Below are 57671 nucleotides of genomic sequence, written 5' to 3' on the forward strand. Positions count from 1 at the left end.
TCTGACCCTCTGACCCTCTGACCCTCTGACCCTCTGACCCTCTGACCCTCTGACCTTCTGACCTCCTGATTTCCTACCTCCTGGCCTTTAAGTTCACTCATAATTTAATTCCGACGGCACTAAGGAAAATTATTTTTTTTCATTTTCCATTTTGCAATTATAACCTCTCTCTATATTTTTCACTTTAACCTTATTTCTAATGTGGTTTATTGTTGCTTGAAAAAATTTTCTTAATGGCCTAATGGGAAATTTTATGCTGTCGATAAAAAAAGTTACTGTTTAACTACTAAATTTGGCGGGATTTTGGTTTTTTAATTTGAAGTATTGACGATACTCGTTTTTTAGACTTTTCTTATTATGTGTACTTGGGTGGCAGTCTATCTGCTATTTCTGTACTACAGCTCTGGGCCTAGATTGCTTATGTTTAAATTTTGAGGATACTCAAATGGTTACTCAAGTTCTACTCACGCAAAAAGAAGTAGCAGCGATACAGTATGCGGTGCTCGGTAAGAATACATATAGCGGTGATGCTTTTTTTGATGCAGTAGCGGGGCAGTTTCGCGATGGGTCATTGACCCCTACACAGTATATTTCTAATTTATTAGCTTCTACTGATGGGGTTGCTCGCTACGCTGGTAAGACTGACACTGACATTGTCAAGGCCGTCTACGCATCATTATGGGGGAGCCCTGCCAGCGATGCAGTAGCTCAAACCTATTTATCTAGTGGTAGTTTAAGTTCTGCATTGAATGCTGTTATTAATAATGTTCTAAATTACAATGGGTTCGATTCGGCGACATTACTGGCACAGAACAATTTAGATAATGCTCTAAATGCTGTTATGTTTAAAGATTATGGAACTTCAACCTGGAATACCTGGAGCGTATCTCTAAATAACAAAGAGTTAGTAGAAGCTGCATATATTGCTCTTGCTGACCGTTCCGCAGATATGAGCGGGTTAAGAGCATGGACTTCATTTCTTACACAGCCTGGAAAAACATACGATTCGCTCTTAAAATTACTAATTAGCTCAGCAGAGTTTCAACGTAAAGGTGCAAACCTGGTTGGTGATGATTACATTAAGCATGTATATAATGGAATCTATGGTGTAGATCCTGATAGTACCGCACTTGCAAAATACAACGCATTGGGTACCGATAAAATTATTATTACGAAGGCAATCATCAACGATTTACGTGGTTCCACAGCTACAGATGTAACAGCTGTAACCAATCAGCATGCCTTTGAATATCAGATTGGTACCGGGTTACTTTATAAAACTAGCGCTGTCCTCAGCGCCAGCGCTACAGGCGGCAACGCCACTGGTACAGTCAATACCAATGCTAGCCATCAGCTCACTAATGCTGAAACTGCGGTTCTGACTAACGCGCAACTCAATGCTAACGTGGCGAGCACCGTTAACCTCAAATTCGCCGATCATTTGGCAAATCTAGAAATTAATGGTTCAAGCGCAGCCACTGTTAACCTGTCCGATAATGGGGTGAACCCTGGAGTAGACATCGTTGTTAACAACGGTAGCGTGATCCTCAATGCCAGTTCCGGCGCTGATGATGTTATTGTGAGTAACCTTGTTAATATGACCACCGCCACGGCTAAGTTTAACCTCGGAACGGGTAACGATACGCTGAAGTGGGCCGGTAACTCTACTGGCGGGGCAAATACAGTGAGCACGTCTGTCACCGCTGATGGTGGAGCTGGGATTGATACCATTTCGGCTAACTTTATTACGAAAAATGTCGTTATGGGTGGGAATATTGTTACCCGAACTGCAGTTATCACTTCCAACTCTTCGCAGTTCAGTAATTTCGAAAAGCTGGATCTTGCTGGCTATGTAGGGCAGGCAACTGTTAGTGCAAGTTCTACCGCTCAGGCCCATACATTTGACTTTGGCGTATTAACGGGTAATGCAACCACCGAATCGAGTTTGACTGGTACTCTTGGGACAAATATCACCCAGGCCGGAACTTCAACAGTCGGCTCGCAGGGATTTGTGTTATCGGGCCTGGCAAGTAATGTCCATGTGATTAATGCGGCAGGTGGCAATTCCGCGCAACTTGAAGTCACAGGTAACGCGACTGCGGCAAGTAGTGTCGATATTACGTTCCGTCCAGGTATCACCGATCATTTCAATGTTAACTTCACCGCAACCAGTAATAGCGATATCAACGCAGGCTCGCTGGCCCTAAACAGCAGTGGCGCCACTGCGTTGACAACCCTGAATGTCGGCTCGGGTGGTACCGGTAGTTTCGCTAACGCCATCAGCTTAGCGGGAACCGGTAGCCAACTACAAACTATCAATGTCACCGGCGATCATTTGCTTAATCTGACGGTAGGCACAGGTTACGGCAACCTGGAGACTATCAATGCTTCGGCAAATTCCGCAGGATTGAATTTGGATGCTAATGTGGGGGGAACTGGTAAAGGAATCCTTTATCAACTTCTGACTATTCTTCCTGCTGCAGGTGTGACAACAACAATTATTAATCTGTTAGGGTTAGGTGGTGGGCATAACTTATCGGTTCAAGGAACTAGCGTTGCGGATACCTTTAAGGTTCTCGGTAACACCATTGTTTCAGGTGGTGACGGTGCGAACCTTTACCAATTGAAAGCAAGCACCGTCAACTCTGGTGTGACCATTTCAGATTTTAATAGCGGTAAAGATAGCATTTTTGACACTGCTTCAGGTCTGACTATTAACAATGATGCCACGCATACCCAGGTAGCTGATTATGGTGTACGTACGACTGATGTTGTTGACGCGTTGTTAGGTACATTGGTTGGTGGTGTGGTTGGCGGCGTTGTCGGTCTGTTAGGGCAAATCCTTGGTATCGGTGGTAATGGTGATCTCACTGCTAAGGTGGGGGTAGCGTCGGTTGTCTGGACTGATAACTCCCACGAGGCTAGTAACTACCTGATTGTTGATAACAACAACAACCATACTCTGGATGCGAACGATACAGTAGTGTATCTCAACGGGCAAACCCATCAGCAGTTGGTTGATACTTTGCACTACGCTTGAGTAGCGTGATGTGATGGCTGTTTTATAAAAAAAAGGGGGAGGATGCTCTTCCCCCTTTTTATTGTGATCTCTGTCGTATTTTTATTAACATTAATTTTCGCATGGATTATGAAAAAATATTTTTTTGGTAGCTTGATATTTTAGTGCTTTCCTATCTATATATTATAAATATCTCCAGCCTGAGTTGTTGGGATCTGATTGCTCTACTGTCGGTAGAGGTGTGGCTGAAGGTACACAAAAATAAGGGAAAAAGCAGTGGAGCACTATTTACCGCGCAATGAAATTGCGGACGTAATACGCACTCGCAGTAAAATATTCTGGACAGTCGGTGTTTTTACCGCATTCATTAATATCTTAATGTTAGTACCTTCGATTTATATGCTCCAGGTTTATGACCGGGTGCTACCCTCTGGTAATGAAATCACTCTGCTGATGCTAACCCTTATCATGCTGGCCATGTTTGGTATGATGGCATTGCTGGAGTATGTCCGTAGCATGGTGGTCATACGGATTGGCGCGCAGCTAGATATGCGTTTAAATACACGTATTTATACCGCAGCATACGAAGATAATCTCAAAAATAAATCTGCTGATGCCGGGCAAATGCTTAACGATCTTACTAACATGCGTCAGTTTTTGACCGGCAGCGCGCTTTTTGCTTTTTTTGATGCACCCTGGTTCCCGATCTATTTGTTGGTCATTTTTCTGTTTAATCCCTGGTTAGGGTTGTTTGCATTAATTGGCTCATTAATATTGATAGCGCTGGCCGTGGTGAATGAAATAGTATCAAAAGAACCATTGGCTGAAGCGAGTAAGCTTGCGCTGCAATCAGGAAGTCTTGCCAGCACCAACTTGCGCAATGCGGAAGTTATAGAAGCGTTAGGAATGTTGCCAAATATCAAGGGACGATGGTTTAGTTTACATCAACGGTTTCTGAACAGTCAGCGAGTCGCGAGCGAACGAGCTTCTCGTATCAATTCTATTACGAAATTTGTTCGTCTATCCTTGCAATCTTTGGTGCTCGGGCTGGGGGGCTGGTTGGCTATTGATGGTCATATTACCCCGGGAATGATGATCGCCGGTTCTATTTTGATGGGGAGAACGCTTGCTCCGATAGAACAAGTGATTAACGTCTGGAAAAGCTGGAGCTCGGCAAAACTATCTTATGGCCGGCTGGTGAAGTTACTGGATAGTAATCCACCCCGTGGCACCGGTATGTCTCTACCGAAGCCTGAAGGGGTACTGAGCGTAGAAAATGTATCTGCGAAACCGCCTGGCGCGCAGGGTGAGCCGGTACTACACGCAGTGTCATTTAATTTACAGGCGGGGGATGTGCTTGGCATTATTGGGCCCAGCGCATCTGGAAAATCGACCCTGGCACGATTATTAGTTGGGATTTGGCCGGTAACTGAAGGAATTGTTCGGTTGGATGGCGCTGATATTTATCAGTGGAATAAAGATGAACTGGGCCCCCATATTGGCTATTTACCACAAGACATTGAATTGTTCGCCGGAACCATAGCAGAGAATATTGCGAGATTTAATGATGTCGATGCTGAGAAAGTGATTGCTGCCGCGAAACTGGCAGGGGTACACGAACTGATTTTGCGTTTTCCACATGGCTATGACTCAGTTATTGGCAACGGAGGAAGCGGACTTTCCGGAGGTCAAAAGCAACGAATTGGTCTTGCAAGGGCCTTATATGGCGATCCCTCGTTGATTGTTCTTGATGAACCGAATTCTAATCTGGATGACGCTGGCGAATTAGCCCTAAATAAGGCTATTGCCTTTCTTCGGGAGCGGCAAAAAACGGTGGTACTGATTACGCATCGAACTAACTTGCTTTCAATGACCAGTAAGTTGTTATTGTTAGTCAATGGTAAGGTTAACGCATTTGGTACCACCCAGCAGGTACTTCAGGCTTTGAATAATGCTCAGAGGACTCAGGCAGCACAGCAACAGGCAATGCATGCAGTTAATAGTGAATCGCATGACGGCAACGGGGTTACCCCTAAAACACAAATAAACTAAATAACGGCTTGCCAGATAAAAGCTGCAACTATCTGTTGTTAAAGGGGGGAATATGTCTTCTCAAATGAATCAGTCTTTTAGTGGCGATGTGCCATCAGATTCTACTGATGAGCGGAAATATACGCGTTTTGGTTGGTTGGTGATCGCGATTGGTTTATGCGGTTTCCTGCTATGGGCAGCTTTCGCTCCTCTGGATAAAGGCGTTGCCTCTCAAGGGTCGGTAACTGTTTCAGGAAACCGTAAAACTATTCAATCTCCAACCAGTGGTATTATCAGCAATATCGCGGTTAAAGAAGGGGATAAGGTCAAGGCCGGGCAGGTACTGGTTCAAATGAGCCAGGTGCAGGCACAGGCGCAGGTGGACTCCCTGAAGATCCAATATTACACAACACTGGCAACAGAGGGGCGTTTGTTAGCTGAAAGAGATAATCTGGATGCAATTAAATTCTCTGACGTTTTCAATGCTATCAAAGATAAGCCTCGTGCAGCGGAAATAATTGCCTTGCAGCAACAGCTTTTTATTTCTCGCCGACAGGCATTACGTAGTGAAGTCGATGGTTTTAGGCAGTCAATTGACGGTATCCGTTTCCAGCTCAAGGGATTACAGGATTCCCGGGCGAACAAACAGATTCAACTAAACAGCATCCGTGAGCAGATGACAAGTATGAAACAGCTTTCTGCGGAAGGGTATTTGCCGAGGAACCGTTATCTGGAGGCTCAACGTCAGTTTGCAGAGATCAGTAGCAGCATCGATGAGACGATAGGCAGGATCGGACAGCTACAAAAGCAACTGTTGGAGTCGCAGCAGCGTATCGACCAGCGGTATGCGGACTATCAGCGTGAAGTGAGAACGCAGTTAGCGCAAACGCAAATGGATGTAAATGATTATAAAAACAAACTGGATATGGCTAATTTTGAGCTAGGGAATACCGAAATTATTTCGCCAGTTGATGGTACCGTTGTTGGACTGAATATATTTACCCAAGGCGGCGTGGTGGGGGCTGGGGATCACCTTATGGATGTGGTACCCAGTGAAGCTGCGCTGGTTGTTGATGCTCAATTGAAAGTACAACTAATCGATAAAGTATATACCGGGCTCCCCGTTGAGCTTATGTTTACTGCTTTTAACCAAAACAGAACGCCTAAAATACCTGGTACGGTGACACTTGTTTCTGCCGACCGTTTAATCGATAAAGCAAATGGGGAAGCTTATTATCAGATGCAGGTAACGGTCACTCCGGAAGGAATCAAAATGCTCCAGGGTGAGGAAATCAAACCAGGGATGCCAGTTGAGGTGTTCGTAAGGACGGGGTCCCGTTCGCTGTTAAGTTATCTGTTTAAACCAATTTTGGATCGTGCGCGTACTTCATTGACCGAGGAATAATCGTGATTTTCATGAAAAGGAAGATGATTAATCTCACCCTTAGTTCGATAGTGTGGGTGGTATCCTCACCGGTGTATGCATTGGGCATTCTGGACGCCTATTCGCTAGCGCTGGAAAAAGACCCGACATTTCAGGCGGCGATTAAAGAAAAGGAAGCCGGGGATGAAGCAAAAAATATTGGACGAGCAGGGCTATTACCAAAAGTCTCTCTCAATTATCAGAATGCGCCACGTAATTGGCAGACTCAAAAATATCAGACGAGTGATATTTTTGGCAATGTTAGCGATGTGACTAAACGACAGCAGTACCGCAGTTATGCGGGTTCCGTGACCCTAACGCAACCTCTATTTGATTATGAGGCTTATGCGAAATATAAAACCGGAGTCGCACAAAGTTTGATGGCTGACGAAAAATATCGCAGTAAATACCTCGATCTTGCAGTCCGGGTCATTTCGGCTTACGTCAGTGTTGCATACGCCAAAGATCAAATTGCACTCGCTGAGGCGCAAAAGGCAGCCTATAAAGAACAACTTGCGTTGAATGATCGCCTGATGTCCGCTGGTGAGGGCACTGTGACGGACGTTGCTGAGACTCAGGCACGGTATAGTCTTGCTGAAGCTCAGGTCATCGAGGCTCGAGATGTCTTAGACTCAGCTCAGCGGGAGCTTGAAGTCATCATCGGAATTCCTCTCGATCAGTTAGATGCATTGCAGACGTTACGGCAGGGTAAATTCCAGGTCTCACCGCTACGTTTTACAGCATTCGATGATTGGCAAAAGCTAGCCATGGAACGAAATCCACAACTAGCTTCATCACGACATGGCGTGGATGCCGCGCGTTATGATGTTGAACGTAACCGGGCTGGTTTTATGCCACAAGTTCAGCTATATGCATCACACTCGGAAAATGATTCAAGCAGCGACAATACGGTAAATCAGAAATATCGAACCGACAGTGTTGGGGTTCAGGTATCAATGCCAATTTATTCTGGCGGGGGAGTTGCAGCCTCGACGAGGCAGGCTGCGGCGCGTTATGGGCAGGCTAAGTATGAACTGGACGCCCAGGTCGGTTCGATTATGAACGACCTTCGTAAACAGTTTAATCAGTGTATTAGTAGCCAGGCTAAGCTCAGGGCCTATGAATTGGCTGTAAAATCTGCGACGACGCAGGTAGAGGCTACACGGCAAAGTGTGCTCGCCGGGCAGAGGGTGAACGTTGATGTGCTTAATGCGGAGCAGCAACTCTATGCTGCACAGCGAGATTTAGCAGAAGCTAAATACACTTATATTAAGGCCTGGATTACGTTGCTTGGAGATTCAGGTACGCTGAGCGAAAAAGATATTATGCAAGTTGCGGGGTACTTCCATCGTTCTTGAGTGAAACTGTGAAGTTCGGAACAGAAAGAGTGTAAAATAGTTTGTTTTTGCATCTCTGAAACCCGTATGCTACCGTGGCATTTACGAGACTATCTCTGTATTCTACATCGAAAGATATCCCTGTCGAATTAGAAGTATATAACGTTGAGGAAACTACTACTCTGATTACACTATGGGCTGTTAATATACCGCAATCTGTGGATTGCGGTAAAAACAGAAGATAAGAAATTATCAAATTGCGTAGTAGTCTTTATACCACTCCACGAAGTTTTTCACGCCTTGCTTGACCGTAGTTTGTGGCCTGAAACCAACCAGATCATACAGCGGTTGAGTTTCAGCGCTTGTCTCCAGAACATCGCCTGGTTGCATCGGCATCATGTTTTTCTTAGCTTCCATACCCATAGCTTCTTCAAGCGCGGTGATGTAGTCCATTAGTTCAACCGGCGAGCTATTGCCGATGTTATAGACCCGATAGGGGGCAGAACTGGTCGCCGGAGACCCGGTTTCTACCGTCCAGTCCGGATTTGGCTGCGGAATGACATCCTGAACACGAACAACAGCTTCAACTATATCGTCAATATAGGTGAAGTCTCTTTTCATTTTTCCGTAGTTGTATACGTTGATGCTTTGACCTTCGAGCATGGCTTTTGTGAACTTGAATAATGCCATATCCGGACGTCCCCATGGGCCATAGACGGTAAAAAACCGCAGACCGGTTGTTGGAATCCCATAGAGATGCGCATAAGTATGCGCCATCAATTCATTAGCTTTTTTGGTTGCCGCGTAAAGCGATACTGGGTGATCTACCGAATCATCGGTTGAGAACGGCATCTTACGATTTAAACCATAAACGGAACTGGATGACGCGTAGACCAGATGCTCGATTTTATTATGGCGACACCCCTCAAGGATATTCAGGAACCCCATCAGGTTGGCGTCAGCATAAGCGTGCGGGTTTTCCAGTGAGTAGCGTACGCCGGCTTGCGCGGCAAGGTGGATTACGCGATTAAATTTCTCACTAGAAAAAAGCTGCTCCATGTTAACCCGATCGGCGAGATCAATTTTGTGAAAACTGAACAAAGGCGTTTTCAGAAGATCCAGGCGGGCTTGTTTGAGGCTCACATCGTAGTAGTCATTCATGTTGTCGATCCCGACAACCTCATGACCAGCTTCCAGCAGGCGTTTACATACATGGAAGCCGATGAAGCCAGCAGCGCCAGTGACTAAAAATTTCATTTATATCCTCCAGGATCATGATGTCCCACTACTTATAGGCGCCTATTTTACACAGGGGGGAGGTAACGATCATCTTGTTTACTGGTTGGCTTGGAAAGGACGGGGAGAATAACATTTAAAGCTAAACCGCCCGGTAAAGCGCACGCCATGTCCAATTATGAGAGTGAAAATTATTCTCATTGGTGAGCAAGTTTTCTAAGTTGTAACAAACGTTTAAATGGCATTGTACTTACCTGGTGTATGTATCTTCTTTGCCAGTCAATCCTGCTTTTTCGCTTTTAATCTTATAGGCCGGGAGTATACTATGCTGCTGTTTCATTCATATGGTATTCGCTTGAGAAGCTCACATTGCAACTTTCTGATTTTATTACCATAATAGACAAGTATACCACTAACATTAATGATGCTGCCGAATGGGGCAACTCACTTAAAGTTAAGCATCTCCGTTGCCAGGTCCGTTGTCTGAAATGAGACTAACCTGATGGCAAGTTGCCTCTAAAGCAGAGAGAGTGACCGCTCTCAGATTGAGCTCAAGAATGATGCTTGAGATAGAGCGAGTTCATAGGCTCTTGCGGTAGCATTTAGATTGTAATGCATTGAAGTTTATGAAGATTTATAAAATTCTAGACTTGTTCTGCGCGCTTTGGTTGCGATAGCCAATGGCGGTAGCGTGTCTCTGATTGGTGAGATAGATGGCTGAAGCAGGTCAAAATGAGAAAGCTAATCATTTGTGGCCGTATAGTTCCCCCCGTAACATACTCTAAATGATGGTGTATAGTACGCTATTATGTGGAACTGCGTATGGTTGCTGAGAAGGGTTTATCCATACAGGGGGTTAAAAGGCAACGGCCGCTTTTGGTAACTATATAATAATTATGTTGATATTATAGCTATGCACTGTTTCCTCCGAGGTAATAATGGTGAGTATGGTTGCGTGGTCGATTTCAAAAAAATGAGTGCAAATAATGAAGTTTAAATTAGGATATTTATTTGATCTACTTGTTGTGATAACTAATAAAGATTTAAAAGTTCGCTATAAAAGTAGCATCTTTGGATATTTATGGTCTATTGCAAACCCTTTATTATTTGCGATGATTTACTATTTTATTTTTAAAATGGTAATGAGAGTACAAATTCCAAATTATACCGTTTTTCTAATCACTGGATTGTTCCCATGGCAATGGTTTGCAAGTTCAGCAACCAATTCATTGTATTCATTTATCTCCAACGCGCAGATTATTAAGAAAACAGTATTTCCACGCTCGGTTATCCCTTTGAGCAATGTAATGATGGAAGGATTACATTTCTTGTGTACAATTCCTGTAATTGCAGTATTTCTTTATATTTATGGTATGTCGCCATCGCTTAGTTGGTTCTGGGGCATTCCGCTACTGGCGATCGGTCAAATTATTTTTACATTTGGATTTGCTCTAATTTTCTCAACGCTAAATTTGTTTTTCCGTGACCTGGAGCGATTTGTCGCTTTAGGTATTATGTTGATGTTCTACTGTACCCCGATACTCTATAATTCCGATATGATCCCGCAACAATTTACCTGGATCATTGATTATAATCCACTGGCTAGCATGATTATGGCCTGGCGAGATCTGCTTATGAATGGCAACTTGGATTATGTGCATATCACTTATCTATACTCATCAGGCATGGTTGTATTGCTGCTAGGGGTGTGGGTCTTTAATAAATTAAAATATCGATTTGCAGAGATTTTGTGATGACAGCTGTTATTGAATTTTGCAATGTAACAAAAGAGTATCCTCTATATCATCATATTGGCTCTGGCATTAAAGATCTGTTTTTTCATCCGCGTCGGGCCTTTAATTTGCTAAAAGGTCGCAAATATCTGGCGATCGAAAACGTGTCATTCACCGTTAATAAGGGTGAATCAGTTGCATTGATTGGTCGCAATGGCGCAGGCAAAAGTACTACCCTTGGTCTCGTTGCTGGTGTGCTAAAGCCAAGTAAGGGCGAGGTTAAAGTCGTCGGACGCGTGGCTTCGATGCTGGAGTTGGGAGGCGGTTTTCATCCGGAACTGACCGGGCGCGAAAATATCAAACTTAATGCCACCTTACTGGGGTTACGCAGAGCAGAAGTAAACAAGCGGCTTGATAAAATTATCGAGTTCTCAGAGCTAGGCGAGTTTATTGATGAGCCTATTCGCGTATACTCCAGTGGCATGCTGGCGAAACTGGGCTTTTCAGTAATTAGTCAGGTTGATCCAGATGTATTGATTATCGACGAAGTCCTTGCGGTTGGTGATATCGCATTTCAACGCAAATGCATTGAAACAATCAATGAGTTCAGAAAACGTGGGGTAACAATCCTGTTTGTTAGCCACAGCATGAAAGATGTCATGCAGATTTGCGATAAAGTTGTGTGGGTTGAAAATCATCGGTTGAAAGCGATCGGTGAGGCAAGCTCAATTGTTGATGAATATGTAGCCTCAATGGCTTGATGGAAAAACTAATGCAGAAGAATGTACTTATTGTCGGCGCAGGATTTTCAGGCGCGGTTATTGGTCGCTTATTGGCTGAAGCTGGTCATCAGGTGACGATTATTGACAGCCGGCCGCATGTTGCTGGTAACTGCTATAGTGAACGGGATAGTGAAACCAATGTTATGGTTCATACTTATGGCCCTCATATTTTCCATACTGACAATGCTGAAGTTTGGGAGTACATCAACCAATACACGGAAATGATGCCTTATGTGAACCGGGTGAAGACGACGGTCAATGGGCAAGTCTTTTCCTTACCAATCAACTTACACACAATTAACCAGTTCTTCCATACTACGTGCTCCCCAACCGAAGCGCGTAAATTAATTGATGAGAAGAGTGATAAAACGATAGAAGAACCTGCAACATTTGAAGAGCAGGCACTGCGTTTTGTCGGCAAAGAACTATATGAAGCCTTTTTTAAAGGTTACACCATCAAACAGTGGGGAATGTCTCCGTCGGAGCTCCCGGCTTCAATTCTTAAGCGTCTGCCTGTACGATTCAATTATGATGATAACTACTTTAATCATAAATATCAGGGAATGCCAAAAGACGGCTATACGGTAATCGTTGATAAGATATTAGATCACAAAAATATTACTGTGGCTTTAAACACCCAGTATGATGAGACCACTCGTGGCGAATATGATCATGTATTTTATAGTGGCGCGCTGGATGGTTTTTATAAATACGATATGGGGCGCCTGGGCTATCGTACCCTGGATTTCGATGCTTTCCGAACCGAAGGTGATTATCAGGGATGTGCGGTAATGAATTATGGTGAGCAAAAAGTGCCTTACACTCGTATTACTGAGCATAAATACTTTGCTCCATGGGAGAGTCACGAGAAATCAATCTGCTACCGCGAATTTAGTCGAGCATGTGAGCCTGAGGATATTCCATACTACCCAATTCGACAGGTAGGTGAGATGGCCATGCTGCAAAATTACCTCGATCGCGCTGAAAAAGAAGCAAATATTACCTTTGTTGGTCGTCTGGGGACATACCGCTATCTTGATATGGACGTAACTATTGCTGAAGCTCTGGAAACGGGAAGAACTTATCTTAAGTCATTAGAACAGAATTCAGTGATGCCTGTATTTACGGTTAAAGTCAGATGAATGTAGCTGCTCTAATCGTCACTTATAATCGGTTAGAAAAGTTAAAAACAACAATTGAGGCAACGCTGGCGTTGCCTTTTCAGTATATAGTTGTGGTTAACAATGCATCAACCGATGATACTCAAGCCTATCTTGATTCTGTTTGCGATGAGCGAGTTAAAGTTTTACATCGAGAGGTGAATGATGGTGGGGCTGGCGGTTTTAAATACGGAGCGCAATGGATAACGCAAAATTTGAACACTGATTGGGTTCTGTTTTACGATGACGATGCATATCCGAATCATAATTTTGGCGTTGCGTTTCAGACCCTTGACCTATCAATTGAAAATGTTTATGTCTGCACGGTGGTGGATACTTCAGGCAATTACTGTAAAATGAATATACCCTGGAAGAAAATTCCTAATGGCATTTTGGGTAATATAGCTTACAGAACTAATCCTGCACGTTTTATTCCTGACGGCCATAAACAAGAGACCGTGGTGAGTGTTTCATTTGTAGGGATGTTGATTAGTCAGGAAACACTAAAGAAATCTATATCGTTTATATATGATGAGCTTTTTATCTATTATGACGATGTTTACTTTGGTCATCATCTGGTTCTACTGCATACACCTATTATATACCTTCCTGAATTATGTATTGTCCATGATATTGATACTACGAATAAATTAATTGCGCCATGGAAATTATATTATTTAAGCAGAAACCTTATCTTGTCCCGTAAAATATTCCAGGATGATTCGCCTTTCACCTTGTTTGATGTTTCATTAAGATTATTGAAATATATATTTACAGCATTGAAACATGACAAGCGGAAAGAATGTATGATTAATGTCTATAATGGAATCAAGGATGGTTTCTGGAAGCCAAAAGGTAGAGGTGCATAATCCGCTATGAAGAAGAAGTTATGCTATTTTGTAAACTCTGCCTGGTATTTTGAGCTTCATTGGCTAGAAAGAGGAATTGCTGCTTTAGATAATGGATATGATGTCTATGTTGTTGCTAATTTTTTAGATGATGCAATTTCAGATAGACTTTCTGCATTAGGATTTCACTGTATCAATAGTCAAATTAATGAGAAAAGCATCAATCCATTTGCTTTTATCAAAGGCTTTTTAAATGCCTCGAAGATATTGAAAACGATTAATCCTGATATCCTTCATTGTATTACGATTAAACCCGGTATTATAAGTTGCCTGTGGGCAAAATATCATAAAACTAAACTTGTTTATAGTTTTGTAGGTTTAGGGCGGGTATTTGAAAGTGAGCAACTCATTTTTAAAATATTACGTTGGTTGGTGCTTAAATTGTATCGATACTTGTTCTCAAATGTCGATTGTAAAATCATATTTGAACACCGAGAAGATAAAAGGAAAATACTTTCTCTGCTAGGAATCAAAGAAGAGAAGGCAAAGGTCATTGACGGCGCTGGTGTTAATACCAGTTATTTTTCTTACCAGCAAGAGCCGAAATTGACACATGGAACAATACTTTTTGCCAGCCGCATGCTACACAGTAAAGGATTACTTGACCTCATTAAGGCGAAAAGAATCCTAAAGTTAGAAGGGATAGATTGTACCATCCACGTAGCAGGTATTATCGTTGAGAATGACGACGATGGAATTACCTTGGGGCAAATAGAAAAATGGCACGCAGCGGGAGATATTGTCTGGTTAGGTACTCGAGATGATATTAGAGAATTGATTGCTGGGGCAAATATTGTTGCTCTTCCTTCTGTATATCCCGAAGGTGTACCACGAATTCTGCTTGAGGCTGGTGCCGTGGGTAGAGCTTGTGTTGTCTATGATAATGGTGGGTGTAACTCACTAATTAAAGACGGCTATAATGGTTATATAGTTGAACGCAAAAATGTCAAAGAACTGGCCGCGAGAATTAAAGCATTGATAAATGAAGATGATGACAGACAGAAAATGGGTATCAATGCCAGGGAAAATATTGTCAATCATTATACATCAGAAATTGTTATTGATAAAACATTACAAGTATATGAAGAACTGTTCCAGCGCTGAAAAATAATGATACGGTTAGGTCTATGAATAATAGTATTTCGTTACAGTCATCAGTATTCCCTGATATACACCACCGTGAAATTAGCGCTCTGTATTTTTTATCTGATAATGTATCTACATGCGTTAATGATGCAGGGTACGTTAGGGTATTTAAGAATCAAGAAGTTTGTTTTGATACTTTTTATAATTCATTTGATCTCCAAAAATGGTCTAAATACACAACGGTTAATCAGCTTGGTTTTAAAATTGATGTTGTTGGTAGAGGTATTGCCACTATTTTCTTCAAAAACCATGATGTATTAAAGAAAGTCTTTCAGCGCGAAGTTGAAGGGGCAGTCACAATAGATAATCTAGAATTAAGTGAATGTCTTGACGGTAGGCTTTATTTTTACTGGTCGTCAATTGATGATAGTGAAATCAGGAGTTTTTCTTTTACTACATATGGGGCAGTAGAGGATTTTGGTAAGTTAGCGATTGTCATCACTACTTATAATCGACAGGCAGCATTATTATCGACATTGTCGAGATTTGAGGAGAACTTATTTGCCGATAGTGTCGGTCAGTCAAAATTTAATGTATATGTTATAGATAATGGGTGCAATTTAAATTTAGAGCCAGGACCTAATGTTACCTATATAAAAAATAAAAACATGGGGGGGGCCGGTGGTTTCACCCGCGGTTTATTTGAGGTGAAAAAGAACAATAAAGAAACTTATTGTATCTTTATGGATGATGACGCATCCTGTGAAATTGAAAGTATCAAAAGAGCATATTGGTTCATGTGTTTTTCAAAAAACGATGAACAGATGATTGCAGGCAGTATGCTATATGAGGATAATCCTCAGACAGTATACGAGGCCGGCGCTATTTATCCTTACAAGCAGATACGAATGCGGCCCTTAAAAAACGGTGTTGATGTTTCAACACCAGGCGGGCTTGATGTGTTTAATCAAGAGGACGGACAGGCCAATTATGCCGCATGGTGGTTCTGCGCTTTTAAAGTATCAGCGGCAAAACACTATGCTTTTCCGTTCTTTGTCCGTGGCGATGACATTTTATTCGGAGTAATGCATGCCTACCCGATCGTGACTCTCAATGGCATTGCATCGTGGCAGATGAATTTTAATCAAAAATATAGTGCATTAGTTGAATATTTAAGCGTCAGAGGGTTGCTGGTCCCGGCGTTTGTATACCCGTCGCCAAAGAAAGGAAGACAGATAGCTTTTTGGATATTAGCAAAAGTGCTTTTACTATGCTTTTCCTACCGATATTCTTCGGCCGAGGCTATCATCGAAGCTTATTTAGATGTGATGAAAGGTGGTGATTTTTGGATTGACGATCCTGATGCTGAAAAAGCTCGTAGACGGATTAGTGAGTTGTCGAAAGATGAACGCCCTGGAGAAGTAGCGGATGGCAAGGCCGTGAAAAAAACGGACCGTAATGGACCTGAGCCTAAATGGGCTAAGATACTCAGGCTGTTTCTTCTCAATGGTCATTTGGTTCCTAAGTTTATCACGTCTGGAAATAGTGTACGAATACCGAACACAGAAATTCATCCGACAAAACAGGTTTTTTTGAATGCTGAAGTTTACTATGAAACTACTGACGGTAGTTTTATCGTACTGAAACAAAATAAATTACGCTGCGCTAGATTGATAATTAAAACACTATGGGTCATTAGCAAAGGGTACTTTACTTATAATGCTGTTGCAGAAGAGTATGGAAATAAGATTTCATACTTTACATCTGAGACTTTTTGGAAGAAATACTTTATTTAAATATTGACTGCTTTGGTCTTTATTCTTAATGATAATGTTGTTACAGTTAATTATTTCTTCTTACGGGTAAGAATCAGAGTTGTATTTATACGAAAGATATAAATTTTGATTTGGTTAGGTTATAAAATCCAGCCTGAAGTTAAATATATTCATACAAGAGACAGTAATGAGCGACATGATAGTTTGTGATACTCGACAATCGAAGGTTATACCAAAATTGTCTATTATTGTACCAGTCTATAATACCTCTGGTTTTGTGGAGAAGACTTTATCTTCATTTGATAAAAATGGTAATGATCAAATAGAAATTATCATTGTAAATGATGGTAGTACTGACAATAGTGTCGAAGTTGTTCAGCAGTGGCTTGATACCTATAAAGGTAATGCAGTTTTCATATCCCAGGAAAATAAAGGACTATCAGAGGCCAGAAACACGGCCTTACGCTATGCGAATGGCCAATATATTTCTTTCTGCGATAGCGATGATTGGTTAAATGAAAAAGCTGTTCTGGATTCGCTGAAGTTTGCTGAGTCTGACGATCTTGATATTGTATTATATCGTTCATACGTGTATGACAACCAAACTAAAGACTCCTACCCATTCTATGATGCGGCGACGTGGGATTATATTTTAGGCGGTGAACTTAAGAAGACTGTTAATATTGCAGCATATCCGCAAATTCTCAGCCTTGAACCAAATACGAACAACCGTATCCTTAAGAAAGAGTTTTTTGACAAGTATATAACTATCTTCCCAGTGGGTATTCATTTTGAAGATGTTACCCCGCATATTGTAAGTCTGGTTAACGCAACAAAAATTGGTATGATAGATACTGTCGGCTATTTTTACCGAGTTAATCGCGAAGGGAAGATTACAGATCAAAAAAGCGAAAAGCGATTTGATATCATTAAGACAGCGAAAGAGTTATTGCAAAAGCCTGAAGTTACGGGCCTCAATGCTTATCAGCAATATTGTGTGATGTCGCTAATATTCAAAATGATTTTCTGGTGTGGACGATATACAACTCTGAGCGACAGACGGCGTTACTTCCAGCAAGGTGTGGATCTATTTTCGGCATCGAATCCGGTTGTGCGTTCGCGTTTAAAAACATCCTTAGGCTTTGCGGAACGTAACAGAGAGTTCATTCTCATGTTGGCGTTTTTCAATGGTGCTACGGATTTCCTCACTGAGTACAGTACTGGTAAGCAAACGCTGTCAACAAAATTTAAATTGTTGAAGGCTATTTCAACTGCAAACATTGATGTCAATAAATTGATCTTCAAAAAAGCTTTGCGTTTTGCAAAAAACAAGTTCGGAAAACGGGTAGTGGGTTAACAAAATGATCAATAGAACACAATTGAATGCATATCTAAATAAACTACCTTCAGCAATTAGCCATGATGAGCTAGCACAACATAAGCATATTATCGAGCGCAGTTTTTTTGGCGTAGATTTCTTTTCTTGCGAAAGTGATGTTCTGGCTTTTGTGGGGACTTATACTGGTCTTGAAATTCTGGTCGCATTTTATAACAGCAAGCCGCGCGCGATTATTGTTGTTGAATCTAATGCAAGCAAATTTAAGCGTATTCAGGAACTATTAAACAAAAACCCTGAACTGAAAGATCGTGTCTACCTGTTTGATAATTTCTCGAACCCCGAAATTAATGAATTGATTGGAGAGCGGCACGTTAGTGTACGTATTTCTCTTCCGGCCTTTAGTCGGGCAGCTTTGGAATATGTCACTGCGCAGTGGAAACTTGACCATATTTGTGGTGAATTCAACCAATATGATATTGATCCATTGATTGTTTATCGCCAATGCGCGCGTGCGGCGGATACTTTTTACTGGCGTATCCAGGATCAACACCAACCTCTTACGGGTAGCCGCCAGAAGTATGAGTATGAAGTTTCAGTCGTCGTACCTGCATATAATATCAGCGCCTATATCGACCAGTGCATAGAGTCACTGGCAAATCAGTCAATTGAGAATATTGAGATTTTAGTCGTCGATGATGGTACGCCGGATGATTCCGGTGAGAAAGCTGACGCCTGGGCGGCGAAATACCCAGGTAGAGTGAAAGTCATCCATAAAGTAAACGGTGGTTGCGCGACAGCGCGAAATGCCGGCGTTAGCCAGGCCAAAGGTCAATATATTGGTTTTGTTGACGGTGATGATTGGTGCGATCTTCAGATGTATGAAGATTTGTTCCGTGCCGCGGTGATGAAAAATGCTGATATTTCCCAGTGTGGCTATAAAGAAGCTTACGAGACTGGTGAAATAGTCAAGTTCCCACTGGACATCAATCTCACTCGCCTGGATTTGTTACGCGAACGCCCAACGATGTGGCGTCGTATTTACTCTGCGGACATGCTGAAAAACAAAGGCATTTCTTTCCCTGAGCATATTCGCCGGTTTGATGATTTACCTTTCCAGTTCGAGACTTTTTTAAACGCTAAGATTATTGCTAATATACCTTTTGATTATTACTATTATCGTCAAGGGCGCTTAGGTCAGGATATTTCTGTGCGGGATGACCGACTTTATGTTCATTTCCCTATTTTTGATTGGATCTACAGTCGTAACTCAGATACGTTCAACTATGATGAAGAACGTAAATTATTTGAGTTAGAACTCGATGTCCATTTCTGGGCGTGGAGTGTGATTGAAGCCAAATTCAAGGATGAGTATTTTAAACAGGTCCTGGCACAAATTTTCGTATCCAAAAAGATTCTGTCAAAATTTGATATGCTGGTAATAGCCAAAAATAAAGGAAGAGAAAGGTTTATGTTTTATTTAAAGCTACTAAAAGCTAAAACATTTTAACTTTTCTGTTTTACTAAAAACCGCGAAAGATTTCTTTCGCGGTTTTTTTTTTACAATTCGCTGGCTCTCATATTCAACTTGTCGCCAACTAAGGATGCGATTTTGGTTGAAGGTTTATCAACAAATGTATAGCCCAGCCATGAGATAAGCACGCAACATAATAAACTGACTAATGTGCTTATTATACTGGCAAATTGGTTAGTAATACCTGCATCATGTAAATAAACAAATAATGCCGTTCCAATACTCATGATAATAGGGATATGAAACACATATAAGGAAAATGATATCTTACCCAGAAAAGTAAATACAGGTCTGGACAGATAATTTGAAAGTATTGATGATGTATTTGCTATTAATAATAAAACTACTGCTGCGATTGAATGACAGAATGTGGCTAAACCTTCTTTACTAAAACCAGTGAGTTCATTTAAGAAGTTAATTTCAATTGTCCACGGATTTTCTGTTGCAAGTACAATTGTTAATATACTGGCTGGAAGAAAAAGCTTAGGTTCAAGCTTTATGTTATATACCAAAATAGTACCGCCAATGATGAATAGTATCAAATAGCAGCCAAGTGTCGGTTCAATCAGATAGATAAGTATTGCTGATATAATGATGTGGGCACCTTTTTTTTTGACAAAAAATAATGCGGCATAGAGATACAAAAAGAGTGATCCCATTAACTCTATTTTAATCGTCCAGAGGGGGCCATTATAGGATGTATCACCTATGTAAGCAGAATACAGACCATTGTATATAGCGCCAGTTAGTGTGAGTTCTGATTGATAGTTAGATTTTAACCACTCGTGTCCACCTACGATGGCCGCCATGTCGACATTATGGAAGCCAATCGTATTTTGTAAAACAACAGCCAGAATGACTGAAGCGAGTACCAGTGGGGTAAGTCTAAAGTATCTTTTTATAAAACTTTCTTTAAGATAAGAAATGTCGTTTTGCCGCTTATAAAAGCCAATGAGCAACACATAGCCACTCATCACGAAAAATAGACAAACTGAGAAGTTCCCATCCAATATTCTTCGATATATCTGCCACCATACTGAGTTTTGTGAATATAATCCATTTGGCGATACCAGCACCCCCATAAATACATCCATATGGTAAAGCACGACGACAAGCGACGCGACTCCGCGGAGTCCGTCGAGATGTTTATAATGTTGCAAGTGAGACCCCGTAGCCTGTTTGGCTTTATTTTTGTTGTGATTCCATAATCAACGCGTCAAGTAGGAGAACCTGACGGTATTTGTTTATATTACCACACTAATGTTAACTGATAGTTATTTTTTTGTTGTTGTGATCAGTTTCACGATTGTGGATTTAACATTAAATTTGCTTAAGTATGTGAAATTAAGCCCGGAGTGCAGCTCCCATCATGCCGAATAAATTATTTTTAAACGCTTTCATTATCCAGGATCAATGGAGTGATATTTGTCAGTGAGATTCAGTGTGTTAAAATAGCAACATTACAATGCACAATAATAAGTTGCTTTATTTCGGAGTTTGCATGAGCGCTTTTTTTAGATGTTTAGAGTATTTAAAAACCAGACGTTTTTTATATTTTATACTGTTTTTTCTGTCCCTTGTGTTGTGTTGGTTTGAACCTACAAACATATTTTTTACCACTTTTTTCTCTGTCTTTATTTTCTTACGTTTGATTTTTTGTATTCGTAATAAAATAATTAGAAATAGTCTGGTTGTTTTTGTTTCATTGATCACATTCCTGACTTATTTTATCTATCAAAAATATGGTGGACTATCTACCAGTATGGTTATGTCAACCTTCGGGGTAGGCCTATCCGTTTCATTAGGTACAGTGCAAACGTTTGGTCTCAAATTCCTTGTGGGTTTCCTTTTCATACTTTTTGCGCTCTCACTGTTATCGATTAAAATACCGAAGGCACGCTACTCTGTTAAAGAGCGTGTTGTTTTGACTATTAGTCTTATTCTTATTCTTTCAAAGCCCGTGATCGATGGTGTTAGTTTTTGGGGTACAAAATTCTTTATTAACAATCTCGAATATTCACCAACTTTTATTTCTCAGCCATACATCGATCAGTACAAGATTTTTTTTGGACCTCTTGTTTCCTCAGTGTCGATTATCGCTGAAAATATAGTTGATGATGTTAAATACAAAAAAATAGAACATAAAGAATATCCTGCTTATATTAAAACAGAGACTGAAGGTAGCAAGAACATTATTTATGTCATCGGCGAATCATCGAACCCTGGACGCTATGGCATTTATGGCTATGGAAAAGATACTACGCCAAACTTATCGCAGATGGATAGAGATGGACAAATATGTGTCGTTAATAACGTTCACTCACCGGCTGCGCAAACACGACTTGCAGTACCGATGCTGGTTTCTTTTGAAACGCCCTTGCAGCGCGGCAACTTGTTTAAATTTAAGAATCTTATCGAGATGGCACAATTGCAGGGCTACCACACGTACTGGTTCGACTCTCAGATGCAAAACAACATGTGGAACAAGCCTTTCGGTTATCTGGCAAAATATGCTGAAGTACTGCAAACTCCGGAAGATAATAATACCCGTTTCCCAGTTAACGAGGGGCAGGATGAAAAGTTATTACCGGCAATCAAGCATTATTTTAAGCAATCGCAAGAGAGAAATTTTTACGTCATTCATTTGATGGGTAACCATTTGCCTTATTCTGACCGTAGAGGGGAAGAGGACAACCCAATGGTTGATGACTATGATGCGTCTATTTATAGCGTCGATGATACCTTAAAGAGTATTTTTACCCTTGCTGATACCTATCTTAAAGATTACAAGTTAGTTTATGTATCAGACCATGGGGAAGTTGTTGGTCAGGGGCATGGTTTCCCATCCAGCGATAATGAGATGTATAAAATTCCATTGTTGATGAATGATACCTCCTGGTGTGCGAAGGCTGAAAAATTGCGCAGCAACAACCACTACTTCTCATCTGATTTAACCAAATTTCTAGTGTTAGAAATGATGGGCTATGCTGTTTCTGATGAGCATATGAAAGACGCGGTAAAAAATTCTGATTTTGTGCTGAATGAAAAAGAAGACGCTATTCGTTTCTCTGAATTAAGGGATGTGCCCTTACCGCAACATCCTTAATAGACGGTTAAAACATTGACTCTGGTTTAAATGGTCATCACATTAAACCAGAGTCTATTTTATGCAGGTAATGTTTTACTAATGTCGAGACTTAAGATTATCGATCACTTCCCCTAAATTCAGCCCCTGATCCTGCAGCAGCACCAGCAGGTGATACATCAGGTCAGAAGCCTCATTCTTCAGCTCAAACGTATCATGTACCGTTGCTGCAAGCGCGGTCTCCACGCCTTCTTCACCTACTTTTTGCGCAATACGTTTGGTGCCGCTGGCATACAGTTTCGCGGTGTATGAGCTCTCCGGGTCAGCATGTTTGCGTTCGGCCAGCAGTTGTTCCAGTTGATAGAGGAACAGCCATTGGTGTCCGGTTTCCCCAAAGCAGCTTGAAGTCCCTTTGTGGCAGGTCGGGCCTATCGGGTTGACCAACACTAATAGGGTATCGTTATCGCAATCGGGGGTGATGCTGACCACATTAAGAAAGTTGCCGGAGGTTTCACCCTTTGTCCACAGGCGCTGTTTGGTGCGCGAGTAGAAGGTCACTTTGCCACTTTCTTGCGTTTTCGCCAGCGCGTCTTCATTCATATATCCCAGCATTAACACTTCGCCAGATTCAGCGTGCTGTATGATGGCCGGCATCATGCCGTCGGTTTTTTGCCAATCGAGCTGTTCACTCAACATACCCTGATCTCCACGCCCTGGGCTGACAGGAACGTTTTTAATTCGCCAATATTAATAATCTGTTTATGGAACACGGAAGCGGCGAGGGCGCCATCGACGTTGGCGTCGCGGAAGGCCTCAAGGAAGTGCTCCATGGTTCCGGCGCCGCCGGAGGCAATTAACGGAACGTTACATACTTCACGGACCTTTCTGAGCTGATCCAGATCGTAACCGTTGCGCACGCCGTCCTGGTTCATCATGTTGAGGACGATTTCTCCTGCTCCGCGCTTTTGTACTTCCTGCACCCAATCCAGCGTTTCCCATTGGGTGACGCGAGTTCGGCTCTCATCGCCGGTGTACTGATTAACGTGATATTTACCGGTTTGTTCATCAAACCAGGTATCGATACCTACCACGATGCACTGCACGCCAAAGCGATCGGCGAGGCGGGTGATTAACGTTGGATCCGCAAGCGCAGGCGAGTTAATTGAAATTTTGTCGGCGCCAAAGGAGAGGATCTGCGCCGCGTCTTCCAGCGACTTAATCCCGCCAGCGACGCAGAAGGGAATATCAATGACTTCCGCCACGCGTGAAACCCAACTTTTATCGACTACCCGGCCATCGCTGGAGGCGGTAATATCGTAGAACACCAGTTCATCCGCGCCTTCATCGGCATAGCGTTTTGCCAGCGGCACAATATCACCGATAATTTCGTGATTGCGGAACTGTACGCCTTTCACTACCTGGCCGTCGCGGACGTCGAGGCAGGGGATTATCCGTTTTGCCAGCATTGGATGGCCTCCGTTACGTTGAATTTACCTTCCAGCAGCGCGCGGCCGACGATCACGCCGCGGACGCCGGTTCCGCGCAGCGCGGCGATATCGTTGAGACCGCCGATCCCGCCGGAAGACTGGAACGCCACCTGCGGATAACGCGCGCAGACCTCTTCATACAGTGAGACGTTGGAACCCGCGAGAGTGCCATCGCGGGAGATATCGGTACACAGCACATGTTGCAAGCCGACCGGCAGATAGCTTTCCACCAGCTCTTCCAGAGTGACGCCAGAGTTTTCCTGCCAGCCGCTCACCGCCACCTGTTTATTGCCCTCGGCATCAATGCGTACATCCAGCGCCAGCACCAGATGTTCGGGGCCAAAGCGTTTAAACCAGGCTTTGACCACTTCCGGCGATTTCACCGCCGTTGAACCGACCACTACGCGCGCCACGCCGGCGTCAAGCAGTGCGGCAACGTCTTCTTCCGTACGTACGCCGCCGCCGACCTGCACCGGTACCGTAACGCCGGCGACCAGGGTCTTAAGCAGCGGAATCTGACGTTTTGCCGGGTCTTTTGCCCCGGTCAGATCAACCAGGTGCAATACTTCCGCGCCCTGGTCTGCATAGGATTGCAGGCGTGGTAACGGATCGTTGCCATAGTCGCGCTGCTGGCCGTAGTCGCCCTGATGCAGGCGTACCACGGTACCGTCAATTAAATCTAAAGCTGGAATGATCATTACATCTCCAGGAAATTTTTCAGCAGCTGCGCACCGGCGCTACCTGAGCGCTCAGGGTGGAACTGTACGCCAAAGAAGTTATCTTTCTGTACCGCCGCGGTGAAGGCCTCGCCGTAGTTGCATTGGGCGATAGTGTACGGATTTACCGGCATGGCGTAGCTATGGACGAAATAGAAATAGGCGCCTTCTTCAATGCCGCGGAACAGACGATCGCCGGCTTTGGCATACACCCGGTTCCATCCCATATGCGGCAGCGGCAATCCGTGGTCGGTCATTTTCGGCACGTCTTCATCAATAATGCCCAGTAACTCAACGCCGTTATTCTCTTCGCTGCGCGCACCGAGTAACTGCATGCCGAGACAGATCCCCAGCACCGGCTGGGTACAGGCTTTAATTAAGTCAATGAGCTCGCGTTCGCGCAGCTGATCCATCGCAGCCTGCGCTGTGCCGACGCCGGGCAGAAAAAGTTTATCGGCGCGCAGAACAACATCCGGCTCGCGGCTGACCACTGGCTCATAGCCGTGGCGGCTCACCGCAGATTTCACCGAGTTGAGGTTGGCGCACCCGGTATCGAGGATCACCACGTTCATCACAATACCCCTTTTGAAGATGGCAAGGTGTCGCCCTGGACCCGAATGGCCTGGCGCAGTGTACGACCGAAGGCTTTGAACAGGCTCTCGACGCGGTGATGATCGTTTTTACCTTTGGTTTTCAGGTGCAGCGTCACCGCCATGGTATAGGAGAGCGAGCGGAAGAAGTGTTCGACCATCTCGGTGCTCAGGTCGCCGACGCGCTGATAGGTGAAGTCAGCTTTATATTCGAGGTGCGGACGGCCAGAGATATCCAGCGCACAGCGCGCCAGGCACTCATCCATCGGCAGCACAAAGCCAAAGCGGTTAATGCCGCGCTTATCACCCAGCGCCAGCTTCAGCGCTTCGCCTAACGCCAGGCCGGTATCTTCTACGGTGTGGTGATCGTCGATGTAAAGATCGCCGCCGACGTTAATCTCCAGGCGAAAGCCGCCGTGGGTGGCAATCTGATCGAGCATGTGGTCGAAGAAACCAACGCCGGTGTGGATCTTGCTGCCGCCTTCACGGTCCAGCCAGACTTTAACGTCAACCTGAGTCTCTTTGGTGATACGTTCAACGTGAGCGTAGCGATCGCGACGGGTCAGCTGTTCGCAGATGGTCGGCCAGTTTAGCGTTTCACTGTTATAGCGCAGGCCGGTGATGCCCATGTTATCCGCTAACTCTATATCAGTGGCGCGATCGCCGATGACGTAACTGTGGGCTTTATCCATCACGCCGTCTTCCAGCCACGGCAATACCAGCTGGGTCTTCGGCTTGCGGCAGTCGCAGTTATCGCCAGGCATGTGCGGGCAGATCAGGACGGATTCAAAATTAACGCCCTGCGAGGAGAAGACCTGCATCATCAGGTTGTGCGGGCCGTCGAACTCATTTTGCGGCAGGCTATCGGTACCAAGTCCGTCCTGGTTGGTGATCATCACCAGCTTGTAGCCTTCCTGCTGCAGCTTAAGCAGCGCCGGGATCACCTGCGGCTCGAAGGCCAGTTTTTCAAACCGGTCTACCTGAAAATCAACCGGCGGTTCGGAGATAAGCGTACCGTCACGGTCAATAAAGAGAAACTTCTGGGTCATACATTCTCCGCAGTCAAAGCGTCAATCACGCGCTGGCTCTCTGCACGGGTACCGATAGTGATACGCAAACAGCCGCTTAATGAGGGTTGTTTATTTTGGTCACGTAAGATAATGCCCTGATCCCACAAAGATTTAAACACCGCGCTGGAGGCGGTTATCCGCGCCAGCAGGTAGTTGGTCTCGGAATCGAACACCTGCTCGATGCAGGCGATGCCACGCAGCGCATTGACCAGGTAAGCGCGCTCATCAAGGATCTGCGCCACGCGCGCGCGCATGGCGGCAATTCCTGCCGGGCTCAACGCCTGGGCGGCGATATCGGCGACCGGCGTCGAAAGCGGATAAGGCGCGATGACTTTCAGCAGGACATTAATCACCTCTGCATTCGCCAGCGTAAAACCGCAGCGCAGTCCGGCCAGCGCAAAAGCCTTCGATAAGGTGCGCAGGATAACCAGGTTCGGGTATTCATTTAGCCAACCGGCGAGCGACGCCTGCGGACAGAACTCAATATAGGCTTCATCCGCTACCACGATCGCTTTACCGCACGTCATTTCCAACAGGGCGCGGAAATCTTGTGGATTGATTATCTGCCCGGTTGGATTATTTGGGCTGCAGACAAACACCACTTTCACGCCGGTGAGATTCGCTTCGATAGCAGGCAAATCGAGCTGCCAGTCGGCGAGCGTCGGCACCGTGCGGCACTCAACGCCGATGGTTTCGGCGCTGACGCTGTACATGCCGTAGGTTGGGGGACAATAAAGGACCGCGTCCTCACCCGGCTCGCAAAAGGCGCGAATCAGCAACTCGATACCTTCGTCAGCACCGCGGCTCACCAGTACCTGCTCTGGTTTTACGCCAGCATATTGCGCGTAGTTTTCGATAACCGCTTTCGGCTGTGGTTCCGGGTAGCGGTTTAACGTCTGTTCGGTCAACTGGAATTCCACAGCGGTGGGGAATTCGTTGGCGTTCAGCCACACGTCGCCTTTTCCCCCAAGACGGCGGGCGGATTGATACGGCGTCAGCGCGCGAATATTGGCGCGGGCTAAGTCTTCAATGCTCATGCTTGCTCCTTAAGGGCGGCCACGCGTAGCGTCACGGCGTTTTTGTGGGCGGTCAGCAGTTCGGCTGCAGCCAGGATCTCGATAGTCGGGGCGAGGGCGGCAAAGCCTTCACGCGTCAGTTCCTGTACGGTCATTCGTTTCTGGAAATCCGCCAGACCGAGGCTGGAACAGGTCGCGGTGTACCCATAAGTTGGCAGCACGTGGTTGGTGCCGGAGGCGTAATCACCTGCCGATTCTGGCGACCAGTCGCCGAGGAATACCGAACCGGCGCTGGTGATACCGTCAACCAGTTCACGGGCGTTGCGGGTCTGGATAATCAGGTGCTCCGGCCCGTACTGATTTGAGATCTCTACACATTGCGCGAGATCGCGGGCGACAATGATACGGCTGGCGGAAAGCGCTTCACGTGCGGTTTCGGCACGCGGCAGGGCAGCTAGCTGACGTTCAACCGCTGCGGCGACCCGGGAGCCCATGTCGGCGTCAGGGGTCAGCAAGATAACCTGGGAATCCGGGCCATGTTCCGCCTGGGAGAGTAAATCGGAGGCGACGAAATCCGGCGTCGCGCCGCCGTCGGCGATCACCAGAACTTCCGACGGGCCGGCAGGCATATCGATAGCCGCGCCGTCGAGGCGCTGGCTGACCTGGCGTTTGGCCTCGGTGACGAAGGCGTTGCCGGGGCCAAAGATTTTAGCGACTTTTGCCACCGATTCGGTACCGAAGGCCATTGCCGCGATAGCCTGCGCGCCGCCGACGTTAAAGATATTACGCACGCCGCACAGCTGCGCCGCATAAAGGATTTCATCGGCAATCGGCGGCGGCGAACACAGTACCACTTCCTGACAGCCGGCAATGCGCGCTGGCGTTGCCAGCATCAGCACCGTTGAAAACAGCGGCGCCGAGCCGCCCGGAATATATAAGCCGACAGAGGCGATAGGGCGGGTAAGCTGCTGGCAGCGTACGCCGGGCTGGGTTTCAACATCGACAACCTGCAACTGCTGGGCGTTATGAAAGGTCTCGATATTGTTGACCGCTACCGCCATCGCTTGTTTGAGTTCGTCGCTGAGGCGCGCGCCGGCAGCGGCAATTTCTTCGTCAGACACTTTCAGCGCCGTGACGGTGGTTTTATCGAATTTGGCGCTATATTCGCGTAAAGCGGCATCGCCATTCTCTTTAACGTTGCCGAGGATCCCGGCTACCGTTTTGCTGATGCTCTCGGAAGCTGAAATCGCCGGGCGCATTAATAGTTGTTGCTGTTGTGCGGCGCTGCAGCTATTCCAGTCGATAATGGTATTGAAGCTCATGGTCATTTCCCCTGTTTGTCCCGTATGCGGATTGCTGGATTACTCCATCATCTTCTCGATCGGCAGCACCAGGATGGAGCTGGCGCCCAGCGCTTTCAGTTTTTCCATGGTTTCCCAAAACAGGGTTTCGCTGCTGACCATGTGCATCGCTACCCGCTGTTTGTCGCCCGCCAGCGGCAGAATAGTTGGCCGCTCGGCGCCCGGCAGCAGTGCCACCACTTCTTCCAGCCGTTCGGTCGGCGCGTGCATCATGATGTATTTCGATTCGCGGGCCTGGATAACCCCCTGAATACGGGTCAGCAGACGGTCGATCAGCTGCTGTTTCGCATCGTCCATCTCACCGTCGCGCTGGATCAGGCAGGCTTTGGAACGATAAATAACTTCAACTTCGCGCAGACCGTTGGCTTCAAGGGTTGCGCCGGTAGAAACGAGATCGCAGATGGCATCGGCAAGGCCAGCGCGCGGCGCGACTTCGACAGAACCGTTCAGCAGACAGGATTTAAAGGAGATACCTTTCTGATCGAGATAGCGTTTTAACAGGTGCGGGTAAGAGGTGGCGATGCGTTTGCCGTCCAGCGCCGCCGGGCCATTCCAGTTTTCATCCACCGGTGTCGCCAGCGACAGGCGGCATCCGCCAAAATCGAGACGGCGCAGGGTGAAATAGCGCGGGTCTTCGCCCTGCGCGCGGCGGCTCAGCAGCTCTTCTTCCAGCACGTTCTCGCCGATAATTCCAAGGTCGACAACGCCGTCCATCACCAGCCCCGGAATATCGTCATCGCGAACGCGCAGAATATCGATCGGCATGTTTTCCGCAAGGGCGATCAGACGCTGGGTGTGCAGGTTGACTTTAATGCCGCAGCGGCCGAGCAGTTCGCGTGAATCCTCACTCAAACGGCCGGATTTCTGAATAGCTATGCGTAAACGGGTGTTGTCTAACATTGTTGTTTTCCTCTGAATACCTGTCTGAATCTGTCCGAATTCGGTCCAAAAAAAAGCCCCCGGAAGTGAATCTTCCGGGGGCTCTCTTTGCGTTCATGCACCACTGGAAGATCCAAACGTCTTCCAGCACACATCGCCTGAAAGACTAGTCAGGATGATGGTGATGGTGGTGGTTTTTAAATTGAACGCTGTTCATAAAATTCTCTTTGAATGACTATGCATTTGATGTCTTTTAACCTAAACCAGTTGCGGCGAATAAAGCAAGCCCTTTTTTCCATCATTAATTCATTTCATATTCGCCGAACAAATTGTCAGGTCTCGCAGGCTAGCGTAGCCTAGTATCAGCACAGCGAATGAGTCAGGAGCCAGGGTATGAAAAAGGTCGCGATTGTCGGGTTAGGATGGCTGGGCATGCCGCTTGCGTTGTCATTGCGGGCGCGCGGTTGGCATGTCACCGGCAGTAAAACGACGCAGGACGGCGTAGAGGCGGCGCGGATGTGCGGAATTGAAGGGTATCCGCTGCGCCTTGAACCCCAGTTGATCTGTGATGCAGAGGATCTGGACGCGATGATGAACGTCGATGCGCTGGTCATCACGTTACCTGCGCGGCGCACGGGGCCCGGGGAAGATTTTTATCTACAGGCGGTGCAGGAGATTGTCGATACCGCGCTCTCGCGGCATATTCCACGCATTATTTTTACCAGTTCGACTTCGGTTTATGGCAATACCGAAGGAACGATGAAGGAAAATTCGCCACGCAATCCACAAACCGCCAGCGGCAGGGTTCTGAAAGAGCTGGAGGACTGGCTGCATGCGTTGCCGGGGACCTCGGTGGATATTCTGCGTCTTGCCGGACTGGTTGGACCATCGCGCCATCCCGGCCGTTTCTTTGCCGGTAAATCGGCCCCGGATGGCCAGCACGGGGTCAATCTGGTGCATCTGCAGGACGTTATTGCCGCGATTGAGTTATTGCTTCAGGCTCCGAAAGGCGGACACATCTATAATATATGTGCGCCGCAGCATCCGGCGCGCGGCGTCTTTTATCCGCAGATGGCCCGTGAACTTGGGCTGCCGTTACCGGTATTTACCGATAACCCGGAGGGGGGTAAAGGCAAAATCATTGATGGCAACCGGATATGCTATGAGCTTGGCTTTGAATACCAGTACCCCGATCCGCTGGTGATGCCGATGGAGTAACCGCCAGCAGACGATCGCGTACCGTAAGGGGGGGCGATGAAACCACTGCTGGATGTTCTCGTTATTCTTGATGCCTTAGATAAAGAGGGGAGCTTTGCCGCGGCCTCGGCAAAGCTCTATAAAACCCCCTCGGCGCTGAGCTATACCATCCATAAATTAGAAAGCGATCTGAATATCCAACTGCTGGATCGCAGCGGTCATCGGGCGCGCTTTACTTGCACCGGGCAGATGCTGCTGGAGAAGGGGCGTGAGCTACTCCATACCGCTCGCGAACTTGAGCTGCAGGCCATCAGGCTACATCAGGGCTGGGAAAATACTCTGACCATCAGTGTCGATATGACTTTCCCTTTCTCGCTTTTATCTTCCTTGATGGAACAGTTTTATCAACAGCACAACGTGACCCGTTTGCAGTTCACCGCTGCTGGCGGTTGGGATGCTCTGGCGGCAGGCGAGGTCGACATGGTGCTGGGCGCGCTTAACGAGCCGCCAACGCTGGTGGGTTATGGTTTTCGTCTGCTTGGCGAACTGGATCTGTGTTTTGTAGTCGAGGTTAATCATCCGTTGGCGCAGGCTAAGGAACCGTTGAGTTTGCGAGTGTTACAGCGATACCGGACGATTATTTGCGCTGCCGGTTTACCGCCGGGCGAAAAGCAGGAGACGGTGACGGTTTTTGATATGAACGGCCTGTTGGAGCTGGTATGCGCCGGCCTGGGCTGGGCCTACCTGCCACGTTATCTGGCTGAGCCCTGGCTTGAGAAGGGAAAATTGGTCGAGAAACGCATTACCACACCCGCGCGGTTGCATCGGGCATGGATTGGCTGGAATGAAGACGTTTTTGGCCTTGCCGCGCAATGGTGGTTACAAGCGATATTAGCAAATAGTGCTATTCGTCAGATCTACAATACTAAAATAGTATGAATATTAGTCGGTTAGAATTCTTAGCCTATTAATAAACCCTACAACATCTTGTCATTAAGCCAGAAGTTGTTGCAAAATACGCAGCCTGAAAACCAGAGACTAGCCGACGCTTTTTTTAAAGTGTCGGTTATTTTTTTGGTCGAAAGACACATCATTCAATACCAAGAGGCCGGGCTTCGTACCGGATAGATATTTACTAAAAACCGACAGTCGTTGTCGCTGAGGAATAGAAAGAAATGGGGCAATTTTTTGCTTACGCGCTGGCCTTCACCGTAAAAGGGGATAACTATGTCGCATAACGCTACTCCAAATACCTCTCGCGTGGAATTACGTAAAACGCTTACGTTAGTTCCGGTTGTAATGATGGGCCTGGCCTATATGCAGCCGATGACGCTGTTCGATACGTTTGGTATCGTCTCTGGTATGACCGACGGTCACGTGCCGACGGCCTACGCCTTTGCGTTAATCGCTATTCTTTTTACTGCGCTGAGCTACGGGAAGCTGGTACGCCGTTATCCTTCCGCGGGTTCCGCGTATACCTACGCCCAGAAATCCATTAGCCCGACCGTAGGCTTCATGGTGGGTTGGTCCTCTCTGCTCGACTACCTGTTCGCGCCGATGATCAACATCCTGCTGGCGAAAATCTACTTTGAAGCGCTGGTGCCTTCGATTCCATCGTGGGTGTTTGTTATCGCGCTGGTCGCGTTCATGACCGCCTTCAACCTGCGCAGCATCAAGTCCGTCGCCAACTTCAATACCGTTATCGTGGTGTTGCAGGTGGTGCTGATTGCCGTGATCCTCGGCATGGTGGTGTATGGCGTATTTGAAGGCGAGGGCGCTGGTACGCTGGCCAGCAGCCGTCCGTTCTGGTCCGGCGATGCGCACGTTATCCCGATGATTACCGGAGCGACGATACTCTGCTTCTCATTTACCGGCTTTGACGGCATCAGCAATCTGTCTGAAGAGACCAAAGATGCTGAACGCGTTATTCCGCGCGCTATCTTCCTGACTGCGCTGATTGGCGGCCTGATCTTCATTTTTGCCACCTACTTCCTGCAGCTGTACTTCCCGGATATCTCGCGCTTTAAGGATCCGGATGCCTCACAGCCTGAAATTATGCTGTATGTGGCAGGTAAAGCCTTCCAGGTGGGCGCGCTGATCTTCTCCACCATCACCGTGCTGGCTTCCGGTATGGCGGCGCATGCTGGCGTTGCGCGTCTGATGTACGTGATGGGCCGTGATGGCGTATTCCCGAAAAGCTTCTTCGGCTACGTTCACCCGACCTGGCGCACCCCGGCGATGAACATCATCCTGGTTGGCGCGATCGCGCTGCTGGCGATTAACTTTGACCTGGTGATGGCGACTGCGCTGATTAACTTTGGTGCGCTGGTGGCGTTTACCTTCGTTAACCTGTCGGTTATCTCCCAGTTCTGGATCCGCGAGAAACGCAACAAGACGCTGAAGGACCACTTCCAGTATCTGTTCCTGCCGATGTGCGGCGCTCTGACCGTTGGCGCGCTGTGGGTTAACCTGGAAGAGAGCTCGATGATCCTGGGTCTGATCTGGGCCGGTATCGGTCTGATTTACCTGGCGTGCGTAACCAAAAGCTTCCGCAACCCGGTACCGCAGTACGAAGACGTTGCGTAATTACGCTTTATGATAAGAAAAGCCGGAGGGAGACCTCCGGCTTTTTTGTTTCTGGCGTCCGCTGGTTTTCCCCCGCTGGCGGCGGTCGCCTTACCGGGGGGACAGGGATGGCTTACTTCTCCTGTCGCATCACATTAAGCAGTGTATCCAACAGTCCTGGAAAACGGGCATCCAAATCGTCGCGGCGTAGCGAAATGAGATTTTCACGCCCCTGTGGCCGCTGCCAGATCACGCCGCTGTCGCGCAGCACCCGCCAGTGGTGAGTCATGGTGGATTTAGCGATATCTTCTTTGCGCAGCGCGTTACAGCTCTGCTCGCTGCCGTCGGAGAGCGTGCGAATGATTTCCAGCCGCAAGGGGTTGCCGAGGGCAAAAAGAACATTTTCGAGGCGAATTTGTTCACGTTCGGGGTGATTGGCGATCATAATATTCCTGTGTCGGCGGTTGTGCTGTTCACGCGAACAGCAACCCGTATCGGCGGCTGGCGGCTACTATACCCAAACTCCTTTTCTTGCGCCACGCGCGCCGTCGCAAGCTGTCCGATAGCAGTGATAGTGAAAATAGTTCGAATATACTCGTACAATTGTACTATTATAGATGCCGTAAACCTAACCGCGGCAGATTTAGCCGCTCATTGACAGTCAAAATGACTAAGGACGCATCATGCCCCGACCCATCCCCCTCGAACGTTATCGCAACATCGGTATCTCCGCGCATATCGATGCCGGCAAAACCACCACCACTGAGCGCATTCTGTTTTACACCGGGATGAGCCATAAGCTGGGTGAAGTACACGATGGCGCGGCAACAACCGACTGGATGGCGCAGGAGCAGGAGCGTGGGATTACCATTACTTCCGCAGCGGTAAGCTGCTTCTGGCCCGGGATGGACCGCAGCTTTGAGCCCCATCGTATCAATATCATTGATACCCCGGGGCACGTGGACTTTACCATCGAAGTAGAACGCTCGATGCGCGTGCTGGACGGCGCGGTGATGGTCTATGACTCGGTCGGCGGCGTACAGCCGCAGTCAGAGACCGTCTGGCGGCAGGCCAACAAGTATCACGTTCCGCGACTGGCGTTCGTGAACAAAATGGACCGCCCGGGCGCCGATTTCTTCCGTGTGGTGCAAATGATGATCGATCGCCTGAAGGCCAACCCGGTGCCGATTGTGATCCCAATTGGCGCCGAAGAGCATTTCACCGGCGTCGTTGACCTGATAAAGATGCGGGCCATTCTGTGGGATGATGCCGCGCAGGGGATGACGTTCAGCTATGCGCCTGTGCCTGATGACCTGCTGGCGACGGCCCGGCAGTGGCGGGAAAAAATGGTTTCGGCCGCGGCGGAAGCCAGTGATGAGCTGATGGATAAATATCTCGAAAGCGGCGAACTGAGCGAAGCGGAAATTGTGGCCGGGCTACGTAAACGCACGGTTGGCGGCGAAATCCAGCCGGTGCTCTGCGGCAGCGCCTTTAAAAATAAAGGCGTGCAGCGGATGCTCGATGCGGTCGTTGAGTTAATGCCGTCGCCGCTGGATATTCCGGCGATTCAGGGCATTGATGACAAGGGGCAACCGGCGGAACGTCACCCGAGCGACGATGAGCCGCTGTCGGCGCTGGCGTTTAAACTCATGACCGATCCCTACGTCGGCCAGTTGACCTTTATTCGCGTCTATTCCGGAACGTTGAAAAAAGGCGATGCAGTCTTTAACCCTGTGAAGGGCAAGAAAGAGCGTATCGGGCGCATCGTGCTGATGCATGCCAACGATCGCCACGAAGTCGACGAGCTGCATGCCGGTGATATTGCCGCCTGCGTTGGTTTAAAAGATGTCACGACGGGTGATACGCTGTGCGATCCGGATGCGGTCATCACTCTCGAGCGTATGGAGTTCCCGGAACCGGTTATTTCGCTGGCGATTGAACCGAAGACCAAGGCCGACCAGGAGAAAATGGGCATTGCGCTACAGCGGTTGGCTTCCGAGGATCCGTCCTTCCGCCTGCATACCGATGAAGAGTCCGGGCAGACGATTATCTCCGGGATGGGGGAGTTGCATCTGGAGATTATCGTCGACCGTATGAAACGCGAGTTTGGCGTTGAGGCAAATATTGGCCGTCCGCAGGTTACCTATCGGGAAACCATCCGTAAAACGGTGAAGGATGTGGAAGGGAAATTTGTGCGGCAGTCCGGCGGTAAGGGGCAGTATGGGCACGTCGTGCTGACCCTGGAGCCACTGGCTGCGGGTAGCGGCTTTGTGTTTGAAGATGCCACCAAAGGCGGGGTGGTACCGCGTGAATACATCCCTTCTGTGGAAAAAGGGCTGCGTGAAGCGATGGGCGCCGGCGTGCTGGCGGGCTATCCGGTTGTCGACGTCAAAGCGACTCTGACGTTTGGTTCGTATCATGACGTTGATTCATCCGAGATGGCCTTCCGTATGGCGGCGATTTTTGGCTTTAAGGAAGGGGCGCGAAAAGCGGACCCGGTGATCCTGGAGCCGGTGATGCACGTCGAAGTGGAGACCCCGGAAGATTACGCCGGGAATATTATGGGCGATCTCTCTTCCCGTCGCGGAATGGTGCAGGGGATGGAGGAGCGTTTCGGTAGCCAGATTATTCGTGCCGATGTGCCGCTGGCCGAAATGTTCGGTTATTCCACCACGCTGCGCTCGATGTCGCAGGGCCGTGCGACCTATAGCATGGAGTTCCATCATTACGCGGAAGCGCCGCGTAACGTGGCCGACGACATCATCGCCAGCCGCGCGAAAAGTTAAGTCAGTACTCCCGGGCTACGGTGACGGCCTGGCCCGGGTTAAACGATTTCCTGCGCATATTGCCACAGCGCCTTCAACAGGGCCTGTTTTTCACTATCGTCAGCATACTGTTGATACATCACCTGCAGTTCATCGGCATAGGCCTGCAAAAATTCCGGCGTAAAGACGTTACGGCGGTGCTCTAACCAGCGCTGCTGTTCGTTTTCATCAAGCGTACCGGGGAAGTTACGCGCGCGGTAGTTAAACAGCAGGCGTTCAATGCGTTTATCAGCAAAGGTAATATCCAGCGCCGGCAGATTACGGGGTTCGGTTTCCAGCACAATCTTCATCGCCGCGCGATCGGCATCGCTAAAGAATCCGTTGTACAGTTGGGCGTCAACATTATCCGATGGCACGAACGGCTCGGCTTCGGCATACAGGGCCACCACTTTCTCACGAACCTGCGGATTTGCACGTAGCAGTTGGGCGTTCTCCAGGCAGCGCTGAATATTGATACCTAAACGGTCGGCATCCTGCGGGCGCAACGTATTGGCCTGCGCCAGCACCGGGCATTTATTTAAATGAAGGAGCTTAATCGGCACTGCCGGTAAATCGCCGAGTTCGTCTTTCGGGGTGTACAAACGCTCGCGCAGAGTATCAGCCTCAAGCTCCAGTAGCGGTGACATATCCCCCGCCAGATCAACCATTATCACCGCATTGCGGTTATCCGGATGCCAGGCCAGCGGCGTGACCAGACTGGTGTTGCCGCGGGCGGCGCCGAACATCCCGGAAACGTGGACCAGTGGTTTCAACTGCGGCACGTCAATCAACGTCGCCAGCTTGCGTTTATTACGATGACTGTACAGATATTCAAACAGGCGCGGCTGATGGGTCTTCACCAGTTTCGCCATCGCGATAGTGGCGTACACATCGGCCATTGCATCGTGGGCATTGCTATGCTCAATGCCATTCGCGACGGTCAGATGCTCAAGGCGGAAGCTTGGCAGACCTTCTTCGTTTTCCGGCCAGTTGATACCTTCCGGGCGCAGGGCATAGCAGGCGCGCATCACATCCAGCAGGTCCCAGCGCGAATTATCATGCTGCCAGCTCCAGGCGTACGGATCGTAGAAGTTGCGGTAAAAAATATTACGGCTGACTTCATCATCAAAGCGGACATTGTTGTAGCCGACGATACAGGTTTTCGGCACCGTGAACAGATCGTTGATGCGGCGGGCGAAAGCGGCCTCGTTGTCACCTTTTGCCAGCGCTTCCTGTGGCGTAATACCGGTAATCATCACCGCCTGCGGTTGCGGCAGATAGTCGTCGGCAGGCTTGCAGTAGAAGACTTCCGGTTCGCCAATGACATTCAGATCGCTATCGGTGCGGATGGCGGCGAACTGCGCCGGCCGGTCGAGCGAAGGACTGGTACCGAAGGTTTCGTAGTCGTGGAAGAGGAAGGATTGTTGTTCGCCGTCAGCCATAATTGAAATGTAATCGCTTTGATAATCTATTTGATAGGCTAATTTTCACCTATAAGCATTGAAGGCGCAACTAAAGTTTGTATTGGGTTTTAATGTCGTGGCGCTATTATTATTAAAATAATATCGCCACGTACTCTCTTTGGCTATAGGTATTGTTTAAGCCGTTTCGTTAACCTTAATGCTATTAGGTTTTATAATTTTACGCCCCAATGCAATGCCTCTTTTTTCAATGTATTTGTATAGGTTTATAGCAATGATATAAGTTATTGGTAAAATTATCACTGCAGCAATAACAAAACGGATCAATGCAGGAAGTTGCACATAGGTCTGATGTTGAACAAGCCATCCGATCAACGGAATAACAATCATTAAATGCAACAGATATACCGAATAAGATACGTCGCCGAGGAACTGGCTGAAGCGGGCGGAAAGTAGCTTTCTGCCCAGGAAGACAATACCTTTTAGTGGCGATTTCTCACTATGTGGCATCAGAAGAGTCGACATCCCAAGGATTATCATAATCTCAATGATCATCCTGATAGGTGAAGTAAAGTAACCCATTAAAAATGCAGCGAGTGGGGAAAGCAATGCAACCATAACATAAATCTTACTGTTCTCTGCTACGGCTTTATAGAGCAACATTCCTGATATAAATAAAGGTAGTTTGAATAAAATCATTGAGGGCATAGGGAATGCGGCGAAATATCCAGGAAAAATAAATGCTGCCATTACGCACATTACAATCACTGCCAGGCAAGTCCTAATGAAACCAATCCCCAAAACCAGCATCATGATAAACGGGAACAGGGCATAGTATTGCATTTCAAGCCCAATACTCCAGTCAGGAAGAACTGTCCTGAATGAATAATATGGAAGGAAACCAAAGGTGAATGAGATGTGCGTTAACACGTTCGCCATTGAAGAGTCGGTATATCTCGCGGTCTCCGTTTGCGTTTCAGGCCATGCCAGCGCGATAGCATCCCGGTAATGGCCAAAGGTTTCACCGAAAATAAATGCCACAATTAGAAGGACATAGTAAAGCGGGGCGATTCGGAAAAAGCGCCTTGTCCAAAATGAAGTTACCGTTTTCACGGACGTCCAGGGTTCGACATGCTGCCTCTCTATGTAATTCTTGGCCATCAAGTAGCCGGACAGCAAAATGAAAAGATCGACACCAAAATCCGGGTTACTCAGGATAGGGATGTTGCATCGTGTCAAAATACAAATGTGACCGAGTAGGACCCACAAGGAAGCATAGCCTCGCAAGCCATCAAGCTCAGGAGACCAGTTTTTATTCTGGCTCATCGTTACACCAATGAATACGTTTGTGAATTAGATGTTAATAGATAATATATGAGCAGTTGAAATGTCTACATAGGAATTGTTTATGGAAAGCATTTAAGAATAACCTCATGAAGGTTTTTCATATTAATTTTTTATGACATGCGTTTTTAGGTTTTTTCTTAATTACTTTTTGTGTTTAAGTGTTTTTAAATCCCATGCTAATTATGGGTGTTAATAGCCTCGTTAAAATAAATGGCGTTATATTAGATATGTTAGTTGTTATGCTTTTTATTCATTATGAGCATCGATAAATCCACCATGTCATATTTTCTTGCAATTTAACCCTGATCTCTCAGGCGAACTTCCGTAAAAAGGACGGCGAATCTGTAAATCTTGAGGATATGCCGTTGAAAGGCCGTTTTTTATTTGCTGTAACTTTGCTCGCTTCGAGCGTTTCCTGCGCATTTGCTGCCGCTGATTTGCCCGTCACCGTGACGCCGCCTTCGATCCAGGCCGGTTCCTGGGTGCTGATGGACTACACTACCGGTCAAATCCTGACCGCCGGTAATGAACACCAACAGCGTAACCCCGCCAGCCTGACCAAACTGATGACCGGTTACGTTGTCGACCGCGCCATCGACAGCCATCGCATTACCTTTGATGATATGGTCACCGTCGGTAAGGATGCCTGGGCCAAGGGCAATCCGGTGTTTAACGGTTCTTCGCTGATGTTCCTTAAAGCGGGCGATCGGGTTAGCGTTCGCGATCTTAGCCGCGGGCTGATCGTCGATTCCGGTAATGACGCCTGCGTCGCGCTCGCTGACTATGTCGCCGGCGGCCAACCACAATTTGTCGCGTTGATGAATAGCTACGTTGAAAAATTGCATTTGAAAGATACCCATTTTGAAACCGTCCACGGACTCGACGCGCCTGGCCAGCATAGCTCCGCCTATGATTTAGCGGTGTTGTCGCGGGCGATTATTCACGGCGAGCCGGATGTCTATCACATGTATAGCGAAAAAAGCCTGACGTGGAACGGTATCACCCAACAGAACCGTAACGGTTTGCTGTGGGACAAAACCATGAATGTCGATGGCCTGAAAACCGGCCATACCTCAGGAGCGGGCTTCAATCTTATTGCCTCGGCGGTCGATGGCCAGCGCCGTTTGATTGCCGTGGTGATGGGGGCCGATAGTCCAAAAGGGCGGGAAGAGCAGGCGGCTAAGCTGCTGCACTGGGGTCAACAGAACTTTGACACCGTGCAGGTGTTGCAAAAAGGTAAGCAGGTCGGCGTCGAACATATCTGGTATGGCGACAAAGAGCAGATCAAGCTCGGCACCGATCGGGACTTCTGGCTCGCGATCCCGAAATCAGAAGTTCCGCGTATCAAAGCAAAATATGTACTGGATACTAAGGATCTGGAAGCGCCGCTCGCCGCTAACCAACGCGTGGGCGAAATCTCGCTTTACGATGGCGACAAAGTGGTCGGGCATTGGCCGCTGGTGACCCTGGAAAGCGTAGGCAAGGGCGGGATGTTTTCCCGCCTGAGCGATTATCTGCATCACGGCATTTAATCTCGTTACCCTCTGGCCCGCCGCACTCCGCGGCGGGCTTCATTCATTTCGCGCTTGTGGCGACTCTGTGAATCCGCGCACATACTGTTGTTCATCTGGCTGCTAAATTTAGTGTATATTTATACAGTATTTTATCAACACTGGAGGCGCTATGAACTACAGCATTCAATCTCTCTCTCCCCGCAAGATTGCCGGGTTTCATATGGTTGGCCCCTGGGAGCAGACCGTAAAACAGGGGTTTGAACAACTGGCGGCGTGGGTCAGTCACCACCAGGTGCCGGCGCAGGAGTGGGTCGCGGTTTATTACGATAATCCGCAGCAGGTACCGGCGGAAAAACTGCGTTGTGACACCGTTGTTACCGTGGCGGATGATTACGTCATCCCACCTAATAGCGAAGGGGTGATCCTCACCGCAATTGCCGGTGGCGACTACGCCTGCGCCAGCGCGCGGGTCATTAACCATGATTTCTCCACGCCCTGGCTGCAGTTCTTTGACAGCCTGCTGCAGAGCAGCGAGTTCGAAATCGCGGATAAGCCCTGTTTTGAAATTTATCTTAACGATGGCAACCAGGATGGTCACTGGGATATTGAGATGTATGTGGCGGTGAACCGTATCGGCTCGTAAGTCGTTATCCCTTATCTTGACAAGGTTTTTTACATTAGCGCAGTGCGCTCGTGAAAAAAGCGGCTACAATTGGCCTTTTCTGTTTGCCGGAGCAGGCCGTGCGCGCTGATAAATCACTTAAGCCATTTGAGATCCGTCTGTATCGTCATTACCGAATTGTGCACGGTATCCGCATCGCGCTGGCTTTTGTCCTGACCTTCCTGCTGGTGCGTCTGCTGAACGTGCCGGAGGGCACCTGGCCTCTGATCACCCTGGTGGTGGTGATGGGGCCTATCTCTTTCTGGGGCAATGTGGTGCCGCGGGCCTTCGAACGTATTGGCGGCACTATCCTCGGTTCGGTACTGGGGCTGGTGGCGCTCAAACTCGAACTTATCTCACTGCCAATCATGGTGCTGTGGTGCGCGGTGGCGATGTTCCTTTGCGGCTGGTTGGCGCTCGGCAAGCGGCCCTACCAGGCGCTGCTGATTGGCATTACGCTGGCGGTGGTGGTCGGCGCGCCGCCGGGTGATATGAACACCGCGCTATGGCGAAGCGGCGATGTCATCTTCGGCTCACTGTTGGCGATGCTGTTTACCGGTATCTGGCCGCAGCGGGCGTTTTTGCACTGGCGCATCCAGATGGCGAATTACGTCACAACGTTTAATCGGCTGTATCAGGCCGGTTTTTCGCCGAATCTGGTTGAGCGCCCGCGGCTGGAAAAACATCTTCAGAAAGCGCTCAATGACGTGGTGAAAATGCGTGGGTTGATAACCCCGGCCAGCAAAGAAACGCATATTCAGAAAGCAATCTTCGAAGCCATTCAGACCGTCAGCCGTAATCTGGTATGCATGCTGGAACTGCAAATCAACGCTTATTGGGCCTCTCGTCAGGGCCATTTTGTGATGCTCAACGCCCAGACTTTGCGCGAAACCCAACGGATGACCCAGCAAACGTTGCTGACTATCGCCCATGCCCTGTATGAGGGAAACCCGCAGCCGGTACGCGCCAACACCGAGAAGCTCAACGAGATTGTGGTCGAGTTGCGACAGCTTATCAAAGAGCATCAGGACGATAATCTGTCGGAAACGCCGATTCACGGCTATGTTTGGCTGACCATTGAGCTGGCGCGCCAGCTTGAGCTGCTGTCGCACCTTATTTGCCGCGCGCTGCGCAAATAAAAGACAGATACGTGCGCGAAGTGAACAGGTTGCTTCGATTCAGCAGCATTTAGGGTTATGATAAACGCAAAGGAAAAAACATTGTCATCAGCGACTGCTAGCAGTTATGTTAGCCCTATAGGGCAGTCGCTTTAGCGAATCCGAATCTCAAATATTAGGGGTGTAAAAATGGAAACAACTAAGCCTTCTTTCCAGGACGTTCTGGAGTTTGTTCGTCTGTTCCGTCGTAAGAACAAGCTGCAGCGTGAAATTCAGGACGTTGAGAAAAAGATCCGTGATAACCAGAAGCGTGTCCTGCTGCTGGACAACCTCAGCGACTACATCAAGCCGGGTATGAGCGTTGAAGCCATTCAGGGTATCATCGCCAGCATGAAAACCGATTATGAAGACCGCGTTGACGATTACATCATCAAAAACGCCGAGCTGTCGAAAGAGCGTCGCGACATCTCTAAAAAACTCAAAGTGATGGGTGAAGCCAAAGTCGGCGAATAAACCACTCATTAGTTCCGGCGGCATTGCTGGCCGCCGGGCTTTTCCGTCTTCCTGCCTTAAACCTCCGTATAAGCATCGCCCTTTAAGCCGACAGTTTGTTATACTGCCGCCGTGAACTTATTGATACCGGAAGGGTTTATCACATGCTGTCCCAGATTCAGGTACCGCCGCGATGATACTGATTACCGGCGGCGCGCGTAGCGGCAAAAGCCGTCACGCCGAATCTTTACTCCAATCCTGCACGTCGGTGCTCTATATCGCCACTTCAGCCGTTATTGACGATGAAATGGCCGCACGCATTCAACATCACCGCAATAGCCGACCGCCGCACTGGCGTACAGCGGAGCGCAGCCGTGACCTGACGCCACTCATTACCCCCGATAACGCACCCGATGAAGCTATTTTGCTTGAGTGCGTCACTACACTGGTCACCAATATTCTGTTCGCTGAAGGTGGGGAAACGGATCCTGATGAATGGGATTACGCTGCGTTGGAAAGGATAGTCACGCAAGAAATCACTCAGCTGATTGCTGCCTGCCGTGCCTGCCCGTCGCCGGTGCTGCTGGTCACCAATGAGGTGGGGCTGGGAATCGTGCCGGACAACCGGCTGGCGCGGCATTTTCGCGATATTGCCGGGCGTGTGAATCAGATGCTGGCCGCGGCTGCCGATGAGGTGTGGCTGGTTGTTTCAGGGATAGGAGTCAAAATCAAATGATTAAATCGTTCTTTGCCACGCTTTCCTTTATGAGCCGCATACCGGTTCCGGCCCGCTGGTCGCAGGGGCTGGAAATCGATCAATATGAGCGCGGGATCGTGACTTTCCCACTGGTGGGGTTACTACTTGGCGCGATTGCCGGGCTGGTGATGCTGGCGCTTCATGCCTGGTGCGGCCTGCCGTTGGCCGCGCTGTTCGCCGTACTGGCGCTGGCGCTGCTGACCGGCGGTTTTCATCTTGATGGCCTGGCGGATACCTGCGATGGGATCTTCTCAGCCCGTCGCCGCGAGCGGATGCTGGAGATCATGCGCGATAGTCGGCTGGGGACGCACGGCGGGCTGGCGCTTATCTTTGTGCTGGTGGTAAAGGTATTGGTCATTAGCGAACTGGCGCTGCGCGGTGCCTCGATGCTGGCGGCGCTGGCTGCCGCCTGCGCTGTGGCGCGTGGGATGTCGGTGCTGCTAATGTACCGCCAGCGTTATGCCCGGGAGCAGGGGCTTGGTAACGTATTTATTGGCAAGGTGACTTTCCGGCAGACCGTCATTACCCTGGCGCTATCCTTGGCGCTGGCAACGCTGCTGCTGGGCGTGCAGGGCCTGCTGGCTGCGGTTATAACGCTGCTGGTGGTGTCGGCGCTTGGTCAGGCGCTGAAGCGCACGCTGGGCGGGCAAACCGGCGATACGCTGGGAGCGGCCATTGAACTGGGCGAAGTTATCTTTTTACTGGCGTTGCTATAGAGCACACACCGCGCTGACAGGAAGCATATGGATACAATAAGTGAATGGTTAGCGGCCATCCCGCGGCCGGACGAAAGCGCGATGTCGCGGGCTCGTCAGCATATTGACGGCTTGTTGAAACCGCCCGGCAGCCTGGGGCGTCTGGAATCGCTGGCGATTCAGTTAGCCGGTATGCCGGGGCTACAGGGCGCATTACGTTTTCCACGCAAAACTATCGTGGTCATGTGCGCCGACCACGGCGTCTGGCATGAAGGTGTTACCGTCTCGCCACAGGCGGTGACCGCGATTCAGGCGGTCAATATGACCCGTAAGAATACCGGCGTTTGCGTGCTGGCAGCTCAGGCCGGGGCTGATGTTCAGGTAGTTGACATCGGTATTGACGCCGAACCGATCCCTGGGCTGGTAAATATGAAAGTGGCGCGCGGCAGCGGTAATATTGCCTGTACCTCGGCGATGAGTCGCGAGCAGGCTGAAACGCTGCTGCTGGCGAGCATGCGCTACACCCGTCAGCTTGCGGAGCAGGGCGTGCGTCTGTTCGGCGTGGGCGAATTAGGAATGGCTAACACGACCCCCGCTGCGGCAGTAGTCAGCGTGCTGACCGATCATGATGCCGGCGATGTTGTGGGCATCGGCGCGAACCTTCCAATATCGCAGCTGGCGCACAAGGCGGAAGTGGTACGCCGGGCGATAGCGGTCAACCAGCCTTCACCCGAAGATGGCCTCGACGTGCTGGCAAAAGTGGGCGGTTTTGACTTGCTCGGGATGGCCGGGGTCATGCTGGGCGCCGCTTCCTGCGGATTGCCGGTAATACTCGATGGCTTTTTATCGTACGCGTCGGCACTGGCGGCCTGCCGGATCGCGCCACAGTTGCATCCGTACCTGATTCCGTCGCATCTGTCGGCGGAGAAGGGGGCACGTATTGCGCTGGAGCACCTGCAGTTGCAACCTTATCTGGAGATGGGCATGCGCTTAGGCGAGGGCAGCGGCGCGGCGTTAGCCATGCATCTGGTGGAGGCGGCAGGAGCGATGTTCAACGACATGGGGACGCTGGCTGAGAGCAATATCGTGCTGCCGGAAAACCGTTAACCGGCTTCGGGGCGCCGACCGGCCCCCGAAATAGTGCTTACAGCGCCTGCTGCCACACGCTTTGCGGCAGCAGATAAACATCCGCTTTAGCCTGCATACCGTCGGTAACGATATGACGAATGCCGCTGGCCATCACCGCAAGGGTGACATCAAACGCATTCAGGCTATCGCCAAAACCGGCGGTAAGGTTGAGCATTGAGCCATCGGCCATCAGATAGATTGTTTTCCCCGGCATCCGATAAGCATTGATATAGGGCATAACCTCTTCATGCGGGAACTGGCGCAGGTGTTCGCAATCAATCTCTTCCGCCACGTGTCCGACGTTGAGAATAAACACGCCATCTTTAGCGCTATCCAGCGCCAGGCTGTTGACCACTTTCTTGCCGCCGGTGGCGGTGGCGACGACATCGGCTGATGCGATTGCATCCTGTAAATCTACGACATGCCAGCCGTCATAAGCGGCCTGTAAACGGCGCGCCGGATCGATTTCCGCCACCATAACCTGGCCGCCGAAGGCTTTTGCCGCCGCGGCAACGCCTTGCCCGACCAGACCGTAGCCGATCACCAGTACTTTTTTCTCATGTAGGGTAAGGTGAGTGGTCTGGAAGAAAGTGTGCCAGGCCGTCAGGCCGACCATATGGCGGTTATGTAGCCCTTCTTTGACCGGCAGATCATCCCAGTTAAAGATAGGGTAGCCGGGGCGAATATCACCGAGGCGATTGACGCCGGAGCCGGTGGCTTCAAGGCCGGCGACGACATTGCCGAACTCGCCGCGCTGGTGGAGCAGGGTGGTAATATCCGCGCCCATCTCGCACAGGTGGGTTGGTTGCCAGGCGATGGCTTTTTCCCATGATTGTTGCCAGTCAGCATCGCTCATATTGCGCCAGGCGCAGGCTTCCGCGCCGCGCTCCACCAGCCAGGAAACAACCTCATCCTGTACGGTGGTTGGATTACAGGTGGTCAAAAAGACTTTCGCCCCTTTCTCAAGGAGCCCCTGCACCAGCGGGATCATTTTCATATCGAGATGCATACAGCAGGCCAGGCGCACTTCGCTGAGGTCGGGAAGGGCCGCCACCTGACGCAGGGTGCGCGGCATATTCTGGCTAGCCCATGCCACTTCTTTCGTTAAATTTGTCTTATTATTCACCGTATTGTGACCTTTAATCCGTAGAGTGGGTTTAACCCCAGTGGGGAAGATGATTCTAACGCAGGGTGTATAAATCACATAACCCACACTGCCCGGTAAAGTTGCAAATAATAGGCATCATAAATACATGGTTGTTAATGAATGGTTAAATAAAGACAATGAAACATCATTTATTCCTATGATGTGAGCGATTCGTTCGATGTTACGCGTTTTACAGCGCCCGCTATTTTCCCGCGCGCGTATTTTTCTCGGCCGTTTAAAACCTCATGCCTTACCCGTTGCTAAAAAGCATATTTTATTGGGCTCAATCGGCGCCGGAACGGGACTTGCGGTGACCAGTATGTTCAGCCACTGGCTGCTGGGCGAGGTGAATCTGTGGTTTATTGCGCCGATGGGGGCCTCGGCGGTATTGCTATTCGGCGTGCCCAGCAGCCCGCTTGCTCAGCCCTGGTCTATCGTTGGCGGCAACGTGCTTTCGGCGCTGATCGGCGTCACTGTCGGACTACTGGTGCCGGATACGGCAATCGCCTGCGGCCTGGCGGCGGCGCTGGCGATTGCCGGGATGTACTTTTTGCGTTGTCTGCATCCACCAGGCGGCGCGGTGGCGCTCACGGCCATTCTTGGCGGCGCCAGCGTACACAGTGAAGGCTACCAGTTTGTGCTGACGCCGGTATTATTGAACTCCATGATGTTGGCGCTGCTGGCGATCGTCTTCAACAATCTGGTCGGGCGCCGCTATCCGCATCCGCTGGCGGCGGAAGAGGTGAAGCCGAATGTAGTGCCGATGGGGATTGCAGTCACTCGCGAAGATATTCACGCCGCGCTGATGGAAGGGCAGTTCCTTGATATCGGCGAGGACGATGTGCAGGAACTACTGGAGAATATTGAACAGCAGGCCCGGCTGCGTCTCGCCGCCGGTCAAAAAGCGCGCCAGTGATGCTATTAAGGCACCCGTTGCAATGCCTTAGCTAGCGCCAGCCTGAATCGCTCGATGAGGTCGGGTTCACCAGGCAATAATTCGGCGAGCGTAATCGTTTTGTCCGCGCGGTAGACCTTACCGCTGCTGAGCAGCGCCTCAATATAATTGGCCACCTGATGTGCGGCCTGCAGATCGGCATCCAGTAATATCACGGCGTGAGCCAGGACGATGTGCACCTGGCTTTCGGCTATGGGCCGCCAGTATTGAGCGGTACCGGCAATCTTGCGGGCGTCTTCCCCCTCGCCGCAGGCGAGGTTATAGCGCCCGTCGCAGAAAGAACCGCTGACGGCCTGAAAATGGCTTTCGACGCCAAGGGTCGCCAGCGTGCGTTGCAATATTCCACACAACAACAGATAGATAGGTTCGGCGGCTTCGCCTAACGGCTGGGTTACCGGCCAGGCAAGACTCAGGTTGAGGATCCCCGGCCCCTGCGGCACCAGCCCACCGCCGGAGCGACGCATCCACACCGGCCAGCCGCGGGCGGCAAAGGATTCACTGACGGCGGCCAGATTGGCGAATTTCCGGTAACTGCCGGGCACCACGAACCCTTGCGGCGCCTGCCAGAGCTGAGCGACGGCTTCACCTCGGCGTGCGCGCTCGAACAGAGGCAGTTCGGCAAGCGTGGGATCATCGCAGCGGACAATCGGTAATTCGTCGGCGTTGAACCCGGCAGGCCAGCAGTCTGTGTTCTGTTGTGTTATCACGAAGCCTCCCTTGTTATGTCGGATGCCGGTTTTTCATCAACATCGCCGTGACGGCAGAGATCAGGCAGCCGACCGTCAGATAAATCGCCACGCTGTGCCACGAGCCGCCAGAGAAGGTGACCAGCGCGGCGGCGATAAATGGCGTAAAACCGCCGCCGACCACGCTGGCCACCTGGTATCCGACGCCTGCGCCGCTGTAGCGATAGCTGGCGCCAAACATTTCGGTAAACATCGGTTGCTGCACGCAAACCACCATATCATGGGCGATGTTGGCCAGCATCAGGGCAAAAAATAGGATCCAGAACAGCGAGTGCTGCTCCAGCGCCATAAAGAAGGGGAAGCCGCTTAATGTTCCGATCAGCGCCCCGGTAATATAGATACGTCGGCGGCCAAACCTATCTGCCAGCCACGCAAAGCAGGGAATGGTAAAACAGCTAATGCCGCCCACCAGCAACCCAATATTGAGGAACAGCTCACGCGGCAGGCCGAGGTTTTGTGTCGAGTAGTTGAGGGCGAATGCGGTCACGATATACATCGTTAACAGTTCACACAGGCGCAGAGCGATGATTAATAAGAAGGCACCCGGATGGCGTACCAATGCTTCCAGTACCGGCAGGCGTTTTTTCTCCGCGGCGGGCGTTTTCTGCACCTGCTGCTCAAACTCTGCCGACTCGGCCATGCCGTTGCGGATCCACAATGCCGCCAGTACCAGCACTACGCTAAACAGGAACGGCAGGCGCCAGCCCCAGCTAAGGAACTGCTCATCGGTGGTGAAACTGCTGATAAGCGATACCAGCCCAGTAGAGAGCAGCAGCCCGACGCCGTAACCCACCTGCACGCCGCTGCTATAGAACGCTTTTTTGTTTTTCGGCGCGCTTTCAACCGACAGCAACGCCGCGCCGCCCCATTCGCCGCCGACGGCGAAGCCCTGTACTGCGCGCAAAATCACCAGCAAAACCGGCGCCCACCAGCCAATCTGGTTAAAGGAAGGCAGGAGCCCGATACAGGCGGTGGCGATCCCCATCATCCACACGGTCATCATCAGCATGCGCTTCCGACCTAAGCGGTCGCCGAAATGGCCGAAGATCACGCCGCCGAGCGGGCGGAAGAGGAAGCCGACGCCGAAGGTCGCGAAGGCTGCCAGCGTGCCCATTGCCGGGCCAATTTGTGGGAAAAATTCGCGGTTGAACACCAGTGCGGCGGTAATGCCGTACAGCAGAAAATCGTACCAGTCGACGACGGCGCCGGCAAAGCTGCCCCATGCCGCACGACGAGCGCGATGAAGAGAGGCGACCCCGTTGCCGGAGTCGGGAGAAATAAGCGTTGAGTCCATGCCTGTCCTGTTTGTTGCTAACTTGTTATTATTTGAATGAGACGCTTTCTTATCTACGCGCCGTTAGGGAGATTACCGCGCATAAGCGCAACTGAAAAGTTTTTTACCTGCCGGAAAGACAATAAAGTAAAAAATGTCTAAATCGAACATTTAATTTTCACCACTGGCGTGGGTTAACTGTTGACCATTACTGCTATTTTATTTTTGTTGCCCCATTGGGACGGCTTTTAAGAATTCACGTAAATGGTTTACAATTACTATCTCCAACGCTGGATATGGTGGGTGATATGCGTCTAATTTTTGCAGTTTTATTTTATGTTTTAGTTTTACCTAATGCTTTCGCAGAAAAACTGCCTGCGCCAACGGGCAAACCCGTTTTAACCATTTCAGGAAAGATTACCAATACAAACGAAGGCGATACTGCCGTATTTGACGTCGCCGCGTTAGAAAAGTTGGGCAATGAGACAGTGATCACAACCACTCCCTGGTATTCAGGAAAAGTGCGCTTTGATGGTATTTCACTTAGCAAACTTATGGACTTAGTGGGTGCGCAAGGTAAGACGGCGAAGGTGATGGCCCTTAACGATTATACGACCGAGGTGCCGGTGGATGATTTTCATAAATTCCCGGTGATCCTCGCGCTGAAGATGAATGGTGAATATATGCGCATTCGTGACAAAGGGCCCCTTTTTATTGTTTATCCCTACGATAGTAGCGCGGAGTTGCAGAACCAAATCTATTATTCCCGCTCGGCATGGCAGGTTTCAAAGATTATAATTGAGTAAGGCTCTGATCTTGAATCGAATACTCACTGCCATTATTTTGTCGCTTTTTATCGTCACCGGATACATTACCTATCTGGTGCATGAGCGGCAGAGTGAGCTGCAAAAATTAACACGTTATACCGACTCGTGGTCTGTGTCCCAGATGGTCTCTGAATACATGCGTCTGGAGGCTCGTTTAAGCGCCCTGGCGCTGAACGTGAAGGGGACCGACCGTGATGAGGTACGCCTGCGCCTGGAAATAATGATGAGCCAGATTGAATTGCTGCAGCAGGGCGATCTTGGTCAGTTCATCAGAAAAAGCGAGCAGCGGCAGGCGACGGTCACCAGTCTGATTCAGATCCTCGATCAACTCGACAGGCAACTGGATTCCATGACGCCTGAGCAGATGATGACTCTGCTATACACGATGAGTAAGTTGGATGGCCCAATGACCTCACTGGCCTCCATGACCCTGGCGCAGGACTTTGATGTCGTTAATCTTACGCATGATAAGATTCAGCATCTCTATTACATCTATTCGGTGATTTCAATCTTGCTGATTACGATGTGTATCACTCTTGGCCTATTGATGCTTCGACAAAATAACAACTTGCGTCGCGCGCATGTGCGAATGAAGCTGTTAGCTAATGATTTACAGCTGTCGAAAGAGAAACTTCAGGTACAGAACCGCCGTTTGCAGTATGACGCTTATCACGATTCGTTAACAGGTATGCCTAATCGCCTCTCTTTCTGGCAGAGGCTACAGGAAGTGGTTAATCACGTGAAACCTTATAATGGTTGCGCAGTGGTTATGTTGTTTGACCTCGATAATTTTAAAGATGTTAATGATACCTTAGGACATGATGCCGGCGATAAGTTGCTTCAGGAGCTCGCCAGCCGTTTGTCGTTCTTTCGTAAAACATCAGAGACGCTGTACCGCCTTGGTGGCGATGAGTTTGCCCTGGTATCGCAGGATCTGAGCGAAGAAATGGCGCTGGAGCGGGCGGATGTGATCCGCGAAAAAATCAGCCAACCGTACTATATCTACGATTCGTTAATTAACATTGGCGCTTGCATCGGCATCGTTATCTCCGATGGTGAAAGTCGTACTGATTACTTATACAAATGTGCCGATTTAGCGTTGTATGAAGCGAAAAAGTCGGGCGCGGGCAACGTGGAGATTTTTCGTCCCGGCATGTTACAACGTTTACAGGAAAACAAATCCTTTGAGGACGATCTGCTACATGCACTGGAAAACGACCAGTTCAAGGTTTACTACCAGCCGATCGCCGACACGGTATCGCGTGAAATCTACGGTTACGAAGCGTTGGTGCGCTGGTTTCATCCACTGCGCGGTATGGTGCCGCCTACAGAATTTATCCCGGTGGCGGAGAAAACCGGCCTGATTAACCCACTTGGCGAGTGGGTGCTGAAGACTGCCTGCGAGGAGGCGGCCCGCTGGGAGCAACCGCTGAAGGTTTCGGTAAACGTCTCACCGATTCAACTTATCAATACCTCACTCACAGACACGGTGGCGGCGGTGCTAAAGAAGACCGGTCTCGACCCGCGGCGCCTTGATCTTGAGATTACGGAATCTGATGTATTTAACGAGAATACGCGCTCGCTGGAGATCCTCAGCCAGTTGCGCGAGCAGGGGATTCAGATCTCAATTGACGATTTTGGTACCGGCTATTCGTCATTGTCGCGGCTGAGTTATTTCCCTTTTGATAAGATCAAAATTGACCGCTCGTTTGTAGTCAATATTCCTATGCAAAAAGATGACCTCGATATCGTGCGCCTGATCATCAGTATGGGGAAAAGTTTACATATGCGCATTGTCGCCGAAGGTGTTGAAACCGAGGAACAGTTAACTTCGCTGCAACAATTGGGTTGCGATCTCGTTCAGGGATATTTAATCGGGAAGCCGGGGCTTTTAAATAACAACTGAAAAAAGATAATCTTCGGTCTTTAAACTGTCGCCTGTGAACTATCACAGGCGCTTTTTTATATTTTAAATAAACCTAATCCGTAATGGGTATAAATAGTGGTAGATAAAATAGGATCAAAAAAATAATACCCTTAGCAATTAAAAGGGGTATATGATATGCAATATATCGTTTCATTCGCGGCGCTATTTCACGGCGCGGAAAGAGAGGCAAATCATGCAGCGAATCATTATACCTACCCATTATGTTCAGACCCGCTCCACCCCCATGTGGACCAAGGAGACCGCGCCCGCGTCCATCTGGAAGCGCCATCTTGATGCCGGTACGCGACAGGGCGTCTATCCGCGTTTATCGGTGATGCAGGGTGCAATACGCTATTATGGTTATGCCGATGAAACGAGCCCAGACCCTGTTGAAACGATGACTATTGAAGCGGGGCAGTTTGGTGTCTTCCCTGCGGAAAAATGGCACTGCATTGAGGCATTAACTGACGATACCGTATTTAATGTCGATTTTTACGTCGACCCTAAAATTCTGATTGAGGGATAAGCTGAGTCTATGAACAGTGAAAATAAAGGTTACTCATTAGCGATAACCAATAACAACAATAATGAAAAAAAAGAGAAAATTTATCTGAAGCCGATGGCGCTTTATGTCCCTGATATTGCGGTTCAGGCAGTAGCGGAATTGCTTCAGGATCTTTCTGCCGATAACGCACAGGGCAAAGGGTTCAGCCTGATGGTGACTAACAATAATAATGGTGTATCGGTAGATAAAGATTTCGCCTCAATCGAGGCGCTTCAGGATCCACTGCATGCCGCTGACGCGGTGAAAGAGCTCATCAATATTGTGCGCGGTTATGAATCTGACGAAGAGACTAACGTCTGCGGCTGGTAACACACCGTCTGGCAGATATCGTCCGATATCTGCCTCTTTCTCCGGTTTCAACTCATCGCTATCTGCTGCAGTAGCCAGTCCCGCAACGCGCTGATATCGTCGCGCTGGGCTAACTCTTGTGTCGCCACCAGATAATAGTTTGCTCCCGGTAAGGACATCTCAAATGGTGCCGCTAATACCCCGCGTTGCAACAGATCGCGCGCCAGCAGCTCGCTGGCAATCACTACGCCTTGTCCTGCTACCGCCGCCTGTAGCGCATGCGTCTCATCGCTGAAGGTTAACCCAGCATCGATATTCAGCTGCGGTGGCCCGTAGCGACGCTGCCAGTTTTCCCAGCCCGGCGAATCAGCCGGAACGTGACGATGTTCAACGTGGAACAGGGCTGCGTGATGCAAATCCTCCAGCCGTGTAATACCCAGCGTTGGGCTAGCGACGACGATAAAGCGGTCTTCATGTAGCAAGGTACAGTGCAGTTCGCGCTCCGGCGTTTCACGATAGCGAATCGCGACGTCAACGCTGCGCTGGTTGAGATCCACCCGCTCGACGCTGGTATGCAGCCGCAGGTCAATAGCGGGGAATTCCGCTTTAAATGCTGCCAGCCGTGGTACCAGCCAGTGAGTTAGAAAGTTGGAGGTGGTGGTGACGGTGAGTGACGGCGGCTGGTGTGAGCGAACAATTTGCGTAGTCGCTTCTTCCAGCGCGCTAAAGGCGCGTTGAGTCCCTGCATAGAGAATTTCACCGCTGTCGGTAAGGCTGACTCCCAGGGCATTGCGTTCACAGACGCGGCACTCCAGCACAGATTCCAGTAGTTTTATCTGGTGGCTCACTGCGGTAGCGCTCACCCCAAGCACATCGGCGGCGCGTTTAAAACTGCGACAGCGGGCAACGGCATGAAAGGCGCGTAGCGCGCCCAGCGGCGGGAGGCGGGTTTTTCTCATGGCTGAGTTTTTCTCATCTATTGCTGAAATTTATGCGTTTGCCGTACTTATTATACAGAGGATAGCCTACTGATATGTGAAATAGACACTGAATTAAATTCATCAGTGTTTGCGATTATCAGGAGTGAATAATGAATATCTACCGTAATCAGCGAGCTGGTGGGGCAACCACTTGCGAGGCCCCGCTCACGCAAACTATCGCGCTAAGTGGCGTATTCGCGGCGGGGGCGCTGCTATTGAGCGTTTCCTCCATGATTGGCACTCTCGGTACTCTGGCGTCGCTGCTGACGCTGACGGGAGCTTTTGCTGTTGGCTATGCAATCGCGCGTTGGCAGCTGTGGCCAGCGCATTATAGCGTTAGGGTATCGTGCTACGCCTTTGTGCTGTCCGCTATGGGCTGGTTAATGTTACTGGTGCTGTGGAATAGCGGACACGGTTGGCTATCTCAAATTCCGGGGATCGCCTTTGGTGGATTAGGTGCGGGTATTGTCTGGAAAAACAATGCTACAGCAAGATACTCGTCGGGCATGATGGCGAACATCCCGATGACAACAGGTATCGTTATTATTATCCTGGCGACTCTGCTAACCAATCACTATGCGGATTCGGGAAAGGGAGGTTTTGTCTACGCACTGGCGGTCCTGGTAGATCTGGCATTGCTGGGAGCGGTGCTGGTGAAAATTAGACAGCAGGAAATGTCGTAAATCGGCCCGTTATTTACCATAGCAAATCCTACCTATCATCTACGCAAGCGTAACACCACGACGACTTTGGTTCTGGCGTGGCGCCCGTTATCCTCTGTTTGTCAGTGAATCCATTAAATATTATCGTGAACGCTTAGTTATTTTAGTGACAGCAGAATTGAGAGAAAAAGCGGGGTTTTATGTAACGCGGCAACATGTGAAGTGGCTTACATTTTTGACTTTCATCACACTTTATAGTTACGTCATTCTTGGTCGACGCAGTTATTTACTATGGCATCCATTAAAGACGTAGCAATAAAAGCTGGAGTATCTACCGCTACGGTCTCACGCGTGCTGAATAATCATCCCAGCGTGGCGCCAGAAACTCGCAAAGCAGTTCGTGAGGCAATGGATTTCTTATGCTATGTGCCTAGCAAGAGTGCGTTTCAATTGAGTGGGAAATGTTCTGGGCTGATTGCAGTTGTTCTGCCAAACCTTGTCAACCCACATTTTTGTGAACTGCTGGCGACATTTGAAGAAGAGGCAAGATACATCGGTAAAACGGTTATCGTCAAAACTCATCAGAATCAACCGCAGCTAGATAAGCAAATAATATATACGCTTATTAGTATGGGTATTGACAGTTTGCTATGGGTGCCAACAGAAGCCGAAAGCGAACTTGCAGAATGGCTCATCGCGACTAATATCCCCGTTGCAGTGGTTACGCTGGTATCGCGATTTTTCAATTCTGTTTCTATCGATCAAAGTAAAGGGGCGGAAGTTATAGCCGAGCATTTTATTCAGACCGGTCATACCACGTTTGGATTTGTAGCACAGGAAGGCGCGGATAACCGAAAGGTTTTTTCATGGGCAAAACGAATTACCGCTCAGGGATTGACTATAGATAAAGAGAATCAGTTTTGGATAGCGAAAGGCGAGGGTGAGAAAACATCAGGGCATATTAGTATACTCGATGATATTATTGTCAGGCTAGCCGAGAGAATAAATCATTGTTCATCTCTCTGGGTCTATAACGATGTGGCTGCTAGTTATATTATTGATGGCTTGAAAGAAAAAGGAATATCTGTGCCTAAAGATATTGCCATCGCTAGTTTTGATAATACTTTACTGGCACAAACTAAAAAAATTACTAGTGTGGCGCAACCGATAAGTGAAATCGCCCATCTGGCATTTCAAATGATTAACAACGAAACAAAACAAGAAAGTATTGAAATGCACGAAATTGTCTCTCGTTTAATTATACGGGAGAGTAGCGTGAGTATTAATATTACTTTGCTTTAATCTACATACGCCATTATAAACTTATAAATATAAATTAACATTGGTTTACTAACCTCTGTTGAACACTTATGACTGTATACTCTAGAGGTCTTCTATGTCTGCAAACTCAATCGAAAGGCAAGGTGTTTACGGCAAACTGCGTTTAAAAGAAAAAATTGGTTATGGAATGGGAGATGCTGGTTCTTGTATGATTTGGAGTGTACTGGCGTTATATCTAACATGGTTCTACACGGATGTTTATGGTTTAGCTCCCGGTGTTGTCGGTACCTTGTTTCTGGTCATTCGTATTTTTGATGCCTTTAGCGACCCGGTTATGGGGGCGATTTGCGATCGTACTCGTAGCCGATGGGGTAAATTCCGACCATGGTTATTATGGATGGCATTGCCATTTGGTTTGGGAGCAGTACTGATGTTCACAACACCCGATTTAAGCATGAATGGAAAAATTGTTTATGCCTGGGTGACATATCTTGTGATGTCATTGATTTATACTGCTATCAATATTCCATATTGCTCAGTAGCTGGTGTGATCACGCTAAATCAGAAAGAGCGTTTAGGCTGTTTGTCATGGCGATTTTTCCTCAATGGATTGGCGACGCTAATAGTCTCCTCTTCAATTTTACCCTTAACAGACTGGTTAGGTAACGGTAACAGAGCGGCTGGTTTTCAGTTGACTATGGTAATCATGGGAGGAGCTGCGACACTAATGTTCTTCTTTTGTTTTACCAGTATCAAAGAACGTGTTACTGCAATTAAAGTTAATGACTCTTTAATAAATGATCTAAAAGATATCATCAAAAACGATCAATGGTTATTGATGATTTTTATTACTTTCCTTAATGTTTTTCCGGCATTTATTCGTGGTGCAGTGACTATTTATTATGCTACCTATGTTATGCAAGCCTCCGTCGGATTTACTACGTTTTTTTTGGCTCTTGGCGTTGCATGTAACATGCTAGGTAGTGTTATAGCGAAACCACTCACCGATCGTTTTGATAAAATTAAGCTGTTCCGTTCGATTAATATCGTTCTTGGCTTCCTTTCTTTAGCTCTATGGTTTGTCGATCCCAGGTCTTTGCTACCACTACTTACACTTTTTATCATCATTAACATCCTGCATTTGATTCAATCAGGGCCAATATTATGGGCCATGATGTCCGACGTTGATGACTACGGAGACTGGAAATACGGTAAACGCCTTACCGGTATTTCATTTGCTGGTAATTTGTTTATGTTAAAAATGGGTTTGGCAGTTGCTGGTGCGATTGTTGCGTGGATATTATCATTGACGGGTTACATCGCTAATAAACCTCAACAAAACACAGAGACTATCGAAGGTATCATTATTATGTTTTCTTTACTGCCAATGATTACCTATTTTATTAGCGCATTCGTAGTTAGATACTTTAAATTGAATAACCACTTTCTTGAACAAATTAAAGTGGAACTCGCTAAGCGTGAACTCAATAACGGTTCTTCACCGCATCATGACATCGAGCGAGATAGGACCGCAGTGGTTAATCATTAGTTAAAATTCTCCTGAAAGAAATTAGGGGTATTATTAATTATTATAATATTCAGAGGTCAATAGAACCGTAATATCTACCTATCCTAATAATGTAGAGGAAAATAACGCATGTCGAGTGAAAATTATTATGATGTAACAGAGTGGAGTGAAGGTAATCCTTTTGAAGATATCGGTTTAGTGATTAATAGTATTATTGCCGATATTAAAA

51 protein-coding genes and 1 other annotated feature (1 of these 52 running past the window's edge) are annotated in these 57671 nt (G+C 48.4%); of the genes, 33 read left to right on the top strand and 18 right to left on the bottom strand.

The features are described 5' to 3' along the window. Nucleotides 1–445 precede the first annotated feature (445 nt). The 4 genes from ABLV17_RS06320 (at nt 446) to ABLV17_RS06335 (ending at nt 7831) form a co-directional block, all read left to right on the top strand. Nucleotides 446–3040 (top strand): DUF4214 domain-containing protein, encoded by a 2595-nt coding sequence (locus ABLV17_RS06320; protein WP_213794942.1) that lies wholly within the window; start codon nt 446–448, stop codon nt 3038–3040. A 255-nt stretch (nt 3041–3295) separates the two neighbouring features. Beyond that, nucleotides 3296–5071 (top strand): type I secretion system permease/ATPase, encoded by a 1776-nt coding sequence (locus ABLV17_RS06325; RefSeq protein WP_271031457.1) that lies wholly within the window; start codon nt 3296–3298, stop codon nt 5069–5071. 52 nt (nt 5072–5123) lie between these two features. Further along, entirely contained in the window at nt 5124–6455 is a 1332-nt protein-coding gene (locus tag ABLV17_RS06330; RefSeq protein WP_087860461.1) for an HlyD family type I secretion periplasmic adaptor subunit, read from the top strand. Between the two features lie 2 nt (nt 6456–6457). After that, entirely contained in the window at nt 6458–7831 is a 1374-nt protein-coding gene (locus tag ABLV17_RS06335; protein ID WP_087860462.1) for a TolC family outer membrane protein, read from the top strand. 231 nt (nt 7832–8062) lie between these two features. Here the strand turns inward: ABLV17_RS06335 and ABLV17_RS06340 are convergent, their stop codons facing one another. Next, nucleotides 8063–9067 carry an NAD-dependent epimerase gene (locus ABLV17_RS06340; protein ID WP_271031458.1) on the bottom strand — a complete coding sequence of 335 codons (1005 nt, stop codon included), beginning with the start codon at nt 9065–9067 and terminating at the stop codon, nt 8063–8065. A 965-nt stretch (nt 9068–10032) separates the two neighbouring features. Between ABLV17_RS06340 and ABLV17_RS06345 the strand changes: the two genes are divergently transcribed. From ABLV17_RS06345 to ABLV17_RS06380, 8 genes are all read left to right on the top strand, one after another. After that, nucleotides 10033–10800 (top strand): ABC transporter permease, encoded by a 768-nt coding sequence (locus ABLV17_RS06345; RefSeq protein WP_087860464.1) that lies wholly within the window; start codon nt 10033–10035, stop codon nt 10798–10800. Further along, nucleotides 10800–11540 (top strand): ABC transporter ATP-binding protein, encoded by a 741-nt coding sequence (locus ABLV17_RS06350; protein ID WP_045391802.1) that lies wholly within the window; start codon nt 10800–10802, stop codon nt 11538–11540. Before ABLV17_RS06345 ends, ABLV17_RS06350 begins: the two co-directional genes overlap by 1 nt. Nucleotides 11541–11551: 11 nt before the next feature. Next, nucleotides 11552–12703 carry a UDP-galactopyranose mutase gene (gene glf, locus ABLV17_RS06355; protein WP_113373501.1) on the top strand — a complete coding sequence of 384 codons (1152 nt, stop codon included), beginning with the start codon at nt 11552–11554 and terminating at the stop codon, nt 12701–12703. Then, nucleotides 12700–13590, top strand: a complete 891-nt coding sequence (locus ABLV17_RS06360) for a glycosyltransferase (protein WP_113373502.1) — start codon at nt 12700–12702, stop codon at nt 13588–13590. Before glf ends, ABLV17_RS06360 begins: the two co-directional genes overlap by 4 nt. 6 nt (nt 13591–13596) lie before the next feature. Further along, on the top strand, nt 13597–14733 hold the full coding sequence (locus ABLV17_RS06365; RefSeq protein ID WP_271031459.1) for a glycosyltransferase family 4 protein: 1137 nt from the start codon (nt 13597–13599) through the stop codon (nt 14731–14733). Nucleotides 14734–14756: 23 nt separating this feature from the next. Further along, nucleotides 14757–16511: a glycosyltransferase gene (locus tag ABLV17_RS06370; RefSeq protein WP_348854143.1), complete on the top strand. Its 1755-nt coding sequence runs from the start codon at nt 14757–14759 to the stop codon at nt 16509–16511. Nucleotides 16512–16677: 166 nt separating this feature from the next. Next, the gene (locus ABLV17_RS06375) at nt 16678–17847 is read left to right on the top strand and encodes a glycosyltransferase family 2 protein (RefSeq protein WP_087860469.1); all 1170 of its coding nucleotides are present in this window, start codon (nt 16678–16680) and stop codon (nt 17845–17847) included. A 4-nt stretch (nt 17848–17851) separates the two neighbouring features. Then, on the top strand, nt 17852–19336 hold the full coding sequence (locus tag ABLV17_RS06380; RefSeq protein ID WP_271031461.1) for a glycosyltransferase: 1485 nt from the start codon (nt 17852–17854) through the stop codon (nt 19334–19336). A gap of 50 nt (nt 19337–19386) precedes the next feature. Here ABLV17_RS06380 and ABLV17_RS06385 read toward each other — a convergent pair whose 3' ends face one another. Beyond that, a complete protein-coding gene (locus ABLV17_RS06385) occupies nt 19387–20520 on the bottom strand; it encodes an acyltransferase (RefSeq protein WP_271031462.1) in 1134 nt (377 codons plus the stop codon). Between the two features lie 341 nt (nt 20521–20861). On the opposite strand from ABLV17_RS06385, the gene ABLV17_RS06390 reads away from it, so the two are divergent. Then, nucleotides 20862–22466 carry a phosphoethanolamine transferase gene (locus tag ABLV17_RS06390; protein ID WP_308958513.1) on the top strand — a complete coding sequence of 535 codons (1605 nt, stop codon included), beginning with the start codon at nt 20862–20864 and terminating at the stop codon, nt 22464–22466. 78 nt (nt 22467–22544) lie between these two features. On the opposite strand, the gene hisIE is transcribed toward ABLV17_RS06390, so the two are convergent. The 9 genes from hisIE to hisL form a co-directional block, all read right to left on the bottom strand. After that, nucleotides 22545–23141 (bottom strand): bifunctional phosphoribosyl-AMP cyclohydrolase/phosphoribosyl-ATP diphosphatase HisIE, encoded by a 597-nt coding sequence (hisIE, locus tag ABLV17_RS06395; RefSeq protein WP_113373509.1) that lies wholly within the window; start codon nt 23139–23141, stop codon nt 22545–22547. Continuing rightward, nucleotides 23135–23911 (bottom strand): imidazole glycerol phosphate synthase subunit HisF, encoded by a 777-nt coding sequence (gene hisF, locus ABLV17_RS06400; protein WP_045391773.1) that lies wholly within the window; start codon nt 23909–23911, stop codon nt 23135–23137. Before hisF ends, hisIE begins: the two co-directional genes overlap by 7 nt. Continuing rightward, nucleotides 23893–24630, bottom strand: a complete 738-nt coding sequence (hisA, locus tag ABLV17_RS06405) for a 1-(5-phosphoribosyl)-5-[(5-phosphoribosylamino)methylideneamino]imidazole-4-carboxamide isomerase (RefSeq protein WP_271031464.1) — start codon at nt 24628–24630, stop codon at nt 23893–23895. The genes hisF and hisA overlap by 19 nt, the downstream gene beginning before the upstream one ends. Continuing rightward, a complete protein-coding gene (gene hisH / locus ABLV17_RS06410) occupies nt 24630–25220 on the bottom strand; it encodes an imidazole glycerol phosphate synthase subunit HisH (RefSeq protein ID WP_087860475.1) in 591 nt (196 codons plus the stop codon). The genes hisA and hisH overlap by 1 nt, the downstream gene beginning before the upstream one ends. After that, on the bottom strand, nt 25220–26287 hold the full coding sequence (gene hisB, locus ABLV17_RS06415) for a bifunctional histidinol-phosphatase/imidazoleglycerol-phosphate dehydratase HisB (RefSeq protein WP_087860476.1): 1068 nt from the start codon (nt 26285–26287) through the stop codon (nt 25220–25222). The genes hisH and hisB overlap by 1 nt, the downstream gene beginning before the upstream one ends. After that, a complete protein-coding gene (gene hisC, locus ABLV17_RS06420) occupies nt 26284–27345 on the bottom strand; it encodes a histidinol-phosphate transaminase (RefSeq protein ID WP_087860477.1) in 1062 nt (353 codons plus the stop codon). Before hisC ends, hisB begins: the two co-directional genes overlap by 4 nt. Then, nucleotides 27342–28646 carry a histidinol dehydrogenase gene (gene hisD / locus ABLV17_RS06425; protein ID WP_059305097.1) on the bottom strand — a complete coding sequence of 435 codons (1305 nt, stop codon included), beginning with the start codon at nt 28644–28646 and terminating at the stop codon, nt 27342–27344. Before hisD ends, hisC begins: the two co-directional genes overlap by 4 nt. A gap of 39 nt (nt 28647–28685) precedes the next feature. Then, nucleotides 28686–29585, bottom strand: a complete 900-nt coding sequence (gene hisG, locus ABLV17_RS06430; RefSeq protein WP_045379285.1) for an ATP phosphoribosyltransferase — start codon at nt 29583–29585, stop codon at nt 28686–28688. A 47-nt stretch (nt 29586–29632) separates the two neighbouring features. Beyond that, nucleotides 29633–29755, bottom strand: a sequence feature (His leader region). Further along, on the bottom strand, nt 29731–29781 hold the full coding sequence (gene hisL / locus ABLV17_RS06435) for a his operon leader peptide (RefSeq protein ID WP_009654477.1): 51 nt from the start codon (nt 29779–29781) through the stop codon (nt 29731–29733). Its footprint overlaps the feature before it by 25 nt. 176 nt (nt 29782–29957) lie before the next feature. Here hisL and ABLV17_RS06440 point away from each other — a divergent pair, with 176 nt between their 5' ends. The 3 genes from ABLV17_RS06440 to plaP all read left to right on the top strand — a co-directional run bounded on the left by ABLV17_RS06440 (nt 29958) and on the right by plaP (nt 33347). Then, on the top strand, nt 29958–30782 hold the full coding sequence (locus ABLV17_RS06440; RefSeq protein ID WP_045379289.1) for an SDR family oxidoreductase: 825 nt from the start codon (nt 29958–29960) through the stop codon (nt 30780–30782). A 36-nt stretch (nt 30783–30818) separates the two neighbouring features. Then, on the top strand, nt 30819–31700 hold the full coding sequence (locus ABLV17_RS06445) for a LysR substrate-binding domain-containing protein (RefSeq protein ID WP_348854144.1): 882 nt from the start codon (nt 30819–30821) through the stop codon (nt 31698–31700). 288 nt (nt 31701–31988) lie between these two features. Further along, a complete protein-coding gene (plaP, locus tag ABLV17_RS06450; protein ID WP_015365827.1) occupies nt 31989–33347 on the top strand; it encodes a putrescine/proton symporter PlaP in 1359 nt (452 codons plus the stop codon). Nucleotides 33348–33459: 112 nt separating this feature from the next. Here plaP and ABLV17_RS06455 read toward each other — a convergent pair whose 3' ends face one another. Then, nucleotides 33460–33771: a helix-turn-helix domain-containing protein gene (locus tag ABLV17_RS06455; RefSeq protein WP_015365828.1), complete on the bottom strand. Its 312-nt coding sequence runs from the start codon at nt 33769–33771 to the stop codon at nt 33460–33462. Nucleotides 33772–34009: 238 nt separating this feature from the next. Between ABLV17_RS06455 and fusA the strand changes: the two genes are divergently transcribed. Continuing rightward, entirely contained in the window at nt 34010–36112 is a 2103-nt protein-coding gene (fusA, locus tag ABLV17_RS06460; RefSeq protein WP_348854145.1) for an elongation factor G, read from the top strand. 38 nt (nt 36113–36150) lie between these two features. Here the strand turns inward: fusA and sbcB are convergent, their stop codons facing one another. Both sbcB and ABLV17_RS06470 read right to left on the bottom strand, forming a co-directional pair. Then, nucleotides 36151–37572, bottom strand: a complete 1422-nt coding sequence (gene sbcB / locus ABLV17_RS06465; RefSeq protein WP_348854146.1) for an exodeoxyribonuclease I — start codon at nt 37570–37572, stop codon at nt 36151–36153. Between the two features lie 156 nt (nt 37573–37728). Continuing rightward, on the bottom strand, nt 37729–38877 hold the full coding sequence (locus ABLV17_RS06470; protein ID WP_348854147.1) for an acyltransferase: 1149 nt from the start codon (nt 38875–38877) through the stop codon (nt 37729–37731). A 386-nt stretch (nt 38878–39263) separates the two neighbouring features. Here ABLV17_RS06470 and dacD point away from each other — a divergent pair, with 386 nt between their 5' ends. From dacD to cobT, 7 genes are all read left to right on the top strand, one after another. Then, nucleotides 39264–40430, top strand: coding sequence for a serine-type D-Ala-D-Ala carboxypeptidase DacD (dacD, locus tag ABLV17_RS06475; protein WP_213316842.1), 1167 nt, complete (start codon nt 39264–39266; stop codon nt 40428–40430). A gap of 151 nt (nt 40431–40581) precedes the next feature. Next, nucleotides 40582–41055, top strand: coding sequence for a DNA gyrase inhibitor SbmC (sbmC, locus tag ABLV17_RS06480; protein WP_113373519.1), 474 nt, complete (start codon nt 40582–40584; stop codon nt 41053–41055). Between the two features lie 98 nt (nt 41056–41153). After that, complete coding sequence (locus ABLV17_RS06485; RefSeq protein WP_045391654.1) at nt 41154–42212, top strand: FUSC family protein; 1059 nt, start codon at nt 41154–41156, stop codon at nt 42210–42212. A 168-nt stretch (nt 42213–42380) separates the two neighbouring features. After that, on the top strand, nt 42381–42704 hold the full coding sequence (locus ABLV17_RS06490; RefSeq protein WP_015365834.1) for a DUF496 family protein: 324 nt from the start codon (nt 42381–42383) through the stop codon (nt 42702–42704). 172 nt (nt 42705–42876) lie between these two features. Beyond that, complete coding sequence (gene cobU, locus ABLV17_RS06495; RefSeq protein WP_308958549.1) at nt 42877–43419, top strand: bifunctional adenosylcobinamide kinase/adenosylcobinamide-phosphate guanylyltransferase; 543 nt, start codon at nt 42877–42879, stop codon at nt 43417–43419. After that, nucleotides 43416–44156, top strand: coding sequence for an adenosylcobinamide-GDP ribazoletransferase (cobS, locus tag ABLV17_RS06500; RefSeq protein WP_213794501.1), 741 nt, complete (start codon nt 43416–43418; stop codon nt 44154–44156). The genes cobU and cobS overlap by 4 nt, the downstream gene beginning before the upstream one ends. A 27-nt stretch (nt 44157–44183) precedes the next feature. Next, a complete protein-coding gene (cobT, locus tag ABLV17_RS06505) occupies nt 44184–45242 on the top strand; it encodes a nicotinate-nucleotide--dimethylbenzimidazole phosphoribosyltransferase (RefSeq protein ID WP_348854148.1) in 1059 nt (352 codons plus the stop codon). 37 nt (nt 45243–45279) lie between these two features. On the opposite strand, the gene ABLV17_RS06510 is transcribed toward cobT, so the two are convergent. Further along, nucleotides 45280–46389 carry an adenosylhomocysteinase gene (locus ABLV17_RS06510; RefSeq protein ID WP_087860485.1) on the bottom strand — a complete coding sequence of 370 codons (1110 nt, stop codon included), beginning with the start codon at nt 46387–46389 and terminating at the stop codon, nt 45280–45282. 199 nt (nt 46390–46588) lie between these two features. On the opposite strand from ABLV17_RS06510, the gene ABLV17_RS06515 reads away from it, so the two are divergent. Continuing rightward, nucleotides 46589–47326 (top strand): HPP family protein, encoded by a 738-nt coding sequence (locus tag ABLV17_RS06515; RefSeq protein ID WP_316424188.1) that lies wholly within the window; start codon nt 46589–46591, stop codon nt 47324–47326. A gap of 5 nt (nt 47327–47331) precedes the next feature. Here ABLV17_RS06515 and ABLV17_RS06520 read toward each other — a convergent pair whose 3' ends face one another. Continuing rightward, on the bottom strand, nt 47332–48072 hold the full coding sequence (locus tag ABLV17_RS06520; RefSeq protein WP_348854149.1) for a lipoate--protein ligase family protein: 741 nt from the start codon (nt 48070–48072) through the stop codon (nt 47332–47334). A 13-nt stretch (nt 48073–48085) separates the two neighbouring features. Further along, the gene (shiA, locus tag ABLV17_RS06525; RefSeq protein ID WP_087860487.1) at nt 48086–49405 is read right to left on the bottom strand and encodes a shikimate transporter; all 1320 of its coding nucleotides are present in this window, start codon (nt 49403–49405) and stop codon (nt 48086–48088) included. 287 nt (nt 49406–49692) lie between these two features. On the opposite strand from shiA, the gene ABLV17_RS06530 reads away from it, so the two are divergent. The 4 genes from ABLV17_RS06530 (at nt 49693) to ABLV17_RS06545 (ending at nt 53012) form a co-directional block, all read left to right on the top strand. After that, nucleotides 49693–50190, top strand: a complete 498-nt coding sequence (locus tag ABLV17_RS06530) for a molybdopterin-dependent oxidoreductase (protein ID WP_087860488.1) — start codon at nt 49693–49695, stop codon at nt 50188–50190. A 10-nt stretch (nt 50191–50200) separates the two neighbouring features. Continuing rightward, on the top strand, nt 50201–52117 hold the full coding sequence (locus ABLV17_RS06535; RefSeq protein ID WP_113373525.1) for an EAL domain-containing protein: 1917 nt from the start codon (nt 50201–50203) through the stop codon (nt 52115–52117). Between the two features lie 214 nt (nt 52118–52331). After that, nucleotides 52332–52664, top strand: coding sequence for a DUF1971 domain-containing protein (locus tag ABLV17_RS06540; protein ID WP_087860660.1), 333 nt, complete (start codon nt 52332–52334; stop codon nt 52662–52664). A 9-nt stretch (nt 52665–52673) separates the two neighbouring features. Beyond that, nucleotides 52674–53012, top strand: coding sequence for a DUF1869 domain-containing protein (locus tag ABLV17_RS06545; RefSeq protein ID WP_113373526.1), 339 nt, complete (start codon nt 52674–52676; stop codon nt 53010–53012). 47 nt (nt 53013–53059) lie between these two features. On the opposite strand, the gene ABLV17_RS06550 is transcribed toward ABLV17_RS06545, so the two are convergent. Then, nucleotides 53060–53950, bottom strand: a complete 891-nt coding sequence (locus ABLV17_RS06550; protein ID WP_348854150.1) for a LysR substrate-binding domain-containing protein — start codon at nt 53948–53950, stop codon at nt 53060–53062. Between the two features lie 131 nt (nt 53951–54081). On the opposite strand from ABLV17_RS06550, the gene ABLV17_RS06555 reads away from it, so the two are divergent. The 4 genes from ABLV17_RS06555 to ABLV17_RS06570 form a co-directional block, all read left to right on the top strand. Continuing rightward, nucleotides 54082–54654, top strand: coding sequence for a hypothetical protein (locus ABLV17_RS06555; RefSeq protein WP_348854151.1), 573 nt, complete (start codon nt 54082–54084; stop codon nt 54652–54654). Nucleotides 54655–54924: 270 nt separating this feature from the next. After that, nucleotides 54925–55935 carry a LacI family DNA-binding transcriptional regulator gene (locus tag ABLV17_RS06560; protein WP_348854152.1) on the top strand — a complete coding sequence of 337 codons (1011 nt, stop codon included), beginning with the start codon at nt 54925–54927 and terminating at the stop codon, nt 55933–55935. A 94-nt stretch (nt 55936–56029) separates the two neighbouring features. Continuing rightward, entirely contained in the window at nt 56030–57463 is a 1434-nt protein-coding gene (locus ABLV17_RS06565; protein WP_348854153.1) for a glycoside-pentoside-hexuronide (GPH):cation symporter, read from the top strand. Between the two features lie 108 nt (nt 57464–57571). Continuing rightward, nucleotides 57572–57671: the 5' end (the start) of a right-handed parallel beta-helix repeat-containing protein gene (locus ABLV17_RS06570; protein ID WP_308958542.1), read on the top strand. 1256 nt of this gene lie beyond the right edge of the window; the window shows 100 of its 1356 coding nt (coding positions 1–100); the start codon lies at nt 57572–57574; its stop codon lies off the right edge, out of view.

The organism is Klebsiella sp. CN_Kp091 (assembly GCF_040065095.1).
Lineage (GTDB): Bacteria > Pseudomonadota > Gammaproteobacteria > Enterobacterales > Enterobacteriaceae > Klebsiella > Klebsiella aerogenes.

Excerpts from the sequence above, each read along its gene's own strand:
- ABLV17_RS06345 (WP_087860464.1), top strand. The coding sequence starts at position 10,033 with ATGAAGTTTAAATTAGGATATTTATTTGATCTACTTGTTGTGATAACT.
- ABLV17_RS06350 (WP_045391802.1), top strand. The coding sequence starts at position 10,800 with ATGACAGCTGTTATTGAATTTTGCAATGTAACAAAAGAGTATCCTCTA.
- ABLV17_RS06330 (WP_087860461.1), top strand. The coding sequence starts at position 5,124 with ATGTCTTCTCAAATGAATCAGTCTTTTAGTGGCGATGTGCCATCAGAT.
- fusA (WP_348854145.1), top strand. The coding sequence starts at position 34,010 with ATGCCCCGACCCATCCCCCTCGAACGTTATCGCAACATCGGTATCTCC.
- ABLV17_RS06360 (WP_113373502.1), top strand. The coding sequence starts at position 12,700 with ATGAATGTAGCTGCTCTAATCGTCACTTATAATCGGTTAGAAAAGTTA.
- ABLV17_RS06340 (WP_271031458.1), bottom strand. The coding sequence starts at position 9,067 with ATGAAATTTTTAGTCACTGGCGCTGCTGGCTTCATCGGCTTCCATGTA.
- hisB (WP_087860476.1), bottom strand. The coding sequence starts at position 26,287 with ATGACCCAGAAGTTTCTCTTTATTGACCGTGACGGTACGCTTATCTCC.
- plaP (WP_015365827.1), top strand. The coding sequence starts at position 31,989 with ATGTCGCATAACGCTACTCCAAATACCTCTCGCGTGGAATTACGTAAA.
- ABLV17_RS06530 (WP_087860488.1), top strand. The coding sequence starts at position 49,693 with ATGCGTCTAATTTTTGCAGTTTTATTTTATGTTTTAGTTTTACCTAAT.
- ABLV17_RS06320 (WP_213794942.1), top strand. The coding sequence starts at position 446 with ATGGTTACTCAAGTTCTACTCACGCAAAAAGAAGTAGCAGCGATACAG.
- ABLV17_RS06365 (WP_271031459.1), top strand. The coding sequence starts at position 13,597 with ATGAAGAAGAAGTTATGCTATTTTGTAAACTCTGCCTGGTATTTTGAG.
- ABLV17_RS06545 (WP_113373526.1), top strand. The coding sequence starts at position 52,674 with ATGAACAGTGAAAATAAAGGTTACTCATTAGCGATAACCAATAACAAC.
- cobT (WP_348854148.1), top strand. The coding sequence starts at position 44,184 with ATGGATACAATAAGTGAATGGTTAGCGGCCATCCCGCGGCCGGACGAA.
- cobU (WP_308958549.1), top strand. The coding sequence starts at position 42,877 with ATGATACTGATTACCGGCGGCGCGCGTAGCGGCAAAAGCCGTCACGCC.
- hisD (WP_059305097.1), bottom strand. The coding sequence starts at position 28,646 with ATGAGCTTCAATACCATTATCGACTGGAATAGCTGCAGCGCCGCACAA.
- ABLV17_RS06540 (WP_087860660.1), top strand. The coding sequence starts at position 52,332 with ATGCAGCGAATCATTATACCTACCCATTATGTTCAGACCCGCTCCACC.
- ABLV17_RS06555 (WP_348854151.1), top strand. The coding sequence starts at position 54,082 with ATGAATATCTACCGTAATCAGCGAGCTGGTGGGGCAACCACTTGCGAG.
- glf (WP_113373501.1), top strand. The coding sequence starts at position 11,552 with ATGCAGAAGAATGTACTTATTGTCGGCGCAGGATTTTCAGGCGCGGTT.
- ABLV17_RS06565 (WP_348854153.1), top strand. The coding sequence starts at position 56,030 with ATGTCTGCAAACTCAATCGAAAGGCAAGGTGTTTACGGCAAACTGCGT.
- ABLV17_RS06470 (WP_348854147.1), bottom strand. The coding sequence starts at position 38,877 with ATGAGCCAGAATAAAAACTGGTCTCCTGAGCTTGATGGCTTGCGAGGC.
- ABLV17_RS06380 (WP_271031461.1), top strand. The coding sequence starts at position 17,852 with ATGATCAATAGAACACAATTGAATGCATATCTAAATAAACTACCTTCA.
- sbmC (WP_113373519.1), top strand. The coding sequence starts at position 40,582 with ATGAACTACAGCATTCAATCTCTCTCTCCCCGCAAGATTGCCGGGTTT.
- ABLV17_RS06560 (WP_348854152.1), top strand. The coding sequence starts at position 54,925 with ATGGCATCCATTAAAGACGTAGCAATAAAAGCTGGAGTATCTACCGCT.
- ABLV17_RS06550 (WP_348854150.1), bottom strand. The coding sequence starts at position 53,950 with ATGAGAAAAACCCGCCTCCCGCCGCTGGGCGCGCTACGCGCCTTTCAT.
- ABLV17_RS06370 (WP_348854143.1), top strand. The coding sequence starts at position 14,757 with ATGAATAATAGTATTTCGTTACAGTCATCAGTATTCCCTGATATACAC.
- hisIE (WP_113373509.1), bottom strand. The coding sequence starts at position 23,141 with ATGTTGAGTGAACAGCTCGATTGGCAAAAAACCGACGGCATGATGCCG.
- hisF (WP_045391773.1), bottom strand. The coding sequence starts at position 23,911 with ATGCTGGCAAAACGGATAATCCCCTGCCTCGACGTCCGCGACGGCCAG.
- shiA (WP_087860487.1), bottom strand. The coding sequence starts at position 49,405 with ATGGACTCAACGCTTATTTCTCCCGACTCCGGCAACGGGGTCGCCTCT.
- hisA (WP_271031464.1), bottom strand. The coding sequence starts at position 24,630 with ATGATCATTCCAGCTTTAGATTTAATTGACGGTACCGTGGTACGCCTG.
- sbcB (WP_348854146.1), bottom strand. The coding sequence starts at position 37,572 with ATGGCTGACGGCGAACAACAATCCTTCCTCTTCCACGACTACGAAACC.
- ABLV17_RS06390 (WP_308958513.1), top strand. The coding sequence starts at position 20,862 with ATGAGCGCTTTTTTTAGATGTTTAGAGTATTTAAAAACCAGACGTTTT.
- ABLV17_RS06440 (WP_045379289.1), top strand. The coding sequence starts at position 29,958 with ATGAAAAAGGTCGCGATTGTCGGGTTAGGATGGCTGGGCATGCCGCTT.
- hisC (WP_087860477.1), bottom strand. The coding sequence starts at position 27,345 with ATGAGCATTGAAGACTTAGCCCGCGCCAATATTCGCGCGCTGACGCCG.
- ABLV17_RS06375 (WP_087860469.1), top strand. The coding sequence starts at position 16,678 with ATGAGCGACATGATAGTTTGTGATACTCGACAATCGAAGGTTATACCA.
- cobS (WP_213794501.1), top strand. The coding sequence starts at position 43,416 with ATGATTAAATCGTTCTTTGCCACGCTTTCCTTTATGAGCCGCATACCG.
- ABLV17_RS06445 (WP_348854144.1), top strand. The coding sequence starts at position 30,819 with ATGAAACCACTGCTGGATGTTCTCGTTATTCTTGATGCCTTAGATAAA.
- hisH (WP_087860475.1), bottom strand. The coding sequence starts at position 25,220 with ATGAACGTGGTGATCCTCGATACCGGGTGCGCCAACCTCAACTCGGTG.
- ABLV17_RS06490 (WP_015365834.1), top strand. The coding sequence starts at position 42,381 with ATGGAAACAACTAAGCCTTCTTTCCAGGACGTTCTGGAGTTTGTTCGT.
- hisG (WP_045379285.1), bottom strand. The coding sequence starts at position 29,585 with ATGTTAGACAACACCCGTTTACGCATAGCTATTCAGAAATCCGGCCGT.
- ABLV17_RS06455 (WP_015365828.1), bottom strand. The coding sequence starts at position 33,771 with ATGATCGCCAATCACCCCGAACGTGAACAAATTCGCCTCGAAAATGTT.
- ABLV17_RS06515 (WP_316424188.1), top strand. The coding sequence starts at position 46,589 with ATGTTACGCGTTTTACAGCGCCCGCTATTTTCCCGCGCGCGTATTTTT.